At 35.9% G+C, this 57671-nt stretch carries 65 protein-coding genes (2 of these 65 cut by a window edge); 23 read left to right on the forward strand and 42 right to left on the reverse strand.

Features of this window, described 5'->3' with window-relative positions; translation table 11 throughout:
• The 8 genes from EUC40_RS21725 to EUC40_RS21760 all read right to left on the reverse strand — a co-directional run.
• On the reverse strand, positions 1-309 hold the 5' portion of the coding sequence (locus tag EUC40_RS21725) for a PRK06770 family protein (protein WP_156576581.1). 174 nt of this gene lie to the left of the window's left edge; only the first 309 of its 483 coding nucleotides appear in the window; it begins with the start codon at positions 307-309; its stop codon lies beyond the left edge, outside the window.
• 87 nt (positions 310-396) lie between these two features.
• Positions 397-798, reverse strand: a complete 402-nt coding sequence (locus tag EUC40_RS21730; RefSeq protein ID WP_071711055.1) for a nuclear transport factor 2 family protein — start codon at positions 796-798, stop codon at positions 397-399.
• A gap of 155 nt (positions 799-953) precedes the next feature.
• Positions 954-1358 (reverse strand): DoxX family protein, encoded by a 405-nt coding sequence (locus EUC40_RS21735; protein ID WP_071711056.1) that lies wholly within the window; start codon positions 1356-1358, stop codon positions 954-956.
• 151 nt (positions 1359-1509) lie between these two features.
• Positions 1510-2583 (reverse strand): DUF871 domain-containing protein, encoded by a 1074-nt coding sequence (locus EUC40_RS21740; RefSeq protein WP_156576582.1) that lies wholly within the window; start codon positions 2581-2583, stop codon positions 1510-1512.
• A gap of 44 nt (positions 2584-2627) precedes the next feature.
• Positions 2628-3992 (reverse strand): PTS transporter subunit EIIC, encoded by a 1365-nt coding sequence (locus EUC40_RS21745; RefSeq protein ID WP_156576583.1) that lies wholly within the window; start codon positions 3990-3992, stop codon positions 2628-2630.
• 24 nt (positions 3993-4016) lie between these two features.
• Positions 4017-4901, reverse strand: coding sequence for an N-acetylmuramic acid 6-phosphate etherase (murQ, locus tag EUC40_RS21750; RefSeq protein ID WP_156576584.1), 885 nt, complete (start codon positions 4899-4901; stop codon positions 4017-4019).
• Positions 4902-5202: 301 nt separating this feature from the next.
• Complete coding sequence (locus tag EUC40_RS21755) at positions 5203-6066, reverse strand: MurR/RpiR family transcriptional regulator (RefSeq protein WP_071711060.1); 864 nt, start codon at positions 6064-6066, stop codon at positions 5203-5205.
• Between the two features lie 150 nt (positions 6067-6216).
• Positions 6217-7344 (reverse strand): cation:proton antiporter, encoded by a 1128-nt coding sequence (locus EUC40_RS21760; protein WP_000899805.1) that lies wholly within the window; start codon positions 7342-7344, stop codon positions 6217-6219.
• A 278-nt stretch (positions 7345-7622) separates the two neighbouring features.
• Between EUC40_RS21760 and bcaP the strand changes: the two genes are divergently transcribed.
• Positions 7623-9026 (forward strand): branched-chain amino acid transporter BcaP, encoded by a 1404-nt coding sequence (gene bcaP / locus EUC40_RS21765; protein WP_156576585.1) that lies wholly within the window; start codon positions 7623-7625, stop codon positions 9024-9026.
• A 153-nt stretch (positions 9027-9179) separates the two neighbouring features.
• Here bcaP and EUC40_RS21770 read toward each other — a convergent pair whose 3' ends face one another.
• Both EUC40_RS21770 and EUC40_RS21775 read right to left on the reverse strand, forming a co-directional pair.
• Positions 9180-9380: a hypothetical protein gene (locus EUC40_RS21770; protein WP_000435801.1), complete on the reverse strand. Its 201-nt coding sequence runs from the start codon at positions 9378-9380 to the stop codon at positions 9180-9182.
• A gap of 80 nt (positions 9381-9460) precedes the next feature.
• Entirely contained in the window at positions 9461-11920 is a 2460-nt protein-coding gene (locus EUC40_RS21775) for a LamG-like jellyroll fold domain-containing protein (protein ID WP_151627734.1), read from the reverse strand.
• 316 nt (positions 11921-12236) lie between these two features.
• Here EUC40_RS21775 and EUC40_RS21780 point away from each other — a divergent pair, with 316 nt between their 5' ends.
• Entirely contained in the window at positions 12237-12704 is a 468-nt protein-coding gene (locus EUC40_RS21780; protein ID WP_000802317.1) for an S-Ena type endospore appendage, read from the forward strand.
• A gap of 104 nt (positions 12705-12808) precedes the next feature.
• Here EUC40_RS21780 and EUC40_RS21785 read toward each other — a convergent pair whose 3' ends face one another.
• From EUC40_RS21785 to EUC40_RS21805, 5 genes are all read right to left on the reverse strand, one after another.
• Entirely contained in the window at positions 12809-13162 is a 354-nt protein-coding gene (locus tag EUC40_RS21785) for a DUF3992 domain-containing protein (protein ID WP_098662789.1), read from the reverse strand.
• Between the two features lie 16 nt (positions 13163-13178).
• Positions 13179-13559 carry a DUF3992 domain-containing protein gene (locus EUC40_RS21790; protein WP_098499503.1) on the reverse strand — a complete coding sequence of 127 codons (381 nt, stop codon included), beginning with the start codon at positions 13557-13559 and terminating at the stop codon, positions 13179-13181.
• A gap of 109 nt (positions 13560-13668) precedes the next feature.
• Positions 13669-14274, reverse strand: a complete 606-nt coding sequence (locus tag EUC40_RS21795) for a DedA family protein (RefSeq protein WP_151627733.1) — start codon at positions 14272-14274, stop codon at positions 13669-13671.
• 11 nt (positions 14275-14285) lie between these two features.
• On the reverse strand, positions 14286-14567 hold the full coding sequence (locus tag EUC40_RS21800) for a YkvA family protein (protein ID WP_000733844.1): 282 nt from the start codon (positions 14565-14567) through the stop codon (positions 14286-14288).
• A gap of 241 nt (positions 14568-14808) precedes the next feature.
• Entirely contained in the window at positions 14809-15219 is a 411-nt protein-coding gene (locus tag EUC40_RS21805) for a VOC family protein (protein ID WP_156576586.1), read from the reverse strand.
• Between the two features lie 108 nt (positions 15220-15327).
• Between EUC40_RS21805 and EUC40_RS21810 the strand changes: the two genes are divergently transcribed.
• The 4 genes from EUC40_RS21810 (at position 15328) to brnQ2 (ending at position 17931) form a co-directional block, all read left to right on the forward strand.
• Positions 15328-15543 carry a spore coat associated protein CotJA gene (locus EUC40_RS21810; protein ID WP_048562472.1) on the forward strand — a complete coding sequence of 72 codons (216 nt, stop codon included), beginning with the start codon at positions 15328-15330 and terminating at the stop codon, positions 15541-15543.
• An 8-nt stretch (positions 15544-15551) separates the two neighbouring features.
• Positions 15552-15815 (forward strand): spore coat protein CotJB, encoded by a 264-nt coding sequence (locus EUC40_RS21815; protein ID WP_151627731.1) that lies wholly within the window; start codon positions 15552-15554, stop codon positions 15813-15815.
• Positions 15816-15827: 12 nt separating this feature from the next.
• Positions 15828-16397, forward strand: coding sequence for a spore coat protein CotJC (gene cotJC / locus EUC40_RS21820; RefSeq protein WP_002170510.1), 570 nt, complete (start codon positions 15828-15830; stop codon positions 16395-16397).
• Between the two features lie 217 nt (positions 16398-16614).
• A complete protein-coding gene (gene brnQ2 / locus EUC40_RS21825; RefSeq protein ID WP_156576587.1) occupies positions 16615-17931 on the forward strand; it encodes a branched-chain amino acid transport system II carrier protein BrnQ2 in 1317 nt (438 codons plus the stop codon).
• Between the two features lie 41 nt (positions 17932-17972).
• Here brnQ2 and EUC40_RS21830 read toward each other — a convergent pair whose 3' ends face one another.
• The 3 genes from EUC40_RS21830 to EUC40_RS21840 all read right to left on the reverse strand — a co-directional run bounded on the left by EUC40_RS21830 (position 17973) and on the right by EUC40_RS21840 (position 20673).
• Positions 17973-18983, reverse strand: coding sequence for an ABC transporter permease (locus tag EUC40_RS21830; RefSeq protein ID WP_156576588.1), 1011 nt, complete (start codon positions 18981-18983; stop codon positions 17973-17975).
• Position 18984: 1 nt separating this feature from the next.
• The gene (locus EUC40_RS21835; RefSeq protein ID WP_156576589.1) at positions 18985-19851 is read right to left on the reverse strand and encodes an ABC transporter permease subunit; all 867 of its coding nucleotides are present in this window, start codon (positions 19849-19851) and stop codon (positions 18985-18987) included.
• 87 nt (positions 19852-19938) lie between these two features.
• Positions 19939-20673: a YwaF family protein gene (locus tag EUC40_RS21840; RefSeq protein ID WP_156576590.1), complete on the reverse strand. Its 735-nt coding sequence runs from the start codon at positions 20671-20673 to the stop codon at positions 19939-19941.
• A 210-nt stretch (positions 20674-20883) separates the two neighbouring features.
• Here EUC40_RS21840 and EUC40_RS21845 point away from each other — a divergent pair, with 210 nt between their 5' ends.
• From EUC40_RS21845 to entC, 4 genes are all read left to right on the forward strand, one after another.
• Entirely contained in the window at positions 20884-21987 is a 1104-nt protein-coding gene (locus EUC40_RS21845; RefSeq protein ID WP_156576591.1) for an efflux RND transporter periplasmic adaptor subunit, read from the forward strand.
• Positions 21984-22658 carry an ABC transporter ATP-binding protein gene (locus EUC40_RS21850; RefSeq protein WP_000609098.1) on the forward strand — a complete coding sequence of 225 codons (675 nt, stop codon included), beginning with the start codon at positions 21984-21986 and terminating at the stop codon, positions 22656-22658. The genes EUC40_RS21845 and EUC40_RS21850 overlap by 4 nt, the downstream gene beginning before the upstream one ends.
• A gap of 26 nt (positions 22659-22684) precedes the next feature.
• Positions 22685-23836 (forward strand): ABC transporter permease, encoded by a 1152-nt coding sequence (locus EUC40_RS21855; RefSeq protein ID WP_415783941.1) that lies wholly within the window; start codon positions 22685-22687, stop codon positions 23834-23836.
• A 598-nt stretch (positions 23837-24434) separates the two neighbouring features.
• Complete coding sequence (entC, locus tag EUC40_RS21860) at positions 24435-25808, forward strand: cell wall-binding protein EntC (protein ID WP_156576592.1); 1374 nt, start codon at positions 24435-24437, stop codon at positions 25806-25808.
• Positions 25809-25955: 147 nt separating this feature from the next.
• On the opposite strand, the gene EUC40_RS21865 is transcribed toward entC, so the two are convergent.
• The 7 genes from EUC40_RS21865 to EUC40_RS21895 form a co-directional block, all read right to left on the reverse strand.
• The gene (locus EUC40_RS21865; protein WP_156576593.1) at positions 25956-27041 is read right to left on the reverse strand and encodes a DUF871 domain-containing protein; all 1086 of its coding nucleotides are present in this window, start codon (positions 27039-27041) and stop codon (positions 25956-25958) included.
• Entirely contained in the window at positions 27031-27309 is a 279-nt protein-coding gene (locus EUC40_RS21870; protein WP_000900037.1) for a hypothetical protein, read from the reverse strand. The genes EUC40_RS21865 and EUC40_RS21870 overlap by 11 nt, the downstream gene beginning before the upstream one ends.
• Positions 27285-28595 (reverse strand): PTS sugar transporter subunit IIC, encoded by a 1311-nt coding sequence (locus EUC40_RS21875; protein WP_071711576.1) that lies wholly within the window; start codon positions 28593-28595, stop codon positions 27285-27287. The genes EUC40_RS21870 and EUC40_RS21875 overlap by 25 nt, the downstream gene beginning before the upstream one ends.
• An 82-nt stretch (positions 28596-28677) precedes the next feature.
• Positions 28678-28983, reverse strand: coding sequence for a PTS sugar transporter subunit IIB (locus EUC40_RS21880; RefSeq protein ID WP_000275638.1), 306 nt, complete (start codon positions 28981-28983; stop codon positions 28678-28680).
• Between the two features lies 1 nt (position 28984).
• On the reverse strand, positions 28985-29305 hold the full coding sequence (locus EUC40_RS21885) for a PTS lactose/cellobiose transporter subunit IIA (RefSeq protein WP_071711574.1): 321 nt from the start codon (positions 29303-29305) through the stop codon (positions 28985-28987).
• A gap of 111 nt (positions 29306-29416) precedes the next feature.
• Positions 29417-31357 (reverse strand): BglG family transcription antiterminator, encoded by a 1941-nt coding sequence (locus EUC40_RS21890; RefSeq protein ID WP_156576594.1) that lies wholly within the window; start codon positions 31355-31357, stop codon positions 29417-29419.
• A gap of 76 nt (positions 31358-31433) precedes the next feature.
• Positions 31434-32522: a DUF871 domain-containing protein gene (locus tag EUC40_RS21895; protein ID WP_156576595.1), complete on the reverse strand. Its 1089-nt coding sequence runs from the start codon at positions 32520-32522 to the stop codon at positions 31434-31436.
• Between the two features lie 373 nt (positions 32523-32895).
• On the opposite strand from EUC40_RS21895, the gene EUC40_RS21900 reads away from it, so the two are divergent.
• Both EUC40_RS21900 and EUC40_RS21905 read left to right on the forward strand, forming a co-directional pair.
• On the forward strand, positions 32896-34098 hold the full coding sequence (locus EUC40_RS21900) for an MFS transporter (RefSeq protein WP_156576596.1): 1203 nt from the start codon (positions 32896-32898) through the stop codon (positions 34096-34098).
• A gap of 373 nt (positions 34099-34471) precedes the next feature.
• Positions 34472-36127, forward strand: coding sequence for a Na/Pi cotransporter family protein (locus tag EUC40_RS21905; protein WP_156576597.1), 1656 nt, complete (start codon positions 34472-34474; stop codon positions 36125-36127).
• A 39-nt stretch (positions 36128-36166) separates the two neighbouring features.
• Here the strand turns inward: EUC40_RS21905 and EUC40_RS21910 are convergent, their stop codons facing one another.
• Positions 36167-37165, reverse strand: a complete 999-nt coding sequence (locus tag EUC40_RS21910; protein WP_156576598.1) for a YhdH/YhfP family quinone oxidoreductase — start codon at positions 37163-37165, stop codon at positions 36167-36169.
• 316 nt (positions 37166-37481) lie between these two features.
• On the opposite strand from EUC40_RS21910, the gene EUC40_RS21915 reads away from it, so the two are divergent.
• Entirely contained in the window at positions 37482-38690 is a 1209-nt protein-coding gene (locus EUC40_RS21915; protein ID WP_156576599.1) for an LCP family protein, read from the forward strand.
• Positions 38691-38835: 145 nt separating this feature from the next.
• Positions 38836-39276: a hypothetical protein gene (locus EUC40_RS21920; RefSeq protein ID WP_071711566.1), complete on the forward strand. Its 441-nt coding sequence runs from the start codon at positions 38836-38838 to the stop codon at positions 39274-39276.
• A gap of 83 nt (positions 39277-39359) precedes the next feature.
• Here EUC40_RS21920 and EUC40_RS21925 read toward each other — a convergent pair whose 3' ends face one another.
• The 14 genes from EUC40_RS21925 to EUC40_RS21985 form a co-directional block, all read right to left on the reverse strand.
• Positions 39360-40124: a sulfite exporter TauE/SafE family protein gene (locus tag EUC40_RS21925; RefSeq protein ID WP_156576600.1), complete on the reverse strand. Its 765-nt coding sequence runs from the start codon at positions 40122-40124 to the stop codon at positions 39360-39362.
• A gap of 33 nt (positions 40125-40157) precedes the next feature.
• On the reverse strand, positions 40158-40634 hold the full coding sequence (locus EUC40_RS21930; RefSeq protein ID WP_000435815.1) for a DsrE/DsrF/DrsH-like family protein: 477 nt from the start codon (positions 40632-40634) through the stop codon (positions 40158-40160).
• 61 nt (positions 40635-40695) lie between these two features.
• The gene (locus EUC40_RS21935; RefSeq protein ID WP_071711564.1) at positions 40696-40992 is read right to left on the reverse strand and encodes a rhodanese-like domain-containing protein; all 297 of its coding nucleotides are present in this window, start codon (positions 40990-40992) and stop codon (positions 40696-40698) included.
• A gap of 14 nt (positions 40993-41006) precedes the next feature.
• Positions 41007-41372 (reverse strand): rhodanese-like domain-containing protein, encoded by a 366-nt coding sequence (locus tag EUC40_RS21940; protein WP_071711563.1) that lies wholly within the window; start codon positions 41370-41372, stop codon positions 41007-41009.
• Positions 41373-41391: 19 nt separating this feature from the next.
• The gene (locus tag EUC40_RS27070; protein WP_071711562.1) at positions 41392-41736 is read right to left on the reverse strand and encodes a sulfurtransferase; all 345 of its coding nucleotides are present in this window, start codon (positions 41734-41736) and stop codon (positions 41392-41394) included.
• A 66-nt stretch (positions 41737-41802) separates the two neighbouring features.
• On the reverse strand, positions 41803-42030 hold the full coding sequence (locus tag EUC40_RS21945) for a sulfurtransferase TusA family protein (RefSeq protein WP_071711561.1): 228 nt from the start codon (positions 42028-42030) through the stop codon (positions 41803-41805).
• Positions 42031-42054: 24 nt separating this feature from the next.
• A complete protein-coding gene (locus tag EUC40_RS21950; RefSeq protein ID WP_156576601.1) occupies positions 42055-42282 on the reverse strand; it encodes a sulfurtransferase TusA family protein in 228 nt (75 codons plus the stop codon).
• Between the two features lie 38 nt (positions 42283-42320).
• On the reverse strand, positions 42321-43451 hold the full coding sequence (locus tag EUC40_RS21955) for an MBL fold metallo-hydrolase (protein WP_156576602.1): 1131 nt from the start codon (positions 43449-43451) through the stop codon (positions 42321-42323).
• 38 nt (positions 43452-43489) lie between these two features.
• The gene (locus tag EUC40_RS21960; protein ID WP_071711558.1) at positions 43490-44050 is read right to left on the reverse strand and encodes a sulfurtransferase TusA family protein; all 561 of its coding nucleotides are present in this window, start codon (positions 44048-44050) and stop codon (positions 43490-43492) included.
• An 88-nt stretch (positions 44051-44138) separates the two neighbouring features.
• On the reverse strand, positions 44139-44402 hold the full coding sequence (locus tag EUC40_RS21965) for a metal-sensitive transcriptional regulator (RefSeq protein WP_000456206.1): 264 nt from the start codon (positions 44400-44402) through the stop codon (positions 44139-44141).
• A 185-nt stretch (positions 44403-44587) separates the two neighbouring features.
• A complete protein-coding gene (cdr, locus tag EUC40_RS21970; protein WP_156576603.1) occupies positions 44588-46252 on the reverse strand; it encodes a CoA-disulfide reductase in 1665 nt (554 codons plus the stop codon).
• Between the two features lie 142 nt (positions 46253-46394).
• Positions 46395-47672: a neutral/alkaline non-lysosomal ceramidase N-terminal domain-containing protein gene (locus EUC40_RS21975; RefSeq protein ID WP_156576604.1), complete on the reverse strand. Its 1278-nt coding sequence runs from the start codon at positions 47670-47672 to the stop codon at positions 46395-46397.
• A 94-nt stretch (positions 47673-47766) separates the two neighbouring features.
• Positions 47767-49185: a stage V sporulation protein SpoVR gene (gene spoVR / locus EUC40_RS21980; protein WP_156576605.1), complete on the reverse strand. Its 1419-nt coding sequence runs from the start codon at positions 49183-49185 to the stop codon at positions 47767-47769.
• Between the two features lie 115 nt (positions 49186-49300).
• Positions 49301-49861: a nitroreductase family protein gene (locus EUC40_RS21985; protein WP_156576606.1), complete on the reverse strand. Its 561-nt coding sequence runs from the start codon at positions 49859-49861 to the stop codon at positions 49301-49303.
• Positions 49862-50095: 234 nt separating this feature from the next.
• Here EUC40_RS21985 and EUC40_RS21990 point away from each other — a divergent pair, with 234 nt between their 5' ends.
• The 9 genes from EUC40_RS21990 (at position 50096) to EUC40_RS22030 (ending at position 56755) form a co-directional block, all read left to right on the forward strand.
• Entirely contained in the window at positions 50096-50692 is a 597-nt protein-coding gene (locus tag EUC40_RS21990) for a hypothetical protein (RefSeq protein ID WP_156576607.1), read from the forward strand.
• A gap of 124 nt (positions 50693-50816) precedes the next feature.
• Positions 50817-52322, forward strand: coding sequence for a spore germination protein (locus tag EUC40_RS21995; RefSeq protein WP_156576608.1), 1506 nt, complete (start codon positions 50817-50819; stop codon positions 52320-52322).
• On the forward strand, positions 52319-53401 hold the full coding sequence (gerYC, locus tag EUC40_RS22000; RefSeq protein WP_156576609.1) for a spore germination protein GerYC: 1083 nt from the start codon (positions 52319-52321) through the stop codon (positions 53399-53401). Before EUC40_RS21995 ends, gerYC begins: the two co-directional genes overlap by 4 nt.
• A 12-nt stretch (positions 53402-53413) precedes the next feature.
• Positions 53414-54523 carry a GerAB/ArcD/ProY family transporter gene (locus tag EUC40_RS22005; RefSeq protein WP_156576610.1) on the forward strand — a complete coding sequence of 370 codons (1110 nt, stop codon included), beginning with the start codon at positions 53414-53416 and terminating at the stop codon, positions 54521-54523.
• Between the two features lie 45 nt (positions 54524-54568).
• Complete coding sequence (locus EUC40_RS22010) at positions 54569-55078, forward strand: PCYCGC domain-containing protein (RefSeq protein ID WP_071711548.1); 510 nt, start codon at positions 54569-54571, stop codon at positions 55076-55078.
• 124 nt (positions 55079-55202) lie between these two features.
• Positions 55203-55451 carry a YhdB family protein gene (locus tag EUC40_RS22015; RefSeq protein WP_001195459.1) on the forward strand — a complete coding sequence of 83 codons (249 nt, stop codon included), beginning with the start codon at positions 55203-55205 and terminating at the stop codon, positions 55449-55451.
• 164 nt (positions 55452-55615) lie between these two features.
• Positions 55616-56035, forward strand: coding sequence for a disulfide formation protein C (locus EUC40_RS22020; protein ID WP_000532256.1), 420 nt, complete (start codon positions 55616-55618; stop codon positions 56033-56035).
• Positions 56036-56047: 12 nt separating this feature from the next.
• Entirely contained in the window at positions 56048-56467 is a 420-nt protein-coding gene (locus tag EUC40_RS22025) for a thioredoxin family protein (protein WP_071711547.1), read from the forward strand.
• A 72-nt stretch (positions 56468-56539) separates the two neighbouring features.
• Positions 56540-56755: a DUF1540 domain-containing protein gene (locus EUC40_RS22030; RefSeq protein WP_156576611.1), complete on the forward strand. Its 216-nt coding sequence runs from the start codon at positions 56540-56542 to the stop codon at positions 56753-56755.
• A 32-nt stretch (positions 56756-56787) separates the two neighbouring features.
• On the opposite strand, the gene EUC40_RS22035 is transcribed toward EUC40_RS22030, so the two are convergent.
• Together EUC40_RS22035 and EUC40_RS22040 are read right to left on the reverse strand one after the other, a co-directional pair.
• Positions 56788-57039 carry a hypothetical protein gene (locus tag EUC40_RS22035; RefSeq protein ID WP_000834197.1) on the reverse strand — a complete coding sequence of 84 codons (252 nt, stop codon included), beginning with the start codon at positions 57037-57039 and terminating at the stop codon, positions 56788-56790.
• A gap of 169 nt (positions 57040-57208) precedes the next feature.
• Positions 57209-57671, reverse strand: the 3' portion of a protein-coding gene (locus tag EUC40_RS22040) for a L,D-transpeptidase (RefSeq protein ID WP_156576612.1). Its footprint extends 299 nt past the window's final position; 463 of the gene's 762 nt are visible here — the last part of the coding sequence; the start codon falls outside the window, past its right edge — the gene reads right to left on this strand; it ends in the stop codon at positions 57209-57211.

A 57671-nucleotide genomic window follows, 5' to 3' on the forward strand; every position in this document is an offset into this window, starting at 1 on the left:
TTTAAAATTTGTACTGCTTTCTACCGCGGCCTTCGCACTAAGAATTTCCTTATTTGTCATTTCAATAAACCCCCATTTTTCAGAGGATTTCACTTTTTGATGTACCATCCTATGCATGGTAGAAATAATTTCATCTTCACTAACTTGTGGCTTCTCTTCCTCACCTTTCTTCTCCTGTTGCCCCATTACTTTTTGTGTTTTAAGACTCTTCTCCTCTTCTTCTATATAATTAATAGCTTTAGTAACACCGAATATAGCTCCTATCGCAATTACAATCATTGTAATTGCCCCTATTATCCATTTTTTCATATTATGTACTCCCCATTCCCCTAATAATCACATAAACAAATGGAATCGCCTGCGCACAGCCGATTCCATTTGTTTCCTTATTTCATTTTAAACCTTCATTGCTTCTCGTACAATATAACTATCCACATATTGTTTAAATTTTACTATTTTTCTATTTTCAAGATTCCATACGTGAACGAAATCTGCTTCAAATGATTTTCCCGTTTCTTTATAAATTCCTGAATAAACACCTTCAGCAATAATTACATCTTTTCCGTTTACTTCATGGTACATATTTACTCTCGCTTTATAATCATCCCATTCTGATCCTAATCGGCTAAATACATTTTTCATTATTGCTTCTATACCTATATAAGTTCCACCGTATGGGAATCCTTCTGCCTCTGTCCATTCTACTTTTTCAGAGAGGGCTTCTGCTAAATGTTTTGCATTCGAAGAAGCTGATCCTTCATATGTACTTCGAATAATTTCTAAATTTGATTTAGGCATGTTACTTCCTCCCATTTTATTTATTTTTTACACATGATGTAACTAAAACTGTTACATCATGTGTAAAAAAATATTTAAATTGTTTTATCCTTAATCTACAAGTTGTAATCATTATAGTTACGATAATGATTCAAGTCAATAATTTATAAATAAGTTTACTTCGTTTTCATTACTTTCTCTTTTAAGAAACGATCTACATATCCTTCTGCTTTTACAACGAATAAATACGCCCCCATTGCTAGTAATGCAAGATCTAATTCATATCCTGGATTCTTTCCATCTCCTAATAAACCTGCTGCTCCATTTACCTTTACGATAGCTCCAGCTAAAATAAGTGCAAATAATAATCCTACATATCGTACACCTAAACCGATAATTAATAATATACCACCAACTAATTCTACAGTTGCCACGCCGTATGCGAGACCACCTGGTAAACCGATGCTTGTGAACCATCCTGCTACGTTATCGATACCTGATTGAAATTTGGCTAAACCATGTGCAAAGAACGTCACTCCTAACACGAAACGAATAATTAGATTACCAATGTATTGGTTCATTTTGAACTCTCCTTTTTGTTTTGTTATGGAAAACTTTTATTTACAAGTCAAAACAATACGGTATTTCATTTCATTCGTCAAATACTTTTTAAAGAAAACAAAAAACATTATCCGTTTTACGAATAATGTTTTCTTACAAAATAGCGCTAATTCAAGCTTTTACTCTATCGCACAGAAAAAGTTGAAACATTTTTCCAGCACTAACATACGGCAATAAAGACACATCTTCTTCTATAACCATTCCAACAACATTCACCTTCTCATCTACAGCTAAATCATGTACAACAATTTGCATCTCCCCGGCGTATCTACCGTACAATTCATTATCAATTGTAATGCTGCCTTTCTTTCTTGCAATTGTATGCATCGGCTGTAGCACAACTTTATTTCCTTCTCTTGATTCTACAGAGCGAATGACATCACGCGCTGGATCTAATCGATTCGTATACACTTGCTCTACCAGTTTTAATACTTCTTTATCAGTTATAAGTGATTTGTAGCGTAGCGGAATAACCCCTCTACTCACACTCGCTATCTCTTGTACACTTTCTAGACTTCCGCTTATATCCCCGATTAACACCTTATCGACACCACAATCCTGTACAAGTTCTAAATACGCTTCAAGCGGGCGCATATTGCGGTGCTTTTCTAACGTTGGTAAGCCTTCATATAACGGGCCCCGTTTCTCCCCATCCCCTGGAACAAATGCCATCGTTTTTATTCCGCACTCATGTAAATATTGATTTTGCTTTTGCAAAAAGGACTTTGCTAGTCCTGTCTCTGGGCGCGGGTAAAAATTATGCCACGCTTCTACATTCTCTACTCGTATATTTTCCGCAAGTAACTCTTTCCAAAATGAATCTGTAATCGTACTCGCATTTAAGGCTACTTTCATTGTATGGGATACGCGTGCGATTTCTTTCGGCGTGATGCCATAGTCCATTCGTAAGCCAGTAATGCCCCACTCTACTAACTCTTCCACATTTTCATACGTCATTCCTAAATGGTGTAACGATTTTGGAGAAACATCGACCATTAATTCCATTTCATTTTCAAGAGCCTGCTTCCCAAGTATTTGAATTAACTCTTTATACGTATTTGGATCATCTTCTGGTATATGAAGTGATGTAAAAATAGATAAAAACCCGTTTTCCTTCGCTACTTTTAGCCATTCTTCTTGTTTCTTTACTCGCTCTTTTGAAAGATAAATTGATACTCCTAGCATATGAATCTCCCTTTCTATAGAAAAAGAGAAAGGAATCCCTTTCTCTATATGTTTTCTGCCATTTCTTCTTTAAATCCGAAGAAGTACGTAAAGATGAATCCGAAAGTATATGCAACGACTAATCCAAGGAAATATAATAAATATTTATTATCAGCAATTAACGGAATTAATGATAATCCTGATACGCCAATTCCGAGCGCGGCTGTTTGCATAACTGCTTGGAATGCACCACCGACAGCTGCACCTAAACAAGCTGTAAGAAACGGTTTCCCAAGTGGTAATGTAACCCCGTATAATAACGGTTCGCCAATTCCTAAAAATCCAACTGGTAATGCACCTTTAATTACGTTACGCAGTCGTTTGTTTTTTGTTTTTACAAAAATCGCAATGGCTGCGCCTACTTGCCCAGCACCAGCCATTGCAAGTACTGGTAATAAAGGTGTCACATGCGTTTGATTAATAAATTCCATATGAATTGGTGTTAAACCGTGATGTAGTCCGACCATAACGAGAGGTAAAAAGGTTCCGGCAAGCACTGCTCCAGCAAACGCTCCTCCAATATTTAAAATACCATTAATTCCGCTCGTAATTCCTTCCGATAAGAAACCTGCAACTGGCTGAATTGCTAACATCGTTACGATACTTACTACTAATACAGTAATGAGTGGTGTCACAATAATATCAACTGCATTTGGTACAGCTTTTCGAACTTGTCTTTCCACGACAACCATAAGCCACGCTGCAAAAATAACTGCAAACAATCCGCCCCGTCCGGGTACGAGCGCTTCACCAAATAACTTTACGTTCGCCATCGCCGGGTTAAAAATTAAAATACCAGCAATTGCCCCAAGAACTGGAGTCCCGCCAAACTCTTTCGCTGTATTCCAACCGACTAAAATGCCTAAGAATGTGAAGATACCGCCACCAATAAGTAGTAACATTTGTAGCCACGTTGCATTCGGATCAGCACCTGCGTTTTTCGCAAAGTTAGCAACCCCGTTTATAATACCTGACGCAACAAGACCCGGAATTAACGGAATGAAAATGCTTCCTATTTTTCGTAAAAAGTTTTTCACTGGTGTATTATTTTTCTTTTTAATCTCTGACTTCATCTCTTGCCCAAGGTCTTCAAGGTGATGATCTGCCACCTCACCAATTCGCAGTCCCGTTAAACCTTCCATCTCAGCTGCTACTTTATTTACTGTCCCTGGACCAACGACAACTTGAAGCGTCTCATCTTCAATGACACCCATAACCCCTTCAACCTTTTTCAAAAGGTCCATATTCACTTTACTTTCATCATGAAGCGTTAATCGCAGTCTCGTCATACAATGAGCAATGCCACGAACATTCTTTACTCCCCCAAGTTGCTCTGAAATTTCTCTGGCCATTCTCTCTTCTTTCTTCATAATAGAATCCCCCTCCCTATTATTTTATAATGCCTTCTTCACAAACCCTTTCGCTTCTTTTAGTTTCTCCAGTGCTTCCCCATACTCACACTGCAGTAGCACCATAACAATCGCAGCTTTCACGTTACGTTCTGCTTTTTCATAGTAACCTGCCGCTACTTCATAACTAGCACCTGTTGCTTCTACAATAATTCGTTTTGATCGTTCTACTAATTTTTCATTTGTAGATTGAACATCTACCATTAAGTTTTTATATACTTTCCCCACACCAATCATAGATGCTGTTGAAATCATATTGAGTACTAATTTTTGCGCTGTACCAGCCTTCAAACGCGTTGAGCCTGTTAAAATTTCTGCGCCTGTTTCTACTTCCACATTTAGTTTTGCATATTTACTTATTTCAGCATTTTTATTACAAGAAATACTCGCCGTGCTCGCTCCCACGCTATGCGCGTATTTCAATCCGCCAATTACATAAGGAGTTCGGCCACTTGCTGCAATTCCAATCACAGTATCTTTCTCGTTTAATCCAATACTTTTTAAATCTTCTTCTGCTAACTCTTCGCGGTCCTCGGCACCTTCCACCGCTTTAGTAAACGCTTTCAATCCACCAGCTATAAATCCTTGCACCATTTTATCATCTGTGCCAAATGTCGGTGGGCATTCCACTGCATCTAAAATACCTAAACGGCCACTTGTACCAGCCCCAATGTAAATTAATCGGCCCTCTTGTTCAAAAGATTTAATAACAGTCTGCACAACTTTTTCAATCTGTTCTATCTCTTTTTCAACTGCTAACGAAACAGTTCGATCTTCTTCATTCATACTTTGCAGAACTTCTTTTATACTCATCTCATCTAAATTCATCGTCTTTTCATTACGGTGTTCTGTCGATAAATTTTCTAACATATTACCACCTACTTTGAAATTTAATTTCATACTTTCATTATAACTTCAAGAAATTTAAAATCAATATTACTTTATTATTTTATGAAATTTAATTTCTTTTCATGACGAATTTATTCCACTTTAACTGGCAGTAAGACCCCCACCTCAAATTCAGCAAAAGCAAAGAAGATCGGTGGGGGATCAACTGCCTGTAAAAGTCCGATTGGTTCAACTAATAATAAGTGGGGGATGAACAAACCCCCCACTTATTAAAGTTTCACTTTATGTCAGTATGCAAAAAAAGATGGGTTTCCCCATCTTTTCATTTTAACTTCCGTAACCGCACTGCTTCTTCTCTTGTCTCCATAAATTGATCCAATACATTATTACCAATTCGGTTGAAAGTAATTACATATAAAGCATCAATCATATTCAGTTGTGTCATTCTTGAAGCAATACTCGCAATACGGTGATCTTGCTCTACATCTGGCATACAAAGACGAATGTCTGCCTCTTTATATAACGGTGATGATTGATCGAGCTTTGTAATTGCAATAACTGTTGCACCTTGTCTCTTCGCATATTGCGCCATCTCAAGTACATCTTTCGTACGACCCGATGTTGAAATCGCCACAAATATATCGCCTTCTTTTAAATTCGTCACAAGTGGCAACATCATGTGAAAATCAGATAGCATCATCGCTGTAAATCCGAGCCTTGTAAATTTATAAGCCCCGTCCATCGCCGGAGTAGCTGATCCGCCTACTCCGTAAAATATAATTTTATCCGCATTTACAATAAGGTCCGCTGCTTTCTCCAGTTCCTTCTTATCGATAGCAGTAACGCTCGCCTCAATTGCCGCTTTATTCACATATGTAACCTTATTAAACAAGTCGTACGGTCCATCTTCCGTATTCATCACTGAAAAATCGTTAATATTATAATCAGCAATCGTTAATTCACGAACGAGCGCGATTTTAAATGCCTTAAAGCTTCCTATTCCAATCGACTTACAAAAGCGAACAACACTCGCCTCACTTGCGCCTGCATTCGTCGACACTTCTTTCGTCGTTAAGTTCGGAACAATCTCTGCATTCTCCATTATGTACATGGCAACCTTCTTTTCAGCTGGTGAAAATTGATCCATATTACTTTCAATTTTAAATAGTAATGTTGAAGCTTTCACTATTTAACCTCCACTTCGTAATCTTCACACTTTCTTCTCCTTGTCATCACATACATAGATTTTATCATATTTACAAACCTTTCATGCCATATGACCATTGCTTTTTACAATAAAAAAAGAGCTTACCTACTTCAGATAAGCCCTTCTTCTCTATACAAAATATTTCTTCAAAAGTGGCGGCGTAATAATCGTCGTTAATATAACAACAATGACAATCGCTGTGAAATTTTCTTTCGCTAATAAATTCGCCGTAAGTCCATTTGCTGCGATGATAAGCGCTACTTCACCGCGTGATACCATTCCCGCACCAATACTAATAGAAGATTGAAGATTGAACCCTGTTAATCTTGCGCCTAAACCTGATCCGATTAACTTTGTGAAAATCGCAATAAGCGTCATAATAATAATGAACCAAAGTTGACTTCCAATGCCTTGAAATGTAATTTCCATTCCGATACTTACGAAGAACACCGGCACAAATATCGCATAAGCAATCGGTTCAATCTTATGTTCTACTTCATGCTTATACTCCGTTTGAGAAATCGCAATCCCTGCTGCAAATGCTCCAATAATACCTGCAATCCCCATCATTTCACTGTAATACGAAAAAGAGAAACAAATAATAAGCGCCGCACTAATTAATGCTTCTGATACACGAAGTGGGACAAGCATTTTCATAATCCACGGAACAACTTTCCATGCGATAAAAACAATACTTACAAAGAAAATAAGTTTCTTTGCGATAACAAGTGTTATATTCACATCTTGCGTGCCTAGAAAACTCATAACAAACGCTAATAAAATAACGACAATGACATCATCAAATACGGCAGCACCTAAAATCGTTGTACTTTCTCTCGTATTCATTTTTCCTAAATCACGTAACGTTTGCACTGTAATACTAACCGATGTTGCGCAAAGTAATAGCCCTAAAAAAATTGCATGAGATTGTATTAATCCAAATAGCAACCCCGTTACATATCCACCGATGAAAGGAAAAATAATTCCACCAGCCGCTACTGCAAATGATGATTTCAAATTCCGATTTAACTCTTCTAAATCTGTTTCAAGTCCAGCCATAAACATAAGGAGTAAAACACCAATCTCACTCAGTTCATCAATCAGTTCAGAACTATTTATAATACCGAGTACAGCTGGTCCAATAATAATACCGACAATTAACTTACCAAGTACAGAAGGCTGACCGAGTCTTACGCTAATGTCACCAGCCAATTTCGTACAAAGTAAAATGACGACAAGTTCAAAATAAAATAACATAGCATCTGCTCCTACTTTAACTTTAATCAGTGGGTTTTCTCCATCCGAAGTAGATTGGTAACCCCCGTCTTATTCCTGCAAGTAGTTTCCCCTATTCATCCGCTTTTTATTTGTCATATTTTTATTTGACAAAATATTCTGAATTATAATAAGATTAATCCAGCAATTTCAAAAACTACATACCATAACTGTACCTCCATTTCCTTACATACTCTTTTTTAGTGGGCTCATACCATATTCGCGGTTATGGAAATGAAAAAACGGGGGGAGAGTCCAAAGTGAAGTCATTATTACGAAAAAAAGCGCTTAGTACTGAATCACCACGGCAACTAGATCGGACATTAACAGCACTAGATTTAACCTTTTTAGGAATTGGCGCCGTAATTGGAACAGGAATTTTTGTATTAACAGGTATTGTCGCAGCAAAACATTCTGGTCCTGGTATTATGCTTTCATTCCTCATTGCTGCATTTACTTGTGCTTGCGTAGCCTTTTGTTATGCTGAATTTGCTTCTTCTATACCTGTCTCAGGAAGTGTGTATACTTACGCATACATGACAGTCGGAGAAGTCGTTGCCTTCATCGTTGGTTGGTGTTTAATGCTCGAATATTTACTGGCAGTCGCAGCCGTAGCTGTCGGTTGGTCTGGTTACTTACAATCTTTACTACAAGGCTTTAACGTACACCTTCCCGCCATTATCGCTTCGGCCCCTGGCGTCGGAAAAGGTGGTCTGATTGATTTACCAGCTGTTTGTATTTTACTACTCATTACTGGTTTATTAAGTTTCGGTATACGTGAAAGCGCACGCATTAATAATATTATGGTTCTTATCAAGCTAGCAGTTATTATCGCCTTTATTGTAGCAGGCGCAAAATATGTAAAACCTGAAAACTGGACACCTTTCATTCCATTCGGATACGACGGTATTATTACTGGAGCTGCTACTGTATTCTTTGCATTTTTAGGTTTTGATGCAATTGCAACCGCTGCGGAAGAAACGAAAAAACCACAACGTGATTTACCAATTGGCATTATCGGTTCCCTTCTTATTTGTACTGTTTTATACATGATTGTATCTTTCGTTTTAACAGGTATGGTTCCTTATACACAATTAGATGTGTCTGATCCAGTTGCATTTGCACTGCATTTTGTTGGTGAGGATACAATTGCAGGACTACTCGCTGTTGGGGCGATGACGGGAATGACAACCGTTCTTTTAGTCGTTATGTATGGACAAGTTCGCGTTTCTTATGCGATGAGCCGCGACGGTTTACTTCCAAAAGCTTTAGCGCGTGTGAATAAAAAAGTGAAAATTCCTTTATTAAATACGTGGATCACTGGCGTTGTTGCCGCTTTATTAGCCGGACTTTTAGACTTACACTTACTAGCTAATTTAGTAAATATCGGTACGTTAACAGCATTCACATTCGTTTGCTGCGCTGTCCTTATTTTGCGAAAAACACATCCTGACTTAAAACGGGGATTCCGTACACCTTTCGTACCTGTATTACCAGTTGTTGCGATTCTTTGCTGTTTATATTTAATGATTAATTTGTCTAAAACAACATGGATTAGCTTTATAGCTTGGCTTATAGTCGGCTTATGCTTCTATTTCTTCTACTCTAGAAAACATAGTCATTTAGCTACTGAAAAAACAAATGATGAAAAGAAAAAAGCATAACAAAATAGCTCGCCTATAAACTGGCGAGCTATTTTTATGCGTTTTGTTAACGATTGCAAAATGAAAAATCTGCCCAATTTCCTATTAGTATGGAACTTTTCAGAATGCCTATTCCGATCGTACACGAGCTCCACATTTGCATACAGATCTCCTTTACTTCGTTCCCTTCTTTTTCTTCCATGCATTCACACTATCAAAGAAAAAGTTAATAAATAACGTGCCTAAACCCGCTAATAAGAAAGTCATTAAAAATAGAACCCAAATACTTTTATCTTTTAATAGATAATATCCTACAAGGAGCACAACCGCGATCCATACATATTCAAGAATTCTTTTTAGCTTTTTCTGTTCCAACTTATTCGCTCCCTTTTTCTATGCTATTTTTAGTATAACAAAAAAGAAGCCTATCATGATAAGCTTCTTTTTCTTCACTCTTATTTGTTCATACTTTTTTCAACAAGTGAAATCGCATACTCTAATGTACGATTCATCGTTTCTACCTGTGCATCTTTTACTTTCACATCTTTTAATACAGCCTCTGCAACTGTAATTTTTTGATGTAATGATTTCACTGAACCGTCCGTTACATTCGCAGCTTGTGCTTTTTTCACTACTGCTTTTGCAGATTCAATATTGATTTGTAATTTTTCTTTCAGTGTTTTCGGTTGTTCTACTACTTTAGATTGTACAAATGTTTGATTTGCAGTTTTTAATTCATTATACGCTTGAATAATTTGTTCCCCAGTACTTCCTATATTTTCAAACACTTGCTTCGCATTATTATAGCTTTTCTCTAATTCTTGAAACGCTTCTTTTGAATATTGACCTGGCTTATCACCAAATTCATACACACCAGCTAACACTTCTTTTACTTTTCCGATTTCTTCAAATAAAGCATTTACTTGCTCTAACTTCGTACGAGTAGAAAACTCATTGTACGCTGCTAATACTTCTGAAGAACTTAACGCTTTACTATATAATTTTGCAAGCGCGATTTGTCCATTTAACGGAATACCACCATTTCCATTACTATCAGGATCAGCTCCAAGTGCAAATGGTACGTTTGGATGATACACTTTCCCTGTAGCTGGCTGGCTATTTACTTTTTTACCATCCACGTAAATTGCTACTTCACTTCCGTTATACGTCCCTGTTAAATGATACGTTTTATTAGCTTCTAATTTCGTTCCAACACGCTTATAGCTACCACCAATATGAGCCCACAGTTCTACAGTTCCATCACCTGTAGATTCAAAACCAATTCCGCCACCCTCTGTATTTTGCAAAATACCTTGGCCACGAATTTCATTCATTGAAAATACAGTTTCTAACGTAAATGTATTTGCTACTTTTTCTTTTTGTGCTGCTGAAAACGGAAGGTATCCAAATGTATTTGCTTTTCCGTTTAACTTCATCACATTCTTTTTCAATGCTTTATCATACTCAATAGTCACATTACCCTTCACATCACCTTTTGTACCAAATGGTGAATTGTCTTTAAATGTACCATCTGCAAAGTTCACATCGAAAACATCAGCCTTTGGTACTTTTACATTCGGGTCAATATTATCTTTTTTCGTAGTAATTTCTGCCGTTAATGGCTGCGTACTTTCATTGCCAAATGAATCAATTGCAACAACTTCAAGTAGATATGTTTTCCCACCATCTAACCCTGCAAGTGTAAACGTAAGATCTTTTGGCACTGGATCACGGTAAAACTCCGAGAATGCTAATAATTTGTTTTTAATCTCGCCTGTTTGTTTATCCTTCGCTTGTACGCGATAAGAATGAACAAGAAGGTTGTCCAACGCTTGTGGGAATGTTACTGTTGCTGCATTTTCAGTTACATTTGATACAGCAAGCTTTGCATCCTTAGCAAAGTATGGCTTTTCTTTATCTCTATCTTCTACATGTGTAAATGTCTCTTTCTTTGCTGGTAATTTAATTTTCCAAGGCTCGCCTGTCCAAGAATTTGTATGGAAATCACGGCGATTAATCGTTACTTCTTCTTCATCTACTTCTACTAATAAGCCTTGGCTTAATGTACTAGCTCCTGGCGGGATAGTCCCTTGTACTTTACCACCTTCAACTTCCATATAGCTTACAGAAGATGTACCAACTGATGTAAAGTCTTTTTGATGAATCGATCTCGGATCATCTAATGGATAATGTGAGTGACCTGAAAACGTAATAACTTGCGGATATTGTTTTAATACCTCATTAATTTTCGCACTGTCTTGCGTTCCCCATTCTTTGCTACCGTATACTGTATCTTTGATATGTTGATGTAAAAATACGAAAATTGGTTTTGCTGGATCATCCTTTTGTGCTTTCGCCATTTCTTCTTTTAACCAATTAATTTGCTTGTCTGAATAATATCCATGAGTTGTCCCATCCTCTGGCGACATAACAAGGAAATGATACCCTTTTACGACTTTATGATAGTAAATCGATTCCATTCCTGTTTTTTCTAAGAAACGCTTCTGCGCACCTTCTACAGATAAACCGTTCCAATAATCATGGTTACCAAGAGAATTCATTCGCACAGCATCTTTATTTGCATTTTCATTGTACACTTGCATGAAACGATCATATTGCTGCACCGATCCTGTATCCGTGAAATCACCTACAATAACAAATGCATCTTGCTTTGGTGCTAGCGTATTGAACTGTTCAATCGCTCTTTTCCAGCGGAACGTATCATCTGTTCCACTGTTTTTAATATGTACATCACTTACCACTGGAAAAACTAACTTCTTCTCACTCGCTGCCTTTTCTTGCTTTTTCTCTTCTGCTTTGACTGATGTACTCCACGGAAATGATACAAACGCTAATGCAAAGATCATTAATACTCCAATAAAGCCTTTTACTTTTCTTAAAGCAGTTCTTTCCACGTAAATCCTCCTCATATAATGAATTAATTACAATGCTTATTGTATCGAACACATATTAACTTCGTTTAAAGTGAAAATAAAAATTGTTTCACTTTTGTAAATATACAGTTATTTTAATGTGAAATCCCACATTTCTATGAAACAAACCCATTTTGTCTCATAGACACCTATTACTTCTCAATATCCACAAGTCCTATAGTTTTCTATGCCTAGTAAACTATTTATATTTTCCATTTTTTTGTCCATTTATTAACAACTTCCTTCATGTTGTTACATTTAATAATAGTAAACAATCTCATGAAAAGGAGGGATTCCATTGAAACCCCATAAAAATATCGGATGTTTTGCTCCTTTATCTATCATTTGTCAACCTATTTGTCCCTGTCCTCCTCCTATTCCCCCGCCTGAACAATGCGATGCTGAACTCATCACAAATGAGTTTGCAGGTAATATTTTCATTTCAAATGATTTTATTTCTGTTGCTCAAAGACAATCAAAACAAATCTATCCAACATTAACTATTTGGAAAGATGATGGGAGTATTTCATTATCTGGAACTATCTCTGTATACAACAGTAAAAACAGTACAGATGCTTTAACTGTACAAATAGTAAGTAATAATACTAATACTTTCACTGTTCTACCCGGTAATACCATTTCATACACAGGATCAAACTTACAATCTGTTTCTATAATAGATATTCCAACAGATCCTTCTACTTATATCGAGGGTCGCTACTGTTTCCAACTCACTTATTGTAAATCAAAGCGTGACTGCCTATAAGTATATTCGATTAACAAACAACTATTACCTTTGCAAAATTCCACAAAAAAACCGTGCAAACTAATACATAGTTTGCACGGTTTTTATCGAAATATTGCAATATTCTATGATAAAGTATAACGAATCGTCATACAAAATTCTCCTGTTTCTGCAGCTGCCGTTCCAAGAATTGTAACCGTATCAAAACGACGAACTGTAAAGGATGCACTGCTTCCCGTTGCAACAACAAGCGTTTCCAATGCAGTCCCTGCTATACCACCACTATAAAACACAAGCGTAACAGGTCCTGTACCAGTATCAACTTTCAAATACCCAGATGCATAAATATCTTGAGAGATATTATCTGCATAAATTACTTCTGCAGCTGCTGATGCAGTCCAGTCAATACAAACTTTATCTTGAACAATCGTTTTTTGCGAATTCGCACAGCATGAAAGATTAGTACTACAATTCCCCATCTTATTTTTCCCCTCTCTATGAAATTAAATAACGTGTCGTAATACAAAACTCTCCTTGGTAGGTTCCTAACGGCGTCGCCGGTGTCGTAATTTGAATAATGTTAAAACGACGGAACGTAAACGCAATGCTTGTTCCTTCAGAAACGGTAAACGTTTGAATTGTTCCTCCACCTGAATCGAGCACTGCCACTGTAATTTGGTTTGCAGGACTCACACCTGGCCCAACATCGTAGGTTAAATAACCTGTTCCAACGATATTTTGATTCACGTTATTCGCATAGACAGTAAATGTACTAGCGGCGGCACTAGACCATGAATTACATACTTTATCTTGGACGAAGTTACTACTATTATCCGAGCAACATGTTAAAACTGTTCCTGAGCACTCACAAGACATAGTCTTTCCCTTCTTTCTTTTTTATTCCTTATATGTGTATGTCCTTCAGAGTCTTTTGCCTGTACTATTCATCCATTTTCAAAAAATAAGCAAACCTCATTACTGCCAACTAGATAGATTCCGTTTTGTTTCGTTTTTTCATAAATTTGTAGATAAAGATACTAGCCACAATAAATAGAACGCCCACTAATATTGGTAGCATATATTGTCCAACAACATCCGCTGCTTTTGCCCAATGCGGACCTAATTTCATTCCAAAATAGACATATAAAGTCGTTAACGGGAACATTGCTACAAATGTATATATGCTAAATTTCCATATGTTCATTTTCGCCATACCACATGGAACAGAAATAAGCGTTCGAACTCCCGGTACAAAGCGTCCAACAAATGCTACAACTGGTCCATATTTCTCAAAGAAATCATCTGCTTTTTGAATTTGTTCTTCTTTAATAAAGAAGTATTTCCCGTATTTTATTAATAGAGGACGACCACCGTAATAACCGAGTGCGTATAACGTTAGCGGCCCTGTCGTTCCGCCAAGTGTTCCAGCTAATACAGCTAGCCAAAAGTTCATATCACCCTCGTATACCCAATACCCAACCATGGGCAAAACGACTTCTGCTGGAATAAATTCAAACGTTAATGCTAATACAACTCCAAAATAAGAAAACTGCTTTAAAAACTCGATTATATCTAAAATAATTTGCTCCATATTTTTAACTCCTATCCTACGTTTACGTTATGTTTTTCTTGTAATTGAACTGGTGCCATTTTTACAATTCGATTTAAAATAAATAACACAATTCCAATATCATCTAAAATACCGATGAACGGTAAGAAGTCTGGAATTAAATCGAGCGGCATCGCTACATAACCAACTAAAAAAGCAATAGATAAAATTTTCTTCTTTATTGAAACCTCTTTTGAAGTAAAAAAGTCAAATAGGAATGGAACGAAACGACGGACATGAAATACAACTCTTAATCTACTAATAAGTTTTTTCATTTTTATTTCTCCTCTCTTGGTATACAAAAAGGACCCTACCAAATATGGTAAGGGTCCTAAAAAAGACAATAAGGGGCCTTTACCATTGCTGGTAAAGGTCTCACTAACAACGAAACGTTGCCAATAAAGCCGAGGGTTTCTCCCTGTAATGACGACTTTACTGTAATAAGTTACTCCCCTTTATATACACAATTTTATACAATCACATTAAAATATTTGCTTAGGCTTGTCAATATTTTTTTCATTTGTCATTCAGATTATTACACTGTAAAAGGCCTTCTTCCGTGTTCTCTATTGAAGTAACTTGGAGTGTGTAACCATCTGGATCAAGAAATATTATTCTAACTTCTTCACCACGGCGTTCTTCTACAAATGATATTTGATAAAACGCTAACTTTTTCTTTAACCTCTCGATATTTGTAGTTTTTAACAATAGTTCCTTCACTGATGATGTAACAGTTTCTCGATACTCTCCCAATCCCCTGTTTACAACAAAACAAATTCTCGTTGAACAAATATCATACCAAACACCCGTTACACGTATTTGTGGCCTCTCCTTACTCGGTTTAAAACCTAGAATTCCTTCATAAAAATATAATGTTTCCTTTAAGTTTTTAGATTCTAATACAATACATGTTGTAACACTTCCCATCCGTACTCCCCCTGCCCCTTTTAGTTTTTTATATGAGTCATAATTTACAATTATGTACGAATACAATACGTAGTGATGAATATTTAATTTATAAAGGAGGCATGTAACATGGATAAATTTATGAAATCTTACATACCTTATCACGGTCCAAATGATCCTTGCCCTCCAATCGGAAAGAAATATTACTCAACTCCCCCACACCTATTTATGGGATTTCAACCACCTAACTTACCCCAATTCCCACCAAAAGAAGCTTTAAGAAAAGGGACTTTATGGCCTGCTTTTTATGATTTTTATGAAAATCCTTACAAAAAAGGACGGTGAATAAAAACGTGACACAGACATTGCCAGATGAATATTACAGATGGATTGAAGAACTACAAGAACTAGACTTTGTATTAGTTGAACTTACCCTCTATTTAGATACGCACCCCAACGATACTGCAGCTATAAATCAATTCAACGATTTCTCCTATAAACGAAGAGTATTACAACAAAAAATTGAAGAAAAATACGGGCCACTTCAGCAGTTTGGAAATAGTTATTCTAACGCCCCATGGGAATGGAGCAAAGGACCGTGGCCATGGCAAATATAAAGGAGAGAAACTATGTGGATTTATGAAAAGAAATTACAATATCCAGTTAAAGTGAGTACTTGTAATCCAGCACTCGCCAAATTATTAGTTGAACAATATGGCGGTGCGGACGGCGAACTAGCTGCTGCGCTTCGCTACTTAAATCAGCGTTATACAATTCCTGACAAAGTTGTCGGCTTACTAACCGACATTGGTACAGAAGAATTCGCACATTTAGAAATGATTGCGACAATGATTTATAAGTTAACAAAAGATGCGACGCCAGAGCAAATGAAAGCTGCTGGATTAGACGCGCAGTACGCTAATCACGATAGTGCTTTATTTTATCATAATGCAGGTGGCGTTCCTTTTACTGCTACTTATATTCAAGCAAAAGGAGATCCTATCGCAGATTTATATGAAGATATTGCTGCTGAAGAGAAAGCAAGAGCAACTTATCAATGGCTAATTGATTTATCTGACGATCCCGACATAAATGATAGCTTACGATTCTTACGTGAACGAGAAATTGTCCATTCACAACGTTTCCGAGAAGCAGTTGAAATTTTAAAAGAAGAACGCGATCGAAAAATTTATTTTTAACACACGTATCCTAGCGATATGTGTTTTTTTACGTTTAAAGTTAAATCCTTCCTATTAAACATATAAATAGTATATTTATTCGATTTAATGCATTATTTTTTAATATTTTCAAAATTCCCTATTGCTTTCTAGTCATCAGACCTTTAAAATAGTAACAGTTACTCGACAAATTATTTGAATTTTCGACAAAAACACTCATTAGGAGGCTTTTCTTTATATGCGTACAACTTTAAAACCAGCGCAAATACTTTCGATTAGTTTATTACTATTCGCAGTTTTCTTCGGTGCTGGTAATATGATTTTCCCGCCCCTTCTCGGTCTTTCTTCCGGAGAAAATATGTGGATTTCCATTACAGGTTTCATTATTACAGACGTCGGTTTATCTTTACTTGCTATCGTCGCTGTTGCCCTTGCCGGTGGTAGCTTTAACACTTTAGCAAGCCGTGTTCATCCAAAATTCGCAGCAATATTCGCTATCATTATTTATCTTTCAATCGGCCCACTATTTGTTATTCCACGAACTGGATCTGTATCTTACGAAATTGGGATTGCACCACTTTTCCCTGACCAATGGTACTCTATGTTAATCTTTAGTGCGATTTTCTTTACAGTCGTCTACTTCTTATCATTAAATCCATCAAAATTAGTAGATCATATCGGTAAAATATTAACGCCAATTTTGCTTGGGATTATTGCAATTATGGCAACAAAAGCGATTCTTTCACCAGGAACGTTTGCAGAACCTGTTGGTGATTATAAAGAAATCCCATTTTTCAAAGGTTTTCTTGAAGGATTTTTAACGTTAGATGCAATTGGTGCTCTCGTATTATCAACAATTGTTGTAAATGCAATTCGCCAAAACGGTATACAAGAGAAGAAATCGATTGCGAAATATACAATTATTTGCGGAAGCATTGCAGCCCTATTCTTAACAATTGTTTATTTCCTACTCGGTTATATCGGCGCTTCAAACGGCAACTTAGGACAATTCGAAAACGGTGGTCAACTATTAGCTACTGTCATGTACCAATTCTTTGGGACGAGCGGTAATGTTTTATTAAGTATCGCCATTATCTTCGCTTGTTTAACGACAGCAATCGGCGTTGTAAGTGCATTCGCCAACTATTTCGCAACAGTATTAACAAACGTTTCATATAAAAAGCTCGTACTATACGTTTGTATTTTTAGCTTCGTGATTTCAAACTTAGGTTTAAGTTTATTAATTAAAATTACATTACCTGTATTAATCATTTTGTATCCAATTACGATTATTTTAATTTTCGTATCATTTATTGATAAATATACGAAACGTAAACCTTCTGTCTACATCGGAGCAATGATCGCGGCATTCATTATTAGCTGTATTCACGCACTTGATAATGTGGAAATGATACCAAGTTTTATCGCTAACATCGTACACACCATTCCTTTTTATAACTTAGGAATTGGCTGGATCGTCCCAGCAATAATCGGTGGTCTAATCGGATACTGTATTCCGCAAACAGAAGCTGAAGGTGAAGTTTCTGCAAAGTAAAAAGAAGCAAGCATGAAATCCATGCTTGCTTCTTTTTCTCTTCACATCGTATGTTTAAACGTAAACAACTCTTCCTTTGACTGCACAGCAGACTGTTCCTCTTCTACATCCGTCTTCTTTCTCTCTCCCCCTAATCGAACTTTCATCATCGCCTCTTCTATACTTTTTACAATCATATTTCCTGAAAAAATGGTAAGCCCGAAAAATGTAATTGGGACGAGAGGAATCCATGGATGCACTGTTAAAGATCTAAAGTATACCCCAATTAACCCTGACCATTCATGTGTGTACGATTCTATTTCTTTTATCCCTATCGGTCCACCAAACTGGACTGTCCCTCCAAAAAACACCTCAAGTAACCCTAAATGAAGTAAAATGGTTAAGGTTTGAGTAAACTGTTGAAGAAATACAAGTATAAACGTCATATAGAGATGCGGAAAAAGATGCCTTATAACAATGTGCCTTCTCGATCCACCTAATATGCGCGCTGCATCAATAAATTCTTCTGTTTGTAATTTACGAACTTCCTTCGCGACATACAGTGCAAGAACTGGCAAAGCAAGCGTTACAAGTAATACAACTTGAAACGAAGCTCGCTCAAAAAAAGTTGATGTCTCCTCTCCGCTTCCAAAACTATTCACAGATTGAAGAAAGAAATACGCAATCATAACTGTCGGAATAACTGTAAAACTGTCAAAAAAAGCCTCAATCTTTGAAAAGCCTCTTTTTATATATGTTCCGAGCAAAACACCGAAAAACACCCCCATTACCATTCTAAGTAATGCGATTAAAAACGATATTCCAATCGTCCACTTTGCTCCCTCAATTACTAAATGTAAAAGGTCATATCCATTCCGGTCTGTCCCAAGTAAAAATTGGAATGAAGGTGAAAACGGTGGCACTTCTGGGTTTCCTGCCGCATCATATTGCAGTGTAACTTTTCTAATCTGTCCATCATTCCATATCGTATTTCCAATACTCAAAAGAACTAATATGAGAAAAAATCCAACGCTTATCCAAAACCTTTTATCACGTTTTATATACGTCCACATATTATAATCTCTCCTTCATCGCAGCCGGAACGAGATAATGAAACGATTTAAATAAAATAAAAATTGGAATGTAGATAAGTAGCACACTAACAATGAACAACTCAACCTTCATATCCGGATATGATTTCACAAACATAAAAATACCTCTCGTATTAAAAATCCATTCTATAATATATAAATTTGATAACATAAACCAAATATTCGTTTTTGCAAAAAAGAGTGTACTAAGCAACACATTTCGCAAAATATGACGATTTAAAATATGAAAGCGACCTAAGCCCTTCGCCTTAGCAAATAATACATAATCTTTTTCTAACTCATTTTCAAAACGAAGCACTAACAGTTTTACAAACATAATCGTAGTCGGGATACTCAAACAAAATATCGGTAATCCTCTAATGGATTCGCCTCCAATTGCCGCAATTTTAAAAGGTAAAAAACCTGTTTGTTTAAAAAACCATATAACTAAAATTTGTGATCCTAAAATAAGAAGAATGTCTGGAATGGATTCTAGAAAGATGAGAAACGATTTAATTCGATGTTGTATACGCGGTGAACTACTCATAATCATATAAACGATACAAAATGCTACCAATAATGAAATGCAAAATGCAGACAAGAAAATAACCATTGTTTCTTTATAATGAACAAACAACTGTGGAAATAAAAATTTATCACTTGCATATTGCATATTGGAAATATCCATTAATTTCGCAAATACTTCTTTTAGACTCTTTATGTACGCTGATACATTCAGCTCAAATCCATAAAATAATTTCGGCAGTGCCCCTAAAAAAATAATACCCAAAATTGAAATGATAAATTGAATTGTCATTTCCATCCCATTCAAAAAAACTTTCTTTACCATTTTCTCCCTTCTCTCTATATAATTTACTCTTTAATTTTATTCCCAATTTTCTGAATTGTAAATATTTACAATAAAAAAATCACTAGGTTATGATCCTAGTGATTCTTTATGCACATGTTTTTCACTTTTTGAAAACGGCATATACAAAATGAAACATCCAATAAGCGCTGCAATTTCTAATGAAATAATATAGTAAGGATATGGTCCTAACATATCAAGTAATGAAGCCGTTTCTGGCTTATGAGCTAAAAACATATAATTACCACCTGTTTTGTAATTCACAAATGAAACGACTGGAATTACAATATTTAAAAATATCATCGTACGCTTAATAGATTGTAAAGTCGGTCTATACCCTTCTACCCATGTCATAAAGAGCGGTGCCCAAATGAGTAATACATGTGCAAGGAAAAATTCTATAAAGCGAAAATGCGGAAAAGCGTATTGCAAGTTTGGCGTTAAAATAGCTTGTGATGCACCGATAATTCCTGTAAAAAAGACAATCTCATATATTCGATAACTTTTCGTTACAATCATAATCGACGCTAATAATAAACTAATCGTGCACAACTCAAATGGTAATGAAGTGGCTAGTTCAAAAATACCAGCTTTCCATTCCCACATATGAAGTCCAATTTCACTTCCGATAAATAGAAATGCAATCGCATATCGAACCGTTATATTCCACTCACTTTGACGCAGTACATCTTGGTATTGATACAGAAAAATGATCCCTACCAACATAATAAATAATATAATGGCGTGTTGCCTTGAATATGGAATAAATGGTTTTAATGGATGCGCACTAAAATAAGCTTCCATCTTCCTTCCCCCTTTCCTTCATACAATATTATTGTAAGAAAAAACAACGAGTCAATTCATCTGCTTAAGCTGGGACAACCTTTACCTTACATCTACATATTTATACCTTACAAAACTGTAAGGTTATTGTAAGCTAAAACGATTTGTCAGATTCTTCACCTCTTCTATACTTAATGTAGATACTAAAACGAACGAAAAGGTGATAAATAGATGAAGAAGAAAAATAAAGTGTTAATTACTAGTGTAGTAGCAATTGGAATTGCAGCTGGATCATACTTTGCATTTGCTGGCGGCGGTTCAGAAGTAGCAATGGCATATAGCGGATATAAAGTAACAGAAAAACAGATTGAAAACGCGCAAAAATTTGGCGGTGAAGTCATTCCAAACGGCATCGAAACAATTTCATTTGATCCAACAAAAGGTACGTATGAATTAGCTGTAAAAAAGGGTGATGAAGTGAAAAAAGGGCAGCTTCTGTTTAAATACAATGACCCTACTGCTAAGCAAGGTGTAACGGAAGCAGAAATGCAAAAGAAAATCGCACAAAAAGAAGTAACATTGTTCCAAAAACAAATCGATGCAGCGAAACAAAAATTACAAAAAGATAAAAATGCAGGCCTTCCTCAGGAAGCATTAAAAGCATCAGAAATCGAAGTGCAACAATTAGAATCACAACTTGAAATGAAAAAGTTTGAAGTTGAAAAATCTGATGAAATGATTAAAGCAGCAAAAGAGAAAGTAAACACACTTTCTGTAACAAGTCCTGCTGATGGCGTAATTGATGATATCGTAAAAATTGCTGATGAAAAAACAGGTATGAGTGGCATTACACTTCGTCACGCTGGTCCATTTAAAGTAAAAGGTCAACTTTCTGAATATGAGCTTGCTAGTATGAAAGTTGGGCAAGAAGTAACTGTTTCATCAAAAACGGTCGCTGGTAAGACTTGGACAGGAAAAGTAACAGAAATCGGCTCTACTCCATTAAAAAGTATGGACGAAAACAAAACAGTTTCTAACTATCAATTCACTGTCACATTAGATAATAGTGAAGAGTTACAAAACGGCTTCCACGTTTACGTAACAAGTAAATCAGGCGAAGCAACTGGTACGATTGTTCCGAAAAGCAGCATCGTGAAAAAAGGTGACAAAAATGTTGTCTTCATTGTAAAAGACGGTAAAGCGAAAGAACAAGCGGTTACTGTTGAATTCGAAACAGATAGCGAAGCAAAAGTTTCTGGAGTGAAAAAAGGAGAGCAAATTATCTCTAAACCTGAAAAAGACTTAAAAGATGGTATGGAGGTTGTCGTTGAATGATTAACTTAAAAGGCATCACGAAATCCTTCCAAAATGGTGCAGAATCCGTTCAAATATTACACGGAATCGACGTAACACTTAACCAAGGAGAATTTACTTCTATTATGGGACCATCTGGTTCTGGTAAATCAACTCTAATGAACATTATCGGTTGCTTAGATAAACCAACGACAGGTGCATACGAACTAGCTGGTCAAAACATTTCAAATATGTCTGAGACAGAACTTGCACGCGTTCGTAATAAAGAGATCGGGTTCGTATTCCAAAACTTCATGTTATTACCGAGACTTACAGCACTTCAAAATGTAGAGCTACCTCTTATCTACGCTGGAGTCGATAAAAAAGAAAGACGTGAGCGTTCATTAGCCGCTTTAACGAAAGTCGGCTTAGCTGATCGTGCTACTCACTTACCGAACGAATTATCAGGTGGACAAAAACAACGTGTCGCAGTCGCACGTGCAATCGTAAATAATCCAAAATTCATCTTAGCTGATGAACCAACAGGAGCACTTGATACGAAAACAAGTACACAAATTATGGACCTCTTTTACGAGTTAAACAAACAAGGCTCAACAATCATTATGATTACCCACGATCGTGAAATCGGGGAAGCTGCCGCACGTCAAATTGTAATTCGTGACGGAAATATCGTCCAAGATTGGAGAGGTTAATTTTGAACACGAGTGAAAATATACGCATGGCCCTTTCCTCTATCTTTGCTCATAAAATGCGTTCTATCTTAACGATGTTAGGTATTATTATCGGTATTAGCGCTATTATTACTATCATTTCAATGGGTGATGGTACAAATGCAAAGTTTAAAAAAGAGTTAGGCCAAGGAAAAGATAATGAAGTAACGATTTACTACAAAAACCCTGATTATGGACCAGACAACGCCAAAATTACAGCCGATATGCTAAACCGTCTTCAAACTGTACCAGGCGTTAAAGATGTGTATCCAGATGTAAGTATGAAAGTGAAAGCATCTGCTGGTTCAAAAGATGTTTCTCTTGATTTAAAAGGTGGAACAGGCGACTTCATGACAGATTCGAAAATAAAATTAGTTCACGGTCGTGAATTAAACGACAGCGAATTAAACCAAGCAATTCCTGCTGTTATATTAAATGAAGAAGCTTTCAATAAATTATTTAATGGTTGGGAATCAAATTTATACACAGATATAAAAGGAAAACCATATAAAGTAGTCGGTGTGTACGAAACAAAAAATGAGTTTGGAATGGCTATGTCAGAAGGTTATACATCACTTGAAAATGCCCCGGTCATTTCTGGAGTAACTGAGTATGACACTGTAAAATTAACGCTCGTTTCTCCAGCAGAACGTAAAAGTGTAGAAAAACAAGCCGTTTCTGTTTTAAACGAAATGAAGGCTCCTAAATTTGAGCATAAATTTGAAGCGCAAGACATGGGTGAATTTACGAAGCAATTAGACGAATCAATCGGTATGATGAAAATGGTATTCGGTGGTATTGCCGCTATCTCCTTACTTGTTGGTGGTATCGGTGTAATGAACATCATGCTTGTATCTGTAACAGAACGTACACGTGAGATTGGTATTCGTAAAGCGCTTGGTGCAACGCGCGGTAAAGTATTAACACAATTCTTAATTGAATCTTGTATTTTAACAGGACTCGGTGGTTTCATTGGATTCATGCTCGGTATTTTCTTCGCTTGGATCGTCTCAATCTTTGCCGGATGGCCACTTGTTGTCTCAAAAGAACTTGGACTTCTTGCAGTAGGTATTTCAATGCTAATCGGTATTATATTCGGTTTACTGCCAGCTAACAAAGCTGCAAAACTGGATCCAATTGAATGTTTACGATATGAATAAACAAAAACGTAGGGATTTACACTCCTACGTTTTTTATTTATCCCGCTTTAATGGGCAGTAAGACCCCCACCTCAAAATTCAGTGAAAGCAAAGAAGTTAGGTGGGGGTCGGGCTGCCCATTAAAGTCCGATTGGTTCAACTAATAATCAGTGGGGGATGAAGAACCCCCCACTGATTAAAGTTTCACTTTATCTATTAAATCGTGTTTCTTCTATTATATATGTTTCACGTTATGAACACTTTTAATTATTTTAATCTACTAAAGCTATTATAGAATCCTATTATTGCAAAAATAATATGTGGAAGCCTGAAATCAAGGCGTAATTTTTTCCATACCTCGACTTATTTTGTAACAATTATGGCGATTTTTTATTAAATTTCACCTCATTTATATTCCTCCACAGCCATAATAGTTATTTTTACATAACTAATCACCTGTTTCAACAGCAAAATACGCCATTTTTGTAACACCTAAGAAACAATTACGTAACATTACAGAAACATTATTAACCTATTAGAAATTGAAATACTCTCTATTTTATGCATCACATGCTCTTAGCCCCCAAAAAAACTATAAGAAAGCGCTTTTAGGATATTACTGGAATTATTACAGAATATTAATGCCCCATTACGAAAGCTTTGTAATTCTATGTTTTTCGCAAATAAGAAAATAATGGTTGCTATAATGAGGTCAACGAAAACAAATGCAATGGAGGCTATTATGAAAAAATTTATGGGTATAGCAACAGCAGCGGTTTTTGGTCTTGGGATTTTCACAACATCTGCTAAAGCAGAAACAATCGTAACGACTGATGTACTAAATGTACGAGAAAACCCAACTACTGAATCAAAAGTTGTAGGAAAATTATTAGATGGATATAAAGTTAACGTTTTACATACAGAAAACGGATGGTCAAAAGTGAAATTAAATAGTGGTAAAGAGGCTTTCATTAGCGCTGACTACACAAAAGACACTTACTACGTAACAGCTAACGTATTAAACGTACGTGCTGGTGCAAACACAGACTCAGAGATTCTTGGTAAATTGAAACAAGATGACGTAATTGAAACAACACACCAAGTTGAAAATGGTTGGATCCAATTTGAATATAACGGAAAAACGGCTTATGTTCATGTTCCTTACTTAACAGGTAAAGCTCCAGTTAAAGTTCAACCAGTAGTTAAAGCTGAAAAAACAACTACAGTTCAAGATACAGCTAAAGTTCGTGAAGCAGTTAAAGCAGGCGAAGTAGCTGAAACTCAAGCAAAAGCTAAGGCTCAGGAAGCAACTAAAGCTCGTGAAGCGGCTGAAGCTCAAGCAGCGGCTAAAGCTCAAGAAGCAGCTAAGGCTCAAGAGGCAGCTAAAGCTCAGGCAGAAGCTAAAGCTCAAGCAGCAGCTGAAGCTCAAGCGGCAGTTAAAGCTCAGGAAGCAGCTAAAGCTCGTGAAGCAGCTAAAGCTCAGGCAGAAGCTGAAGCTCAAGCAGCAGTTAAAGCTCAGGAAGCGGCTAAAGCTCGTGAAGCAGCTAAAGCTCAGGCAGAAGCTGAAGCTCAAGCAGCGGCTAAAGCTGAGGAGGTAGCTAAAGCTCGTGAAGCGGCTAAAGCTCAAAAACCAGCTACACAACAACCTGTTGCAAAAGAAACTGAAACAAGTGCACCATCATCTTCTCGTGAGTTACGTGTTGTAGCAACAGCTTATACAGCAGATCCACTTGAAAATGGTTATAAAGCAGGCGACCAAGTAAAATCAGCTTTAGGTCACAACTTAACAGCTAATCCAAACATGAAACTTATTGCAGTTGATCCAAGTGTAATTCCATTAGGTTCAAAGGTATGGGTTGAAGGTTACGGAGTAGCAATCGCTGGTGATACTGGTGGAGCTATTAAAGGAAATAAAATCGACGTTTTAATGCCAGACAAAGGTACATCAAGTAACTGGGGACGTAAAACAGTTACAGTTAAAATATTAAACTAATTCGTATAAAAAAGAGTCAGTCTCATTGTTGAGGCTGACTCTTTTTTTGATTCTTACATTCTTTCTCCTTCACTCCCGTCTAATTCTATATACGATAGACTACCATTTCAACAGAAAAAAGAGGATGCCATAGCATCCTCTCCTTCCCTATTCCACACAAGTAAACTGTGTCCAAGCTCCTACATAATCTAGTAAGAATAACTCCTCTTCTGCAATTGTACCGACAATATTTTTCCGTTCATCTACCGGCATTTCTTTTAGAATGATTTGTAGTTCGCCTTTATACTTGCCAAATGAGTTGTTACCAATTACAACTTGCCCTCTTTCCTGTAATACACTTTCGCGCGCTGGGAAGTCATAGTCTTTGTACTTTTTACGTACTTCTGTAGAACGTACCATATATTCTGTTATATCACCGCGTCTTACGTGTAATTCTTGCAGCGAGGCTCTCTTCTCTACTTCAGTCGCTTCGTCTACAAAATGTACTTTCAGCTGTAACATGTAACGATTTAAGTTTCCTAGTTTCTCTAACTCTTCTTCACTCGCATAAGCATTTCCGATAATCACATCATCAATAAGCCCTGTTGCCCATAAATGTTTCGCTTGTACTTCTATCGGTAGGTTACGATGTTGTTCTAGCGTACATAATCCGTCATTAATATCCCATGGACCGATGTTAGCTGTATGTGACGTAATAAAGGCTGCCGTGCGAATACCGTGTTTTTTAAAGCGTTCACTACAGCGAATGAAATAGTCGTACGGAAGACCAGTGAATTTTTGTGGATAAAAGTTATGACACCCAATTAAAGCTGGTTTATTCGCTTGATGCGAAAGAATATTTTCTAAGTACGCAATATCGTTACTTACGTTTAACTCAATTTTTAAGCCGTACGGATTATTCGTCATTTTCGCTTCTGTTAATCCGTCAAAACCTAAATCTAAACGAATACCGTCTGCACCTAACTCTGCGAAGAATGATAGATCGCTATAGCTAATACCAAGTTGATCGAATACTGCCGGAGCTACATCTAAAATAACTTCCATATTGTTATCTTTTGCATGATTAATAATTTCTTTAAATTCAGCTACAATCTCTTCTTTCGGACGATTCACGGATAATAGACAAGTGAATATTCTTGAAAAACCGTGGCGTGCCGCTGCCGAAATGTATTCCATGTCTTTTTCTTTCGTTGAATGCTCTGGATAAAGTGAAATTCCTAATTTACGCTCCATGCTTTTGCATCTCCTTCACACGTTGTATTAATGCCATGCTCGTAAATCTATATTTTGCAGATAAACATGTTGCACATAAAATCGTTGGTACAATGATAACGTACGGTGATTGTAAGCTTAGCATTACATATGCACCCATTGAACTACCGATAAATACAATTGATACGAGTAGTAAAACTAATAAAGATTTACTTTGTACCCATTTTGAATAATGTGCAATACACTGTCCCGCTACAAATGTAATTAAGATGATAATTGCTCCGAGCATTCTGTTTTCTCCTCTCCTGCTATTTGTTGTTTCTCATACATTTTGAAGAATGGATAGTAAATAACGAATGAAATTACAAAGTTAATCAATACAAGTACACCAGCCATAATTGTCCAGTCTGTACTAATAATCGCTGCAATCGGTGCTAACATCGTAAATGGCAATTTCGCCATCATCAGCGGAATCATGCCTGACACAACTGCGAAATATGATACTGTCGTTGTAACTAACGGTGTTATAACGAATGGAATAATTAAGATTGGGTTCATTACAATCGGTGCCCCGAAAATAATCGGTTCGTTAATATTGAATAAACCTGGTACGAATGATAATCTACCCAATTCTTTTAGGAACTTAGATTTAGAGAACATAAACATAATTACTAAAGCTAACGTTGAGCCTGATCCACCGATCCATACGAACCATTGAATAAATTGCTCTGTAAATAAGTTTGGTAATTGATGTGCATTTCCTGTAGCTGTGAATACTTCCATATTTTCAAGAATTGCTGAATCCCACATCGGACGAATGATTGGTCCTAAAATCGCAGGACCATGTATACCGAATGACCAGAAGAACACGATTAAGAATACTGTTAATAAACCGCCGAATAAATTATTTCCTACTAATACTGATTTTAGTGGTGCGATTAAATATGTGATTGTTGTATTTACATCAAATTTTAAACCGTAACGAATACCCCAGAATAAAAGAATAACTACTAACGTTGGAATTAGTGCTGCAAACGAATTTGAAACTGCTGGTGGTACACTATCTGGTAATTTAATTGAAATATTATGCTTAATCATAAAATGATAAATTTCTACTGCAATTAATGCTGTAACAATTGCGCCGAATAGAGATGTTGCACTTAATGTTCCTACTGAAATATATCTACCTGCATCAATAACACCTGGTACAGCTTTCGTAATTTGAATTGGTTCAACTGATGCTAGTAAAAAGGCGAGTACAGATAATAATCCTGCACTTAATTGATTGAGCTGATAAAAGTTCGCGAGTGAAGCTCCCACTCCAAATGCTGCGTATAACGCCATTAGCCCTACTGTAAATCGGAATGGAATATCTAAAATATGGCGAAATGGTGCAATCCACTCCATATATGCATCAATTGGTAAGTTTAAAAAGATAACGAAAAATGATCCGACAATCGTTAACGGCAATGTAGAAATAACCCCGTTTCGAATTGCTAATAAATGTCGTTGTCCTGCAATCTTTTGTGTTGTTGGCATAATCTTTTGTTCCATAAAGCTCATAAAACCATTCATCAATACCCCTCCTCTTTCTTTTTTTAATGAAGGAATGAAATAAAGTTATAACATTATAATGTTTATATTTAAAAAAATATAATTATGCTAAAACTAATTGTTCTGCTTGTTTCAGTACTTTCAAACCGTCACACATGCCATAATCTCGTTGCTCTATAATTGCAACCGGTATATCGTATGACTTCGCAAGAAACTGTACCGCTGGAAACAAATACTTCACCTGTGGACCGATTAAAACAACATCAGCATTTTTTATTTCCAGTTTCACAAGTTCTGAATCAACTGCTTTAATTTTATAATCCTTCCCTTGTTTCTTTGCCTCTTCTTGCATTTTTCTTACAACCATACTCGTTGACATGCCTGCTGCACAACATAATAGAATGTACATCTTATACTGTCACTTTCTCTTCTACTCGTTTATGAAGAGTAATAAATTCTTCAGCAAGTTCTTTCACTGTAATTGCATTCATTAAATGATCTTGTGCATGCACTAACAGTAAACTGATTTCTGCATGATTTCCTCTTGCCTCTTCTTGTATTAAATCCGTTTGAATACGATGAGCTGCCGAAATTTCTTCACTAGCAAGTTCCATCTTTTCACTTGCATTCCCAAAATCTCCTTGTCTTGCAAAAGCAATTGCCTCAAGTGCTGCGCTTCTCGCGTTGCCACCATGTAAAATTAACGCAAATGGAGTTTGCATATCAGTCATTTTAAATTCCCCCAAGCTATGTTTTTTCTATATTTTTATCTTATTATGAAAACGCATTCATTTAAACATAAAAAACTTCCGTTATGTAACGGAAGTTTTTATATACTTTTCTTATATAGATAATAATATTTCTTGAAACTCTTCAATTCCGTCAGCCTGAGTTAATTTCTCTATCGTACTCTGACTAGACATAATATCATATAAAAAATCATAAAGTCGTTGTAAATCTTCATTATTATTGCGTTTCACACTAAATAAAATAATCACTTGTACTTTTTTATCTCCCCAATCAACGGCCTTATCAAGTGTACAAAACATCAAAAATGTTTCCTCACTTAATAACTGCATCGGATGAGGAATCGCAACTAAATTCCCAACTGCTGTCGGAGATGTATGTTCTCTCTCCATAACAGAATCATAAAAGTTTGCTGGCACATAGTTTTTCTCAGTAGCTTTCTCACATAAAAACTGGATAACTTCTTCTTTCGTAGAAGCACTATGATTCAAAAATAGCAAATCTTCCTTAATATATTGTTGCACACTGTCATTCACATGTGTAAATAAATACTTACCAATCGATTTTATCTCTTTTTCATCAAATATTGAGTTTACCTTAATAACTGGAACAGGCAAGCCACTTGGAATATGAATCGTACTAATAATACAATCAATTTTATCTCTATACAGGTCTTCTACTTTCAATTGATAATACCCTGTAATCCCTACAATCTCCAGTTTATCGCGAAATTGTGATAAAACTTTATATTTCAATAGCTGCGCACTACCTTGACCGGTCGCACAAACTAATAAACATCTTTTCTTTTTATTCTTTTCCTGCAAACGGCTCATCGCTCCCCCAAAATGAATGGCAATATAACCAATTTCACTTTCCTGGATCGACTCACCCGTATATTCGCTAATTATATCTCCAACGAGAACCGCAATCTCAAAAGCGTACGGATAATTTTTTTTCACTTCTTCTAAAAGTGGGTTTCTCGTATTTAATTTATATTTCAAACGGTTTAATAACGTTTTTAAATGAACACCAAATCCAAATAATAACTCTTCATCGTAATAAAAAATAAGATTCCGTTCTTCCGCTACTTTAAAAAGAATATGCTGCATAAGCGCATATATATCTTTCCCTACTAGTTCTTCTACAGTTTCATAGTGATCTCTCGTTGCAACAGCCGTACTTAATAAATGCATCGTCACATATAAAGCTTCTTCTTCTGGAAAGGAAAGTTTCAACTCTTGCTCTAAATCACCTAAAATTTGTTTCGCAATTGTATATTCTTTCTTTATGATAAGCTCCGATTGTTCCGCATTTAGTGCATTCATATAATGCTGATCCTCACAGCGCTTTAATACAATTGCAATGTGAACGACTAAATTATCAATTTCTATATCTGATAAATATATCGTTCCTCCCTCAATATACTTTAATATAACTGAACGGATGAGTGATCTGTGAGGTAACGATAAATATGTTTCCTCCTCCTCAAATTGCTCATGAAACGGAGTATGCTCATAGCGCAGCAAACCATATTGTGATAAACAAGAACGAATATTAAACTCTTCGCCAACAATACGTATACCATAATACGGTCTCTTTTCAATTTGTAATTGATAGCGACTACAAATATCGGTAACATCTTTCATAATTAAGTTTACAGTTGATTTACTCACATAAATTTCTTCCGCTAGCTGTGAAAGCTTCACATACCCACCTGTCGTTAACACACGCTGCAAAATATAAGTTACTCTCTCTTCATAAGACGTTGGTATTTGTTCCGTTTGTTTTTGAAATACAATCCTGCAAAACTCTTCAAATTTCTTCGCTTGTATAATTTCTAGTTCGTATCCAGTTCCTCTTTGTGATTCAATTTCCGCTCCGTGTTCTCTCAATATATCATTTAATAATTTTATATCCTTTTGAATCGTCTTCGTTGATACGTGTAAACGGCTCGCTAAAAAAGCTCGATTTAACATCGATTTCTCTTCTAAAAACTCCTCTAAAATAGAAATTAATCGCTGATGCACCTTTGTCATAGCTCTTCCTCTCACTCTTTATATATAAAAAGGAAAAAGCTGCTGAAGTCAGTAGTTTTTTCCCTTTATATTTTATCTATTTCTTTAATGTAAATCCGAATTTATCCCATGCATGTAAATAATCTAATAAGAAAATTTCTTCTTCCACAATTCGACCAACTACATTTGTTTTTCCTGTATTCACCATATCTTTTAAAGCAATTTGCAACTCACCTTTATATTGACCATACTGTTCATTATCAATTAAAAGATCACCGCGTTTAATTTCACGCGTATTATGAGGTTTAAACTCTTCCTTTTTATATTTCACACGGCTTTGTGTAGAACGAATCATATATTCAGATACATCCCCACGATAAAAATGTGGTTCGTCTAACACAATGATTCTTTCTAATTCTGTTGTTGTATCATATAATCCTATATCAAATGTTTGTTTTTCTTTATTTAATGCGCCTAGCACTTGTAGCTCTTCTTCTGAAGCATATGCATTCGCAATAATAACATCATCAATTAATTCTGTAGCAAATAGATGCTTCACCTGTGTTGTCATCGGTAATTCACGATGCTGCTCTAACGTACATAATCCTTCTGTTACTGGCCAAGGTCCATATGTTGCATCAAATGATGAAATAAATGCAGCTGTTCTCATGCCGTAATCTTTAAATTGTTTCGAGCATTTAATGAAATGATCGTATGATAATCCTGAATAACGATGCGGATAAAAGTTATGACAACCAATTAAATTTTCACGATTTGGTCTATGGCTCATAATATTATCTACATATTTCGTACCGTTGCTCATATTAATTTCGATTTTTAATCCATACGGGTTGTACGTCATAATTGATTCTTCTAATCCTGAGAAACCAACATCTAAACGAATACCGTACGCACCTAGTTCATGGAAGAACGATAAATCGTTATATGAAATACCAAGTTGTTCAAAAACAGATGGACTAATATCAACTAACACTTGGAACCCTAATGCATTCGCATGAGAAATCGTTTCTTTAAACTCTTCTATAATTTTCTCTTTTTCACCATCTACAGATAATAAACATGTGAATACACGAGTAAATCCATATTTACTTGCTAATGTTAAATACTCCTTATCTTTCCCCACTGTTGAATGTTCTGGATAAATAGAAATACCTAATCGTCTCATATGTACACGCCTCTTTCTTCATCGTTTTGTAAACCTTTTCAAATATATGTAGTGAAAAAGTATACATCCCCTTCTCATTCACTACTTTTTTTGAATCCGCTTTCTTTAAAGAAAAAAATAATTTCTATCATTCATAACAACTACTAGTCTATACATCTATACTTTACATCTTTTTTTCATAGTTGTGTAGCTTTTACACAAATTTGTCAGTTTTTTCGTTTTAAAAATTGTTATCCGTTTTCAAGACACCTTCCTTGACTGTTACGTTGACCAATACATATACTCGAAAGAAAAGAGATAAAGTGAAACTTTAATCAGTGTGGGTTTTACTGCCCGCGAATAGCGGGAAAATTGTTATATAGGGGATGAATATATGGGAGAAGCAATACTCGTAAAACGAGAACCGTTATGGACAAAAGAGTTTGTTGCTTTAATTTTTGCAAACTTATGTATGTTTTTAGGATTTCAAATGTTAATTCCGACTTTACCTGTTTATGTGAAAGAAATTGGTGGCACAAGTTCCAATATCGGATTTGTTGTCGGTATGTTTACCGTGGCAGCACTTTTTGTTAGACCGTTAACTGGAAACGCCTTGCAGAAATTCAATAAAAAAATCATTTTAATGATTGGTACTGCTATTTGTTTACTTGCTATGGGCAGTTACCTTTTCGCCTCAACCGTTTTTCTCTTATTAGCCGTTCGTATTTTACACGGCGCTGGATTTGGTATTACAACGACTACATATGGAACTGTCGTTTCTGATTTAATTCCAGCAGCTCGCCGAGGAGAAGGCATGGGATATTTCGGTCTTTCTGGAACAATTGCAATGGCACTCGGTCCATTAATCGGACTATGGCTTATGCAAACATATAACTTTACCGTTCTTTTTTTATGTGCACTTTTATGCACAATAGCTTCATTAATATTAACGAAACTACTTCAAATAAAAAAAACGAAACAACCACCACAGCAATCATCTGGTACTTTTCTCGATGGATTTATTGAGCGCAAAGCTTTACTTCCTTCATTATTAATATTATGTATTACATTAATGTACGGAGGTATCGGGAGCTTTATTACATTATTTGCTACGGAAGTCGGCATTGCTGATATAAGCCTCTTCTTCTTATTTAATGCACTGGCAATCGCTGTCACTCGTCCGTTTTCTGGAAAATTATATGATGCGAAAGGTCATGCATTCGTTATTATTCCAGGAGTTATTATTACGTTTACAGGTATTATTCTATTGTCGTATACAACTACAATTCCGAGTTTAATTATAGCAGCGGCATGTTATGGAAGTGGCTTTGGGGCGATTCAACCAGCGCTACAAGCATGGATGATTGACCGCGTAGCACCACACCGACGAGGAGTCGCAACCGCTACATTCTTCTCAGCATTTGACCTTGGAATTGGCGCTGGAGCAATTATTTTTGGATTCATTGCACATTTTACAAACTATGCAACTGTATATCGTTACTCCTCTCTGTTACTTATTGCTTTCCTGTTTATTTACATTACAAGTGTAAGAAAACAAAGGCACGGAGATAAAAACACAGAAAAAGCTGCTGGATAATTCAGTGGCTTTTTTCATTCCACAATAACCTAATACGAATCAATACACGTTAAAAATTAACCATTTTCCGATGGTATAAAACTACATTCATTTTCCTACATATTTTTTTAACTTTCATCAAAAAATATACGATGAACTCGCAGACGCTTTCCTTGATACCCAAATGAAAAACACTATTCTAAATAGTGTGATTTCTTTACAAAAATACGATTTCCTAAAGACAAAAACCAATAAAATACAGCTGTTTCTTTAAAGAATTGTAAACTTTTCATCTCTTTGTAAATTTAGTGTAAATTTTACTAACAAACCGTTTACAGTGACTCAAGGTTCAGTTAATAATTACATCGTACATGAAATTTAAGGAGTGGAATGCGTGGAATACAATGTTCAAGATATGATCTTCCAGTTCATTGGTGGATTAGGTATTTTCTTATTCGGGATTAAATACATGGGCGATGGACTGCAACAAGCAGCTGGAGATCGTCTTCGCGATATTTTAGATCGCTTTACAACAAACCCACTGATGGGTGTACTAGCAGGTATGTTAGTTACAGTATTAATCCAATCAAGTTCAGGAACAACCGCTTTAACAGTCGGACTTGTAAGTGCCGGATTTATGACATTAAGACAAGCAATCGGTGTTATTATGGGTGCGAACATCGGAACGACAGTTACTGCCTTTATTATCGGAATTAAAATCGGAGAATACGCTCTCCCAGTTATGGCAGTTGGAGCGATTTTACTATTCTTCTTTAAAAATAAAAAAGTACATTCTGTAGGTCAAGTTGTATTCGGTTTTGGTATGTTATTCTTCGGTTTAGAATTAATGAGCGCAGGTATGAAACCTCTTCGTTCTTTAGAGTCATTCCAAGAGTTAATGGTTAGCATGAGTGACAATCCAATTTTAGGAATTATTGTTGGTACAGTGTTCACTTTAATTGTACAAAGCTCAAGCGCAACAATCGGTATTTTACAAGAACTATTCGGTCAAGGTGCTATTGATTTACAAGCTTCTCTTCCTGTATTGTTCGGTGATAATATCGGTACAACAATTACAGCAGTATTAGCAGCAATCGGTACTTCTATCGCCGCAAGACGTGCAGCATTAGTTCACGTTATCTTTAATATTATCGGTACCATTATCTTTACAATTTTATTAGTACCATTTACAAGTTTAATCCAATATTTCCAAACGTCATTAAACTTAAATCCAGAAATGACAATTGCATTTGCACATGGAACATTTAACGTAACAAATACAATTATTCAGTTCCCATTTATTGCAGTATTAGCATGGATCGTAACAAAAATCATTCGTGGTGAAGATTCATCTATTAACTTCAAACCGCAACATTTAAATCCAATCTTTATTGAGCAATCTCCAGCTATTGCTTTAACTGAAGCTCAAAAAGAAGTTGTGCGTATGGCTGAATTTTCATTACACGGCTTAAAAGAAGCGAATCAATATTTAAATACACAAGATAAAAAGCATGAAAACATGGCTACTCAATTAGAAGGAGCTATTAACAATTTAGATAAAAAGATTACCGAGTATTTAGTTTTACTATCAGAAAAGCCGCTTTCACCTTCAGATTCTGAAAAACATTCCGTTTTAGCTGGTGTTGTTGGAGATATTGAGCGTGTCGGTGATCATGTAGAAAACCTAGTAGAACTTGTAGATTTCCAAATTTCAAACCGCGTTTCACTATCAGATGAAGCACTAGCTGAACTAAATGAAATGCTTGAATTAACGATTTCAACATTACAAGACGCAGTTGATGCTTTAACAAACTTCGATACTGAACTAGCTCAAACTGTTATTGCAAAAGAACGTAAAATCGACCAAATGGAACGTGTTCTTCGTAAACGTCACGTGTTACGTCTGAACGAACGTAGTTGTTCAGGTGATGCAAGTATCATCTTCGTTGATATGGTAAGTAATTTAGAGCGTATCGGTGATCACGCTGTAAATATCGCTGACGGTGTTTTAGGCGAACAAGGAAAAATCAATTTAAAACAATCATTATAATAATGAAGAAAAGAGACGCTACATTACGCGTCTCTTTTTTTATTTCATTTTTACAACTGTTCTTCCTTTTAACTTCCCTTGCAATATAAGTGCAAATTTCCCATCCAACTCTTCTAATGTACATTCTTTTGTATAAGACGCTAACTTTAAATTTTTCCACTCCGTCGCTAATAGCGCCCATACTTCTCTTCTCACATCCACTGGACATTGAACAGAATCTATTCCTAAAAGGCTAACTCCTCGTAATATGAATGGATATACCGTTGTATGTAACTCCTGCCCTGCCACATTTCCACATGTCGTTACACAACCGTCATATCGCACCAGTTTCAACGCTGTTTCAAGCATCTTTCCGCCTACAGTATCAATAACTCCAGCGTATATCCCTTTAAGCATCGGTCTTCCTGATTCATCATTCAATTCCGCACGATGAATCACCTTTTTCGCTCCTAGACGCAGTAGCATCTCTTCTTCTTCCATTTTCCCTGTTGCTCCTACTACGTTAAACCCTAACTTACTCAAAATACTAACAGCTACGCTACCTACGCCGCCTGTAGCACCCGTTACTAAAACATCTCCCGTACTAGGCTTTATTCCTGCTCCAATAAGCTTATATACCGATAAAGCAGCTGTAAAGCCTGCGGTCCCATACATCATACTTTCCTTTAACGACATTCCTTCTCGTAAAGGTATAATCCAAGATGACGGTACGCGAATATATTCACCAAAACCACCAGAAGTATTCATACCTAAATCAAACCCCGTTACAATAACTTGATCTCCTACCTTAAAGGAGCCATCTTCACTACTCACAACTTCTCCTGCGGCATCGATTCCTGGCGTATGAGGATATGTTCTCGTAACACCTTTATTTCCAGTAGCTGAAAGGGCATCTTTATAATTTAAGGAAGAATAATGAACCCGTATTAGCACATCTCCTTCTGGTAAACTACTTACTTCTCTCTCAACAACTTTTCTTTCAAACTGATGATTTTCCGTTTCGTTCACAACGATTGCCCGAAATGATGTATGATTCATTATGCTCTTTCTCCTTTATCCGTAAAATTCTTCTTTATTATATAGAAAATATACGTACGGCTACTCACTTCTTCTTGGATATATTTCAACAAATCTTACTTCTCTATCACTTTCTCATATTACATATTTTCATTTCCACTAAAACAACTTATACTTATCCTACATCTCGAAAAGAAAATATAAAAAATCTGACTTTTTATAAATATATTGAATTTTTACGAAATGTAAATGATTTGTAATGTTTTTTTTCGTCAAATTTCATTATAATAAGTGGATATGAGTGTCGTATTTCAATCCAAATGAAGGAGTACAGGAAATGGAGCAAAACCCATCTTTGCAAGAAAATACACGCAGTAAACCGAAAAAAAGTAAGAAAAAAACAAAAATTATTATAAGCGTTATTCTATTCTTTTTAATAGTAGGTGGCGGTTATACTTGGTTTTTAGTAAATAAAGCATCCTCTGCTGTTCGAAATGCCGCACACGATTTAGCGCGCGGTGATAAATCTAATTTACGTGACAAAGCTGTAAAACCTATTACGAACAATGTCTCTGTCTTAATAATGGGTGTTGATGAAAGCGATGTCCGAGGAAAAGAATATGGTGAGGCTATAAGAACAGATGCGTTATTACTTGCAACGTTTAATAAAGATAGCAAAACTGTAAAGTTATTAAGTATTCCACGAGACACATATACTTATATTCCAGTTGAAAAGAAGAAAGATAAAATAACACACGCTCATGCATACGGTTCTACTAAAAACGGAAAAGATGGTGGACCACAAGCAAGTATTGATGCAGTTGAAAAGTTACTAAATGTTCCTGTTGATTATTTTGTAAAGTTTAACTTCAAATCATTTATGAAAATTGTCGATGATTTAGGCGGCATTGAAGTAGATGTGCCAGTTGAATTTACTGAACAAGATAGTAATGATAATGCTGATGCAATTCACCTGAAAAAAGGTGTTCAAAAATTAAATAGTGAAGAGGCTCTAGCTCTGGCTAGGACAAGACATATCGATAGTGATGCAATGCGTGGACAACGTCAACAACTCGTTATTGAAGCAATTTTAAAGAAACTAACAAGTGTTGGATCTGTCACAAAAGTTGGTAACATCATTGATGATATTGACGGACAATTCGTTACGAACTTAACATTCGATGATATGCTTTCATTCTATAAGTACGGATCGGATTCAGAAATTGAGAAATTACAAATTCAAGGTGAAGACTGTTACATGGCAAAAGGTGATGATACATGTAGCCAATCTGCCGGTGGTGGCCGAACATATTACTACAGTCCAGATAAAAAAGAATTAGCAAATGTGACAAACGAACTTCGTACTCACCTTGGACTACCTGCCTATACAAAAACTGACTCTGATTCGAAAAAAACAAGCTCAGAGAAAACAAAAGAATCTAAGTCCGAAAATTCGAGTGAACGCAAATCAAGTAGCAATGAAGTAGAAAATAATAATAGTAGTAATAGTGAAGATACAGAAACATCGTCTAATGATAATGAATAAAAAGAAGCAAGGCTCTATGGAGGTAGAGCCTTGCTTTTTTATTCATCCAAAATTAAAAATCAGAACTTTCTAACTATCTTTTTTAATATTTTTAAATTATAATAAATAATAGCAATCTATTCCAATTACCAGGGGGCACATACATATGAAAGCTGCAGTAAAACATAACATTTCAGATTTTAAAGACTACTTAAAATCAAATGATATATTCATGGAAGAAAATATAGATGAAAATGATGGTTCTGTACATTTTGCAGTAGGATTAGAAACAGAAGCTGGCGCAAAAATTCAACTTATCGCTGCTTTTGACAGCGAAAACCCTACTGTGGACATATACTGCTTTAATGTCGCTCAAGTACCTGATGCAACATCAACAAATGACATTTTACATGTCATCAATGAATTAAACACATCTTATCGATTCGCAAAATTCACACTAAATAAGCAAAATGCAATTGATATTTCAACATCTCTTGCATTCTCAGAACCAAACTTTAATCCGGCACTTGTCTTTGAACACACGAGAATGCTATATAAGTTAGCAAACGACGAATATAAAAAACTAATGAAAGTTATTTGGGCATAAAGTGAAACTTTAATCAGTGAGAGTTTTACTGCTCGTAAATAGTGAAATAAACAAAAGGATGGTCTGCAAGCAGCACCATCCTTTTATTTCGATATCATATCCATCCACATCTTAACAGCAGTTCCTACAATTAATATCGATAACATATATTGCAGTACTTTTTGATTCATCCTCTTCCCGACTCTTGCCCCAAGCGGCGCAGCAAAGATGCTAGCAATCGCAATAATAAGAGCTGGAATCACCACTACTTGTCCCGTCACTACTTTCCCTGTCGTAATTCCTATTGAAGAAATAAATGTGACCGCAATTGATGTTGCAATCGTCATCCGTATCGGTAACTTTAAAATGACTAGCATAATTGGAACTAATAAGAACGAACCTCCAGCTCCTATAATGCCTGATGCTCCGCCTACAATAAACGCTAACAAGCTTGCTAACCATTTATTATATTTCACTACTCCGCTGTTATTTTTTTTCGGTATAAACATCATAACAGCTGCAATCGTAGCTAACAGTGTATACACAACATTGACTGTATGTTCCTCTAATACATTAGCACCGAAACTCCCTATGAAACTTCCTATTAGTATGCTAGCCCCCATGTACACAACTAACGTTTTATCCATATCTTTATTCTTTCGATATGCCCATGCGCCTGCAAAAGTTGCAAAGAATACTTGTACTGCTGTAATACCGCTCACTTCATGTGACGTATATCCAGTAAATCCTAGCAGTACCGGAATGTATAAGATCATCGGATAATTAATAATCGCACCGCCAATTCCAACCATTCCTGATATAAACGATCCTATAAACCCAATTATAAAAAGTAATACGACTAAACTCACCTTATATCCCCCGCCTTCTTAAAAGAAGGTGATTTAAATGAATAAGTTCACATTCCCATCCGAAGCATCTGCTAAATAAGCCCCTACTCCTGCAAACTCTACCCCTTCCATAATCTCTTCCTCTTTTAACCCTAATAAATCTACTGTCATTTGACAAGCTACAAGTTTAATCCCCTGTTCTTTCGCCAAATCTATTAAATCTGGTAAAGGCATCGCATTATGTTTTTTCATAATACCTTTAATCATCTTTGGTCCCATACCTGCAAAATTCATTTTCGATAATCCCATCTTATCAGCACCGCGTGGCATCATTTTTCCAAATACTTTTTCGATGAAAGTTTTCTTTACCTTCACATGTTCATCTTTCCTTAAAGCATTTAATCCCCAAAAAGTATGAAAAATAGTCACCTCTTGATCATACGCAGCTGCACCATTTGCAATAATATAAGCAGCCATCGCTTTATCATAATCTCCGCTAAATAAAACGATTGTTGTTTTCTTCTGTTCCATGTTTTTTCTCCTCCGAATTACCTATAGGGGTATTTGAAAATTTACAAAAAATCGTTTCGTCCTATTTTACTTTCCCTTCCCAAGCTAACATACCACCTACCATATTGATCACTTGAAAACCGTAACTTTCTAAAAACTGAACGGCTCTTGCACTTCTTCCGCCAGAGCGACAAACGATAATATATTCTTTCTTTTTATCCAACTCATGCATACGAAATTCTAACAGTCCTAGTGGAATGTTACACGCTTCTGGAATTTTCCCTTCAGCTACTTCTTCTACTTCACGTACGTCTACGATATTTACTGCTTCTTTACGTAACAATTTTCCTTCTAATTCTTTTGCTGTCATTTCTTTCATTTTACATTTCCTCCTCACAAACCATTCATCCCGCCCGACACATTTGTAATATGTTGGAATCCTAATTTTTTTAGCATTTTCGCTGCCTGTTTACTTCTCATTCCACTTTGACAAAGAACAATAACTTCTTTATGTTTATCTAATTGTTGCGCCTTATTAGCTAGTTCATTTAATGGGATATTCCGAAATCCTTTAATATTGTTCCCTCTATATTCACCAGCTGTCCGCACATCAATAAATTGTTTATTATTTTGTCCCATCATACGTTTTAATTCTTTTCCTGAAATATTTTTTACTCCTCTAGCTGGTAAGAATCGAGAAATAATAAACCACGATACAAGTACAATTAAGATTACATTCAATATTGTCTTCACATCCATAAGGCTATTCAAACTCCTTCTATACTTTTTTCCTATCCAAATATATACTATAACTTTGAATATGGAACCCTTTCTTTCTTAAAAAGCGGATACTTAAATTCCGATCCACTTTATTATGAACAATAAGATGCAAAGGCTTATTTGGGATTTCATGATAATACCGTTTTAAATACGCATATGGTATACACATAATTCTAGAAGTGTTATCACTGTGACTCTCTGTATAATTTCGTACATCTACAATAACACTTTCAATTTTCCTTACTTGTTCTAACGAAATATATGCAACATTTAAAACTGGAATGTAACGTTTTACTAAACTTCCCAGTACCAATACTATTAGGGGTATAATTATATAAAACATATATGATTATCCTCTTTACTTTCAATAATAAGCAGATGATGTAATCCTCCGCTTATTATTGAAATGCTATGCTTTCTTGATCCAGAACTTTAATTCACCATCTTCTTCCGTGTGTTTTAACACTTCATGACCGCCTGTTTGTGACCATGCTGGAATATCTTTAACCGCACCTTTATCTGTTATGTGTACTTCTAACACTTCTCCTGATTGTAATACTTCCATTGCCTTCTTTGTTTTTACAATTGGCATTGGACACGCTAATCCTTTTACATCTAATACTTGCTTTACATTCATCTCATATACCTCCTGTTTTTATAATTAAGCCTTCTTAATCCAGAACTTTAATTCGCCTTTTACTTCTGTATGCTTTAACACTTCATGACCACCTGTTTGTGACCATGCGGGAATATCTTTAATCGCACCTTTATCTGTTGCGTGTACTTCTAACACTTCTCCTGATTGTAATGCTTCCATCGCCTTCTTTGTTTTTACAATTGGCATTGGACACGCTAATCCTTTTACATCTAATACTTGCTTGGTATTCATTTCATATACCTCCTGTTTTTATTTCATTTGAAACCGAATTAATTATGAACAGCACAACGGTTTGGACCAATCTCCATTTCACGCTCTTCGTCTTGATTTGGGTTTAATTGCCCCATATTTGTTTGACGAATTTCTTGATATGCATTCGGTTGAGGTGGTAAATTCTCTGTTACAACTTTACGGAACTCTACCTCATCCTCAATATTTAATCCTGCATTATGCTCAAATAAATCTTTTAATTTTGCACTAACAATACCACTTTCGTCCATTTCACTTATTTTTGAATAATGAGCCGGTAATACAATTAAACTTTGAGATAGTTCTTTATATCGGCTATACAAAGTATTACGTAAATCACTTACCCAATCTTCAGCTTTCCCAGCAAGGTCCGGACGCCCGATTGAATCTACAAATAAAATATCGCCTGATAATAAATAGGAATCATCTACAATAAATGATGTACTTCCAATCGTATGCCCCGGTGAGTATAATGCGTCAATCTCAATTTTAGTACCCCCCACCGTAATAACAGATCCTTCAACAAGCGGTTCGTATGAGAAAACAACTTCCTCCGCATCTTTTGGCGGTAGCCAATACGTACCACCTACTTTTTCCGCTAACTTACGTCCTCCAGAAATATGGTCTGCATGTAAATGTGTATCCATTACATTCGTAATGGTAACGCCATGCTCTTTCGCAAACTCCTCATATGCTTCAATCGTTCTTACCGCATCAATAACTGCAGCTTCACCGTTTGAAACGACCATATAAGATAAACAACCTTTTCCAAGGCGGTTAAACTGATACATACTTCCGCCATTTTTTAAATCTCCAACTTTTATAGGCTTTACATATTCACTCCAAGCCCTCATACCACCAGCTAAATAATAAATATTTTCTAATCCAGCTTCTGTTAACTCCTCTGCTACAAATATAGAAGACCCTTCTTTTGCACATACTACTAAAACATCTTTATCTTTAGGTAATTCACTTACAATATGATCTACACCCTCTAATAAATCAAAGTACGGCACATTCATTGAAGCAATTTCTTTCCCTTCAATTTTCCAATTTTCATAATCCGTCTCATTACGAACATCTAAAATAAACAACTCTCCGAATAAAACTTTCTCTGCAACTTCTTTCGCTTGTAACGGTTTAACACTCATTCCATTACCCCCATAGGTATATTTTAATTTAAAAAATTTTATTTTTTCACATTCCCTTGCCACTCTAACATACCTGGAATGACATTTTTCACATTTGCATAACCTTTCTCTTTCAACATGTGGCAAGCTACATCACTGCGGTTACCAGTTCGGCAAACAACATAAATTTGCTTCGTCTGATCTAAAGCTGCACTGTCTAACTCTCCTAACGGCACCGAAATGGCCGATGGAATATGACCAAAAGCGAATTCCGCTGCTTCTCGAACATCTAATACAATACACTCTTCATCACTTAATAATATCTCTTCCAACTCCGTATTCGTAATTGTATGAGGATACTTTGCTACTTCATTCACTTCATGCTCATGTGCTTTCCTAACGTAATGCATCAAAATATCGCCCTCTTGTTTCGTCCCGATATATTGATGCCCTACTTTATTTGCCCAGCTTTGTATATCTACTGTAGACCCTTTATCTGTTGCCTCAATTTCAATCACTTGTCCTGACGACAATCCTTCTATCGCCTTCTTCGTTTTCACAATCGGCATCGGACAAGCCAACCCTTTACAATCTAAACTCATATCCACTTTTATACTCATAGTCGATTCCTCCATAATTCATATACATATACCTGTAGGGGTATATTAAAATGTTTTTGAAAATCTGTCAACACTTATGTTTGACAGATTATCGGCTTTTGACAAGTAGTTGAACAGCTTCTTTAATTAACTCTTCATTTGAACCATTACCACTTTCAAACTGTTCACGCAAACATTGCTCTAAATTCGTTCCAACAACAAGTCCAATTGTACGATCAAGTGCAGAACGAGATGCCGTTAACTGTGTAATAACCTCTCGGCAATCTTTTCCTTCTTCCATCATACGAAGCACACCACGAACTTGCCCTTCAATACGTTTTAATCTATTTTTCATGTCTTGATTATATTCCATTGTATAATCACCTCATTACCATTATGTCACCATTTATAACTTATGACAATATATTATACCCTATAGGGTATTTTGTAAACCCCTATTTTTAATTTTCACCTTATATATTCGCAAAACATAAAGTGAAACCTTAATCTATAGGCTTTCATCTTCCACCAAATTTTGAAGTGGAAGATGAAAAAATATCAATATACAATACGGTCTGGTAATACTGTACCGTACAATTTAAAACCACCATCTACATTCTTTACCTTATATCCTTTTTCCATTAACATGCGTGCTGCAACGTATCCTCTCATGCCGAGTTGACAAGTAATATATATTTCTTTACCCACTGGCACTTCATCCAAACGATTACGTAATTCATCTAACGGAATATTAATAGAACCTTTAATCATTCCCTGTTTTAGTTCATTAGGCTCTCGAACATCAATAAGATATCCACCATTTGCAACAATATGATCTATTTCATGCCATTGTACCGTTTCCACAAAACCATCTACTATATTACTTGCGGCATACCCCACCATGTTTACTGGATCTTTCGCAGAAGAATATGGCGGTGCGTATGATAATTCTAAATCTGGCAAATCAATTACAGTTAAATTTGCTTTTATTGCCGTTGCAATAACATCGATACGCTTATCAACACCGTCACGTCCTAACGCCTGTGCCCCGTAAATTTTTCCGCTTTCTTTATTAAAAATTAATTTTATTAGCACTGGCGTAGCATTCGGATAGTATCCCGCATGCGAATTTGCCTGTACATGTACTACCTCATAGGGTATATTTAATCGTTTTAATATTTTCTCATTTACTCCCGTCGAAGCAACTGTTAAATCAAAAACTTTAGCTACAGAAGTTCCCATCGTACCTTTATATAAAGAATCAGTATGACCATGAATAATATCTGCTAACATACGACCTTGACGATTAGCTGGCCACGCTAAAGGAATCATCGTTTCTGTTTCTGTAACAAAATCTTTCACTTCAATCGCATCACCAATTGCATATATATGTGGATCCGATGTTTGAAATTTTTCATTTACTTTTATCGTTCCTCTAACTCCTAAAGCTAACCCTGCATCTTTCGCTAAACTACTCTCTGGTTGTACACCAATTGCTAAAATAATCATATCTGTCTCTATAATTGAACCACTTTTTAAACGTACAACAGTCCCGCTCTCTTCTAATGCATCTACACCATCTTCAAAAACAAGCTCAACATTGTGATTTTTCATATGCTCATGCACATATGCTGCCATTTCATAATCGATTGGTGGCATCACTTGATTTGCCATCTCTACGAGAGTAACATCAATTCCACGTTCTCTTAAATTTTCAACCATTTCCACTCCAATAAATCCGCCACCAATAACCGTCGCATGACGTGGTTTCTTCTCATCAATATACGCTTTAATACGATCTGTATCAGGTACATTCCGTAACGTAAACAACACCTTTGCTTCTTCAATACCTGGAATAGGTGGAACAATTGGTTTCGCCCCTGGTGAAAGAATTAAAATATCATATTCCTCGTTATATGTTTCATTTGTCGTTACATTCTTTATAGTAATTATTTTCTCTTCTTTATTAATCTTTACTACCTCACTCAATACACGTATATCTAAATTAAAACGCTTCGACATTCTTTCAACAGTTTGTACTAATAATTTTTGTCTTTCTGTAATGACACCGCCAATATAGTATGGTAATCCACAATTTGCAAATGAAATATATTCACCGCGCTCAACCATAATAATTTCATCTTCTTCACTTAAACGACGAAGCCTTGCAGCTACTGATGCGCCGCCGGCAACTCCGCCTACTACAACTATTTTTCTAGACATATTTCAAACCTCCGTGTTATTTATTTTCTCAATGTATCAAAAACGAAAACTCATACCCGTATGGGTATATAATAAAATATACAAAAAGCATTTTCAATATATATGTCTTTCTTTCACAAATTTGAAACAAATAAAAAAGAACTTAGGCATCTCCAAGTTCTTTTGTGTATAATTCTATAACTTTCTGTACGATTACATCTGCTGTATTTTCCTCCGGTGGCATCAATAAATTCGTAACCGTTCCATACACAATAGGATTCAACTCTACTTCATATCCACCATATGCAAATTCTTCCTTTGTCGGTAAGTAACCGATATATCCATTCGTATAGCCACCAAAGAAAACTAGATCATTTTGAAGACGCTCTTTCATTTCTAACGCAGTTTCTGAAAAAGGTTCCATTGGTATACCTGAGAACGTACCATCATTAACTTGAAACAGTTGCACTTCTAAATCGATACGTAACTGCCGAATACCTTGCTTATATTTCTCTAAAACGATAGTAAGCCATTCATCCGTATTCACGCCCCACTGCTTCCCAGCTAATTGAGCCATGCTTCGTATCTCATCAATTTCAGGGATATCCTTCAATTTCATTTGCACCATACTCGAAATCGTTCTTACATTTACAATTGGGCTATATGTAACTGTCGGTAACATCGTTAATACATGTCCACTAAGCGTGTAAGCCATTTGTGTTAATGCTTCCCTAGAACCCCGATACTTCGCATTCACATTTCCAGCAGCACCCTGCACGATAATAACTGGGCAGTTTATTATCTTCTCAAGAATCTCTCTCGTCATCCCAGGATAGTCCGCTGATAATACATCACTATCACCTTTTAAAACATTCGGATGAGCAGTGCAAAATACTATAATCCCACATAGCTCCTTCGTTTCAGCATCTCTAATGGCTAAAACACCAATTCGTTTATCTACAACACCCTCTACATTCGTTCCCATCTTCACTTTTCCATCAGATGTTCTCTCTCTTCGGTTTACTCCAATTTCGCCTGTTGTAACACCCCATCCAACTTCACATGATCTTAAGTTATTATTGGCAGTAATAGCACCCTGCACTACATTATTTACTAAAAGCGTTTTATACGACCGTACTAGCGGATCATCACCGACCGTTTCTGGGCCGGAATGCGTATGTGTATACACAACCGTTATCCGCTCAAATGGCACCTGAAGTCTACTCGCTATCCGCTCACGAATCATCGTCGTATCTTCTACTAACATCCCGATATTATCAATGCTTATAAACACAGTCTTCATTTCATCTTTTTCAAATACAAAGATTGTTCCGTAAATATGCTCTTCAATATTATTAATTCCAGTCTCTCTATGATATCCGACAAAATCAATACCTACAGGCGGCGTAATATCCACCTTGCATACCCCTACTTTACTCATTTGAATCGCTCCATTTCTATATATAACTCCCTTTCTTCAAGAATAGCATATTTAATAAAAAGAACGGACATAGCATTCTATGTCCGTTCTTCCTTCACACATACTTCCGATGCACCATCTTCCCATCATACGAAAATACAACGCCCTTACCCTCCACGATCGACTCCATATGCACTGTTCTTCCCCATAACTGATGAAGGTACGGCAATACTTTTTCTAAGTATTTTAAATCTAGCTCAATTCCTTCGTAACTATGTTTAATGTACAATTCTCCGTTCTTTAAGTAGTCTCCATCTTCTACTACTAAGTACGGGAATCCACCATTTGTCCGCATATTTACGAGTTGATCACGCACATGTTCCCACTCTTTATCTATTACTTTATACTCTTTTCCTTGGCGCTGGAATAAGTACATATCTTCTCGCATAACGAGGTCTTTATTTAAGTAGTTTCTTAAGAACGATACATCCCATTCAATTTCGCGTACTTCAAAGATTTTGTCACGACCAGACCCTGGTTTTACACCACGTCGTTTCATTTCTTCTGTCGGGTTATTGTAGCGTTCTTCAATATCTTCAAACATTTTAATACCGAGGTAGTATGGGTTAATGCTTGTTTTTGATGGCTGAACGACACCCGCATTAAGCTTTGCAAATTCGATCGCTTCAGAAGATGTTAAGTCCATTTCACGAAGTATGCGCTGATGCCAGTAGGAAGCCCAGCCTTCGTTCATAATTTTCGTTTCAAGCTGTGGCCAGAAATATAACATTTCCTCACGCATCATCGTTAATATGTCGCGCTGCCAATCTTCAAGCTCACGGCTATATTCTTCAATGAATAGTAGTAAATCTTTCTCTGGCTGTGGTGGAATCTTCTTCTTTTTTCGTATATTGGATCGTTCCCTTTTTTTATTTCGATCATCTAAATTCCATAAATCATCGTATTGCGACGCCTTTTTCTTTTCTACTTCTTCCTCTTCTAAATCATCAATACTCCACGCAAGTTTCGGGCGCATAAGTGATGGATCAATATGCTCTTGAATAGCAAGTACGGCATCTAAAAATGTTTCTACTTCTGCCTTTCCGTACTTATGCTCATATGCTTTCACACGGTCCGCTGTTGCCGCCATACTCTCTACCATGTCTCGCTTCGTATTTGAAAAACGAATATTATTTTTAAAGAAGTCACAGTGTGCTAAAACGTGCGCTACAATTAATTTGTTTTGAATTAAAGAGTTCGTATCTAATAAAAAGGCATAACATGGATCAGAGTTAATAACGAGTTCGTATATTTTACTAAGTCCTAAATCGTATTGTAATTTCATTCTGAAAAATTGCTTTCCAAAACTCCAATGTGAAAACCTCGTCGGCATCCCATATGCACCAAATGTATAAATGATTTCCGCTGGACATATTTCGTAACGCATCGGATAAAAATCAAGCCCAAATCCAGTCGCAATTTCCGTAATTTCTGCAATCGCATATTGCAGTGCTTTATCGTCACTTGCTCTCATTATTTTCCCTCCTTACACTTTCCCTTAAGAAAGTGTATGATGGGAAACAAGCTTTCATGAGGATTGATTTGCATAATAAAAAGACATCCTCATAAAAACGAGAATGTCTCATCTATTACCCTTCAATAATCTCCATCTTTTCCGTAATCGGTGTACGAGCTTTTCCTTCTGGCGCTTTACCGAAATAGCCTAGGTGAAGAATTCCAACGATACGTTGGCCTCTTGTTAAACCAATTCCTTCTATAAATAATGGATTGTAGTTTAATCCGCCTGATTTCCAAACACAGCCTAAGCCGCGTTCCCAAGCAAGTAATTGAAAGTTTTGCATAAATGCACATGTTGCAGCGTAATCTTCGTCACGTTGAATTTGACGTGGATCTTCATTAATGTAAACAACGATTTGTGCAGGCGTGCTTAAGAAACGATCAGATAAAATTTTACCACGTTTGGCTCTCTCTTCTTCTGTGAAAGAGTTTAATACTGCATCTACTAATTGCTTGCGGCCTTCTCCAATGTATAGTTTACAATTCCATGGTTCACGGTGCTTATGATTTGGTGCCCACGTTGCGTCATTTAATAATTCAATTAATAACTCTTTGTCTACTGCTTTATCTGTGAATGTACGAACAGAACGTCTTTCTTTAATCACATTTGCGATGGAAGTATATGTAGTCATATTTTTCTCTCCCTTATTTTTATCTATATGTATAACACTTGTTATTGATATTGATTTTCAATTTCGATTATAACCTAGTTTTTTACTATTAATCAATGTTTTATGTTGGAAAACTTCCAAAAAAAATCATTTCATGCTGTGAATAAAAAAACTTAACTTGTTCACAAGTATTTCACATTTTATGGAAATGATATGTGTACAGTTTTCCACATTACCCATCTAGGAGGAGTTTATATGTACAAAAAAATCGCAGTAAGTATGACCATGGCAACATTATTATGCGGAGCAACTGTTTTCCCTGCTTCCGCTGCTACGCCAAAAGAAGTAACAATGCACCATCATAAGCCTATTTCAGAAGGTGAAATGCAGTCGCTCGAAAAACTAGGCTATAACAAACATGAAATTTGGAAAGCTGCTCATATTGCAAGAATCAGTAAAAAAGAAATAAAAGATGTTTTAGCTTACTACAAGCAAAATAAATCTTGGGAGAAAACAGCAGAACATTTCGGTGTAGATCCAAGTAAGCTGAAAAAGCATCATATGAATAAAGAAACAAAGCAAGCACTGCTACAACAGTTAGCAACTATGCAAAAATCCACACCGGATCAGCTAAAGCAAAAAATGAAGGAATATAATATCGGCTTGCGTCAGCTCACGGTATTAACAATCATTTCTCAAAAAAGTAATACCCCTCTTGATGATGTGCTAAAAATGAAAAAAGACGGAATGGATATTAAACAAATTGCAGAAAAATTAAATGTAAAAAAAGAAGATATACGAGCAGAAATGATGAAATTAGTGCAGTCTATTAAAGAAAAGAAAACAAATTAACATGCAAAAAGGAAGAGATATTCACTACTCTTCCTTTTCTTTATGAACTTTCAACTTTGAAGTATAAATTCCCGTCTTTCCCAAAAACTAACACAAGTAAATGATGTATGTCAGGGGTGAGAAAATGTTTCGTTTATCATCTAAAAAGAAGAAACAAACTGTTTGTTCTATTCCAGAATTTATCCACACTATGAAAGAATCAAGTGACTTTTCTTCTTATAACATTATAGAAGATGGGACGTTATGTTTGTTTTATTATCAATCTACAGTAGAATCACTCATTATTAAACGATTCATTCTAGCTCCTATAAAAATTAAATTAGAAGAAATTCAAAGTATTGAGGATATCGCAAATATCGTAGCAATTGAAGATATTATCATCTCTCCTTCCGTTAATGATATTCGCGAAAAGTTATTAGGCGGCTACGTACTAGTACAGCTAAAAAAAGGTTCAGAGCAAGAAACGTATGCACTCCTCCGCGCTGAAAGTTTAGCTTTAGGTACACGATTATATAACGATACAGAAAATGAATATAGTGTCATCGGTCCCAAAATCGGATTCGTTGAGAATATCGATACAAATATGCATTTACTTCGGCGAAATATCGTAACAGAGCAATTAATTTTCAAGGAGCTTTCCGTTGGTTCTATATCGAAAACAAAAATCATAGTCGCTTATATGGCGGATATTACAAATGAACAGCATGTGAATACTGCGATGCAACGCCTACGAGATATTGACTTTGATTTTCCTTTTGATGCAACTATGATTGAACAGTTTATTAGCGATAATAGCAACTCCCCCTTCCCTGTTTTACTACCTACAGAGCGTTTAGATCGCTCCGTTTATGCATTATTGAATGGAGGAGTCGTCATTTTAACAGACGGTTCACCATATGCATTAGCCGGACCAGCAACATTACTCGATTTTTTCGTCTCTCCAGAAGACTATTATTTACCATGGATGGCAGGATCATTTCTTAGATTAGTTCGCTTTTTTGGAGCAGCATTCTCTCTGTTTTCATCAGCTATTTATACAGCAGTATTAACGTATCACTATCAAATGATTCCGGCTGATTTACTCGGCCCTATTATTTATTCTAGAGCCAACGTACCATTTCCACCTGTTTTGGAGGCACTTTTTTTAGAAATTACAATCGAATTACTGCGCGAAGCTGGGGCGCGTTTACCGACTAAAGTCGGCCAAACGATTGGTATTGTTGGCGGAATTGTAATTGGACAAGCATCTGTCGAGGCTGCTTTAACGAGCACCATCTTACTAATTGCTGTTGCGCTGTCTGCACTAGCTTCTTTTACAACACCAACAGTAAAAATGTCTTCTACTATCCGGATATTACGCTTCCCTCTTATCATTTTAGCTGGAGCATTTGGAGGTGTAGGGCTTATCGTCGGATTTGTATTCATATTGGCTCATTTAATTCGCTTAAAATCACTTGGATCACCTTATTTATTACCTTTATACCCATTTCGAGGTTTAGGAACTGCCGAAGGTCTCTTTCGCTTGCCGTTTAGTCAAACTGCAGGACGAGCTTCTTTTCTAAGACCTAAAAAGAAATGGCGCTATGATCCAAACAAAGCGAAAGAAAAACGCGACGGTGAGGAAAAATGAAAAATATTTTATTATGCTTTTTCATTATCATTTTAATTTTTCAATCTGGTTGTACAGAAGCAAATATAGTCGATACACAGCGAATGATCCACGTAGGTGGATTCGATATAAGGAAAGATAAAAATTTTCGCGGGACAATTTTATATCCCGATTACACAAAAGGAGTACAATCTCAACCTGAAACTCAATCCACTCATGCAGGTACAATTGAAACAATCTCTTCCCTTCTAAACGCCAAATCGCCACATACGATCGCTGTAGGTCAAATGCGTGTGGTCCTATTTGGGAAGGCATTTGGTGAACGTGGAATTGGAGATGTTATTAACAACTTACAACGTGATCCTAACATTGGCCGAGATGTGCAACTCGCGCTTGTAGATAGTTCAGCAGAAAAATTACTTAAACATGTCAAAACAAATGGATCACTATATCTATCTGAATTACTGGAACAAAACATAAAAAACGAGACAATCCCTCGGACAGCTTTAAATATTTTTTTATATAACTTCTATTCATCCGGATACGATCCATTTCTTCCTTACATTCAAGAATCAGAAGACAAATCTGCTTCCATTAAAGGACTCGCATTTTTAAAAAGAGATAAAGTTGTTATGTATACAGATAAGAAAAGGTCTTTTTTATTTAAATTACTCATTAATCCAACTAAAAACGGACGTTATGAAGTCCCAATACGTCAAGGTAAACATAAAGGCTTAATTGCAACCCAAAACTTATCTGGAAATAGTGTTTGTTCCCTTTCCGACACTGGTGACATTCCAAAAGTTCACATTCGACTGGAATTAAATGGACTTATAAAAAATGCTCCTAGCTGGCTGGATTTATCAAAAAGTGAAAATGTAACTTACGTAAAAAGACATGTAGAAAAAACGCTTGAAAAGGATTTAAACGAATTAATACAAACATTCCAAGAAAAAAAAATCGATCCAATCGGTATACGTGAAGAAATTCGTAGTCATTCAAGAAAATGGAGTATGAAACAAATTCAAGATATGTATCCTAGCGTTAATGTTGCTGTTAATGTAAAAATTAATGTCGTACAATCTGGTATCGGAGAATAGTGAGGTGCTATCATGACTGGACAAGATAAAACACATACAGTTTCCCCGTATTTCACATTCCTTCTATTACACTCCCTTCAAATTGGAGTAGGGGTGTTAGGATACCAAAGGATTATTGCACAATTTGCCGGTTATGATTCTTGGATTTCTCTTATTATCGCTGGTATTGCAACTCATATCGTATTATTTTGTATGCTGAAAATGTTAGAAAAAGATAATGATTTAATGAATATCCATACGACATGTTTCGGAAAGTGGATTGGGACATTTTTTTCCGTATGCTTTGCCGCATATCTTCTATTATTTTGCCTTACTGTTCTTCGTACATATATTGAAGTTATTCAAGTTTGGGTCTTTCCTACAATTAAACCATGGAAATTAACTTTACTATTTTTACTTGTAGCTTATTACATAATTAGAGGTGGCTTCCGTTCTGTAACAGGCATATGTTTTTGGGGCGTTATCATACCGATTTTCGTCCTATTTTTCTTAGTTTTCCCAATGAAATATGCACATGTTCGTAACATTTTCCCAATTCTCACTCATTCACCTTTAGATATTCTAACTGCGGCGAAAGCATCTGCATTAGAATTTCTTGGATTTGAAGCAATCCTTGTTTTTTATCCATTTATTAAAAAAGGAAAATCTTTAAATAAATGGGCACATGGTGGTATTGCTTTTACAACAATTCTATACGTAATACTGGCCGTCGTTTCCCTTATGTACTACAGCCAAGGACAACTACATCATACAATTTGGCCAACATTAACGATGCTAAAAATCATCAAGGTTCCTTTCATCCAAAGGTTTGAGTACATCATTATTTTCATATGGTATCTTATTATTTTACCTAATCTTTGTTTAACAATTTGGTCTTCTTGTTGCATTAGTAAAAGATCTTTTCACATACCTTTTAAAATTACACTGCCACTCTTTATCGCAGCTATATTTATTTCATCTTTATTTTTCACAAATCGTGAAAGTATCAATACATTAAATACGGTACTATCTCAGGCTGGTTTATATATTGTATACGCTTATATCCCTATTTTATTTCTATTTCATTCGCTACGATGGCGCTTCAAAAATCAGTCGAAAAAATCTTCAACCGATACACCGTAATCTCTGATACAATTTGATTAATACATTTGTAAAGGGGACAAGCGAATGAAAAAGTATGTATTTTCTTTACTTGCGGTACTGAGCCTAATTCTTGCTGGCTGCGGAAGTACTAGTACAAATGACAAAAAATCTTCTGAATCAAAAGAAGAGCATGATCATGCCACGCACACTCAGCAAGCTGACATTCAAGAAAAAACAAAAGGAATCGACACACTTCCAGCCTTCCTAGACAAACTTGATCCACAAATGAAAGAAATCTACACGGTCGCTGGACAAAATGCAGAACTATTGGATTGGATTCCATGTTACTGCGGTTGCGGTGAAAGTGTAGGACATAAAAATAATAAAAACTGCTTTATTCGTGAAATTAAAAAGAATGGTGAAGTTGTTTGGGATTCCCATGCAACGACTTGTGTCAATTGCTTAGAAATCGCAGTTGAATCTGCTTCGATGAAACAAAAAGGAAAATCAACGCTAGAAATTCGTAACTATATCGATAATAAATATAAAGAGGGGTACGGCAAACCGACGCCTACACCAATGCCAAAAGCTTAATAAAAACGAGGACATGCCTCGTTTTTTCTTTTCATTCACATTTTTTCTTAACAAATTCTTTCAAGTGTATTTCTCCTTACTTGTCACACACTATATATAACTCCTCAAGTAAGGAGGGTACACAGTGCAAACATATAACGACTATGATAAAGCTCTCTATTACACGTATTGCTGTAATTGGGATAAATTACTCGTTCTCATGGTTCAAACGAACGATCAATTATTTTCTAAACGTATTGAGCATTTTTTACACGCTTATCAATACAGTAAAGAACTACCAGAAGTTGATAAACAATTGCAGCTCCTATTTCAATATATTGACCACGCATCCCAAAAGTCACATGTAGAAGAAGTAGAGCAAATTCAAATGTAAATATAGCGCTATTCTCTTCTGGAGAATAGCGCTTTTTTAAAATGTTTATATCAATAAAAGTTTTTCCTTATAAAACTTTTATTGATAAACATATTTTTTCTTTCTTTTCTGTACTACTTCATACTATAATTTAGTATGTAACTATTATAAGAGAGGTATAAAATATGGGACGAGAAAAAAAGCAAGAATATGCTTTATTTACCGCGTGGGGAGCTTCTTTTATCGCTACACTAGGAAGTCTATACTTTTCCGAAATCATGAAATTTGAGCCTTGTGTCCTTTGTTGGTATCAACGTATTTTTATGTATCCATTCGTTTTATGGCTCGGTATCGCTGTAGTAAAAAAAGATTACCGCATCGCAAGTTATTCTTTACCAATCGCAAGTATTGGTGCTTGTATTTCTTTATATCACTATGCAATTCAAAAAATCGCAGCATTTTCAGCTGCTGGGGCAGCTTGCGGTCGTGTACCATGTACGGGAGAATACATAAACTGGTTCGGCTTTGTGACAATCCCGTTTTTAGCACTTATCGGCTTTATCACAATCGCTGTTTGTAGCTTTATTGTAATTAAAAACAAATAAGGAGATGAAAAAATGAAAAAAATGCTTATATTTGGCGGTATTATTATCGTCCTGTTTGCCGCAATCTTTGCTGTAACACAAATGGAAAAGAAAAACGCATCGACAGGTGAAAAAGATTACTATTCAAATAAAATTTCTCTTGAAGATCTCAATAAAAATATAGAAGATAAAAAAGAACAAACGATTTACTTTTATCAAACCTCTTGCGTTCATTGTCAAAAGGTCTCTCCTACTGTTGTACCTTTAGCGAAAGATTTAAATGTTGATATGAAAGTAATTGATATTGAAAATTTAAACGAGCCTTGGGATAAGTACGACATTAAAGGAACACCGACAATTATTCATTTTAAAGATGGTAAAGAAGTAAGCCGTATTGGCGGAGAACAATCAAAAGAAAAATTCAAAGAGTGGTTTGAACAAACAAAGAAATAACGAGAAAAGGAAACTCCTTCTACACATGAAATGGGCGTAAAATCCCACACTAATGTATAAGGAGGGGGTTTTATGCCAGAAGTGAAATGCTCTGTTTCCAATTGCTCATTTTGGGGACAAGGTAACTTTTGTCAAGCAAGTGCAATCGTTGTTCAACCAGATGCAGAAGAAGCGGGTTCGAATACAAATGATTTATATACAGGCGCGGTTTTAACAAACGAGACGCTAGAAAGTTCTGTAACAACGAGTGTAGAGACTTGTTGTCATACATTTAAGCCAAAATATTAAACATAAAAGCATACGATTAATCGTATGCTTTTTTACATTCCTCTCCAAAAATCATGCATCATAAAAAAGTACAAAATAACGAGAACGACTGTCCCGCATAGGGTAATGCGCCGGTATATACTCTTCTCCCCTTCTCTTGCTTTCACAAACGCCCAAATAAATCCGAAGAACAATATTAAATCAACATATGGAACATAAAAAGAAAAGACGAGAAATGCATACAAATACACGATAAATAAACAGGTCGTTACTAAGAAAACTTTGAACGCAAATTCACTTTTCATAATATAACCGCCCCCAATCTGTACTGTATTATATTCAGCAAAATACAATAGTTGCTGTTTCTTTTTTTATCCTTCTATTTACGTGCATCGCGATTCGTCTAATTTAATAATTTATGCAAAATTTGCTTCCCTAAATTACAAATAAGCTACCGTCTATACACGGTAGCTCTTACAGTACATTATATTTCCGTTTATATATATTACTTAAAATCGGAGCAGGAATTTGCTCATAACGAACTTTTTCTCCCGTTTCATCCATAATATACAAATTGTTTCCTATATAATAGGTTCCATCTTTCCTTTTGGCATACACTGCATACCTTTCGTTTGGTAATACTGTTTTCACTTTTGTTAATTGCCCATTTGGCTCTTGCCAATATATATTGACACGGTCTACTAACGTAAGTATTCCAATTTGTTCTTCTTCCACTTTACGACCATTCCAGCTCACAACGCGATACCCCAGCTTATTCGCTTCAAATTCGGGACTCGTATGAAAACGAGAAATGATTACTTTTGTCTGCAATTGTACTCGGTCATATAGCCATTGTATATCTCTGTCATGCATGCGAATACAACCATTCGATTCCCTACTTCCAATCGTCCATTCTCTATTCGTCCCGTGAATTGCA

This window comes from Bacillus luti (genome assembly GCF_009739945.1).
Classification (GTDB): Bacteria; Bacillota; Bacilli; order Bacillales; family Bacillaceae_G; genus Bacillus_A; species Bacillus_A luti.

Excerpts from the sequence above, each read along its gene's own strand:
- EUC40_RS21730 (WP_071711055.1), bottom strand. The coding sequence starts at position 798 with ATGCCTAAATCAAATTTAGAAATTATTCGAAGTACATATGAAGGATCA.
- EUC40_RS21735 (WP_071711056.1), bottom strand. The coding sequence starts at position 1,358 with ATGAACCAATACATTGGTAATCTAATTATTCGTTTCGTGTTAGGAGTG.
- EUC40_RS21740 (WP_156576582.1), bottom strand. The coding sequence starts at position 2,583 with ATGCTAGGAGTATCAATTTATCTTTCAAAAGAGCGAGTAAAGAAACAA.
- EUC40_RS21745 (WP_156576583.1), bottom strand. The coding sequence starts at position 3,992 with ATGAAGAAAGAAGAGAGAATGGCCAGAGAAATTTCAGAGCAACTTGGG.
- murQ (WP_156576584.1), bottom strand. The coding sequence starts at position 4,901 with ATGTTAGAAAATTTATCGACAGAACACCGTAATGAAAAGACGATGAAT.
- EUC40_RS21760 (WP_000899805.1), bottom strand. The coding sequence starts at position 7,344 with ATGTTATTTTATTTTGAACTTGTCGTCATTTTACTTTGTACGAAATTG.
- EUC40_RS21785 (WP_098662789.1), bottom strand. The coding sequence starts at position 13,162 with ATGGGGAATTGTAGTACTAATCTTTCATGCTGTGCGAATTCGCAAAAA.
- EUC40_RS21790 (WP_098499503.1), bottom strand. The coding sequence starts at position 13,559 with ATGTCTTGTGAGTGCTCAGGAACAGTTTTAACATGTTGCTCGGATAAT.
- EUC40_RS21795 (WP_151627733.1), bottom strand. The coding sequence starts at position 14,274 with ATGGAGCAAATTATTTTAGATATAATCGAGTTTTTAAAGCAGTTTTCT.
- EUC40_RS21800 (WP_000733844.1), bottom strand. The coding sequence starts at position 14,567 with ATGAAAAAACTTATTAGTAGATTAAGAGTTGTATTTCATGTCCGTCGT.
- EUC40_RS21805 (WP_156576586.1), bottom strand. The coding sequence starts at position 15,219 with ATGGGAAGTGTTACAACATGTATTGTATTAGAATCTAAAAACTTAAAG.
- EUC40_RS21810 (WP_048562472.1), top strand. The coding sequence starts at position 15,328 with ATGGATAAATTTATGAAATCTTACATACCTTATCACGGTCCAAATGAT.
- cotJC (WP_002170510.1), top strand. The coding sequence starts at position 15,828 with ATGTGGATTTATGAAAAGAAATTACAATATCCAGTTAAAGTGAGTACT.
- brnQ2 (WP_156576587.1), top strand. The coding sequence starts at position 16,615 with ATGCGTACAACTTTAAAACCAGCGCAAATACTTTCGATTAGTTTATTA.
- EUC40_RS21830 (WP_156576588.1), bottom strand. The coding sequence starts at position 18,983 with ATGTGGACGTATATAAAACGTGATAAAAGGTTTTGGATAAGCGTTGGA.
- EUC40_RS21835 (WP_156576589.1), bottom strand. The coding sequence starts at position 19,851 with ATGGTAAAGAAAGTTTTTTTGAATGGGATGGAAATGACAATTCAATTT.
- EUC40_RS21840 (WP_156576590.1), bottom strand. The coding sequence starts at position 20,673 with ATGGAAGCTTATTTTAGTGCGCATCCATTAAAACCATTTATTCCATAT.
- EUC40_RS21845 (WP_156576591.1), top strand. The coding sequence starts at position 20,884 with ATGAAGAAGAAAAATAAAGTGTTAATTACTAGTGTAGTAGCAATTGGA.
- EUC40_RS21850 (WP_000609098.1), top strand. The coding sequence starts at position 21,984 with ATGATTAACTTAAAAGGCATCACGAAATCCTTCCAAAATGGTGCAGAA.
- EUC40_RS21855 (WP_415783941.1), top strand. The coding sequence starts at position 22,685 with ATGGCCCTTTCCTCTATCTTTGCTCATAAAATGCGTTCTATCTTAACG.
- EUC40_RS21865 (WP_156576593.1), bottom strand. The coding sequence starts at position 27,041 with ATGGAGCGTAAATTAGGAATTTCACTTTATCCAGAGCATTCAACGAAA.
- EUC40_RS21870 (WP_000900037.1), bottom strand. The coding sequence starts at position 27,309 with ATGCTCGGAGCAATTATCATCTTAATTACATTTGTAGCGGGACAGTGT.
- EUC40_RS21875 (WP_071711576.1), bottom strand. The coding sequence starts at position 28,595 with ATGAATGGTTTTATGAGCTTTATGGAACAAAAGATTATGCCAACAACA.
- EUC40_RS21880 (WP_000275638.1), bottom strand. The coding sequence starts at position 28,983 with ATGTACATTCTATTATGTTGTGCAGCAGGCATGTCAACGAGTATGGTT.
- EUC40_RS21885 (WP_071711574.1), bottom strand. The coding sequence starts at position 29,305 with ATGACTGATATGCAAACTCCATTTGCGTTAATTTTACATGGTGGCAAC.
- EUC40_RS21890 (WP_156576594.1), bottom strand. The coding sequence starts at position 31,357 with ATGACAAAGGTGCATCAGCGATTAATTTCTATTTTAGAGGAGTTTTTA.
- EUC40_RS21895 (WP_156576595.1), bottom strand. The coding sequence starts at position 32,522 with ATGAGACGATTAGGTATTTCTATTTATCCAGAACATTCAACAGTGGGG.
- EUC40_RS21900 (WP_156576596.1), top strand. The coding sequence starts at position 32,896 with ATGGGAGAAGCAATACTCGTAAAACGAGAACCGTTATGGACAAAAGAG.
- EUC40_RS21910 (WP_156576598.1), bottom strand. The coding sequence starts at position 37,165 with ATGAATCATACATCATTTCGGGCAATCGTTGTGAACGAAACGGAAAAT.
- EUC40_RS21915 (WP_156576599.1), top strand. The coding sequence starts at position 37,482 with ATGGAGCAAAACCCATCTTTGCAAGAAAATACACGCAGTAAACCGAAA.
- EUC40_RS21920 (WP_071711566.1), top strand. The coding sequence starts at position 38,836 with ATGAAAGCTGCAGTAAAACATAACATTTCAGATTTTAAAGACTACTTA.
- EUC40_RS21930 (WP_000435815.1), bottom strand. The coding sequence starts at position 40,634 with ATGGAACAGAAGAAAACAACAATCGTTTTATTTAGCGGAGATTATGAT.
- EUC40_RS21935 (WP_071711564.1), bottom strand. The coding sequence starts at position 40,992 with ATGAAAGAAATGACAGCAAAAGAATTAGAAGGAAAATTGTTACGTAAA.
- EUC40_RS21940 (WP_071711563.1), bottom strand. The coding sequence starts at position 41,372 with ATGGATGTGAAGACAATATTGAATGTAATCTTAATTGTACTTGTATCG.
- EUC40_RS27070 (WP_071711562.1), bottom strand. The coding sequence starts at position 41,736 with ATGTTTTATATAATTATACCCCTAATAGTATTGGTACTGGGAAGTTTA.
- EUC40_RS21945 (WP_071711561.1), bottom strand. The coding sequence starts at position 42,030 with ATGAATGTAAAGCAAGTATTAGATGTAAAAGGATTAGCGTGTCCAATG.
- EUC40_RS21950 (WP_156576601.1), bottom strand. The coding sequence starts at position 42,282 with ATGAATACCAAGCAAGTATTAGATGTAAAAGGATTAGCGTGTCCAATG.
- EUC40_RS21955 (WP_156576602.1), bottom strand. The coding sequence starts at position 43,451 with ATGAGTGTTAAACCGTTACAAGCGAAAGAAGTTGCAGAGAAAGTTTTA.
- EUC40_RS21960 (WP_071711558.1), bottom strand. The coding sequence starts at position 44,050 with ATGAGTATAAAAGTGGATATGAGTTTAGATTGTAAAGGGTTGGCTTGT.
- EUC40_RS21965 (WP_000456206.1), bottom strand. The coding sequence starts at position 44,402 with ATGGAATATAATCAAGACATGAAAAATAGATTAAAACGTATTGAAGGG.
- cdr (WP_156576603.1), bottom strand. The coding sequence starts at position 46,252 with ATGTCTAGAAAAATAGTTGTAGTAGGCGGAGTTGCCGGCGGCGCATCA.
- EUC40_RS21975 (WP_156576604.1), bottom strand. The coding sequence starts at position 47,672 with ATGAGTAAAGTAGGGGTATGCAAGGTGGATATTACGCCGCCTGTAGGT.
- spoVR (WP_156576605.1), bottom strand. The coding sequence starts at position 49,185 with ATGAGAGCAAGTGACGATAAAGCACTGCAATATGCGATTGCAGAAATT.
- EUC40_RS21985 (WP_156576606.1), bottom strand. The coding sequence starts at position 49,861 with ATGACTACATATACTTCCATCGCAAATGTGATTAAAGAAAGACGTTCT.
- EUC40_RS21990 (WP_156576607.1), top strand. The coding sequence starts at position 50,096 with ATGTACAAAAAAATCGCAGTAAGTATGACCATGGCAACATTATTATGC.
- EUC40_RS21995 (WP_156576608.1), top strand. The coding sequence starts at position 50,817 with ATGTTTCGTTTATCATCTAAAAAGAAGAAACAAACTGTTTGTTCTATT.
- gerYC (WP_156576609.1), top strand. The coding sequence starts at position 52,319 with ATGAAAAATATTTTATTATGCTTTTTCATTATCATTTTAATTTTTCAA.
- EUC40_RS22005 (WP_156576610.1), top strand. The coding sequence starts at position 53,414 with ATGACTGGACAAGATAAAACACATACAGTTTCCCCGTATTTCACATTC.
- EUC40_RS22010 (WP_071711548.1), top strand. The coding sequence starts at position 54,569 with ATGAAAAAGTATGTATTTTCTTTACTTGCGGTACTGAGCCTAATTCTT.
- EUC40_RS22020 (WP_000532256.1), top strand. The coding sequence starts at position 55,616 with ATGGGACGAGAAAAAAAGCAAGAATATGCTTTATTTACCGCGTGGGGA.
- EUC40_RS22025 (WP_071711547.1), top strand. The coding sequence starts at position 56,048 with ATGAAAAAAATGCTTATATTTGGCGGTATTATTATCGTCCTGTTTGCC.
- EUC40_RS22030 (WP_156576611.1), top strand. The coding sequence starts at position 56,540 with ATGCCAGAAGTGAAATGCTCTGTTTCCAATTGCTCATTTTGGGGACAA.
- EUC40_RS22035 (WP_000834197.1), bottom strand. The coding sequence starts at position 57,039 with ATGAAAAGTGAATTTGCGTTCAAAGTTTTCTTAGTAACGACCTGTTTA.